This window comes from Dehalobacterium formicoaceticum (genome assembly GCF_002224645.1).
In the GTDB taxonomy this organism is placed as follows: domain Bacteria; phylum Bacillota; class Dehalobacteriia; order Dehalobacteriales; family Dehalobacteriaceae; genus Dehalobacterium; species Dehalobacterium formicoaceticum.
Genome location: NZ_CP022121.1, coordinates 2,815,001 through 2,872,671, shown reverse-complemented (window position 1 = coordinate 2,872,671; position 57,671 = coordinate 2,815,001). Strand labels below are relative to the sequence as shown.

Sequence of the window (57,671 nt, the reverse complement as noted above, 5' to 3'; positions counted from 1 at the left end):
TAGGCAAACACCTGGGGATCGACTTCTGGCAGCGATATAATGACTGCAGGGGGTAGTAAAATGAGAAATAAAAATATCGCAGGTTTAACCCATTTAGGATCGGGTGACACCTCATATATCTTTCAATATGATCCTACACTGCTGGAATGTTTTGATAACAAGCATCCGGAGCATGATTATTTTGTCCAGTTTAAATGTCCGGAATTTACCAGTCTATGTCCCATGACGGGACAGCCGGATTTTGCTACGATCATTGTTAATTATATTCCGGATAAAAAACTGGTGGAAAGCAAATCATTAAAGCTCTACCTTTTTAGTTTTCGTAATCACGGGGATTTCCATGAAGATGTGGTCAACATCATCATGAAAGACTTTATTGCATTAATTGATCCCAAATATATTGAAGTGGTAGGGGAATTTACCCCCCGAGGAGGGATATCTATTCATCCTTTTGCTAATTATGCCCAAACGGGAACGAAATGGGAGAACTTCAGAGATCAAAGATTGTTAAGCTATGGTAATAAATAAAGAAAACTTGGCTTACACAGGTCTTAAAATCATGACCACCCCTTAGTGGGTGGTCATGTTAATGTAAAGGCCGATAGTTATTAATAGGTGCTTTTCGAAAAGATTAAAGCTATTGAAAGTTAAAACCAATATATAACTGAAGAAGGAAGAAAAAATATGAAATCATTCAAAAAATTGCTGGTATTTTTCTTAATATTCCTTTCTATGATTATGGCTGCATGCAGTGTATTAGCTGATAAAGGAGAATCTGTACTTCCTGAATCGTCTGGATTATTGAAAGTTACTTTCATTGATGTAGATCAAGGGGACAGTGTCCTGGTTCAATTTCCTAACGGAAAATCCATGCTCATCGACGGTGGTTCCGGTGATATGTATGGCCGGGTTGCAGCTGTTCTTTCAGACCAAAAAATCACCAAACTGGATGTGGTATTAGGGACCCATACTGACAACGATCATATTGGATCTCTTCCGGGGATTATAAAAAATTATGATGTGGGCAATGTCTATTTAAATGGTACCAGTGATACGAAAACTTACCTTGCTTTCCTTCGGGAAGCAGCCAATAAAAAATTAAAGATCAAAGAGCTTTATCAAGGAGATTTCTTGCAGGTGGATCCGGATGTAAAAATAAAAGTATTTGCCCCTGTTGGCCCGAATGAGGATAGTGATAATGATCATAGTCCTATTATGAAACTGACCTATCAAAAGAAAAGCTTTCTTTTTACGGGAGATGCAGAAAAATCCACTGAAGACATGGCCTTAGTTTATGATAAAATGGGACTTAAAAGTGATGTTGTCAAGGTAGGACATCATGGCTCGACCACTTCCTCCAGTCCCAAATTTGCTTTAGCTGTAGCACCTGAGCTGGCTGTCATTGAAGTTGGCGCAGATAATAGTTATGATCATCCTGATGAGTTGGTGGTCAATCGCTGGCAGTTATTAGGATCAAAGGTTTATACGACAGCGAAAAATGGCAATATCACAGTAACCACAGACGGAACTTATCTAAAGCTTTTTGCCGGCAAGAATTTAGAGGAATTACCAAAAATCTTCTCCGATGATAAAGGAGTTGCTAAGACCATAGGCACGTACTATGTGGGAAACAAAAATACCTTGGTTTTTCATGATCCTGAATGTAGCAGTGTGGCCGGCATGAATGTTAAAAATAAGGTTTTGTTTCCATCCAGGAAAGAGGCGTTTACCAAAGGATATAAGCCCTGCCAAATTTGTACCCCTTAGAAAAATTGAAATTGTTGATAATTAATGGTTTTTTAATGGAAAAATTATCGTTAACATGTTATTATATGTTTTGTGTTAAAAAATTCGATTAAGGCATGAAAAGCATAATCATGCATTAGAATCTGGATAGATAATTTTAAATTTAAAAGAGGTCAAGCAATGAAAAAATTTCAGAAGAACTTAATCATGCTGGCGGCAACCTTAATCTTCGGTGCTGCCATCGGGCTTTTGGTGCCCACGGCACTTGCTGATAGGACGAGCGGAGCAAAAGTTGATCAGGAACTGCTAAAAGAAACCATTCAGGTACAATTTAAGTCTGATATGATCAAAGCCTATTTAGAGGACTACGAATCAAAACGGATGCAGGAACTGGAAAAAAAATATCTCCAACAATACGGCAGAGAAAAAATGCCGGAAATTAATCCTTTGACCAACAAGGAAAAGGAAATTATTGTTGCAGCCCTGATGGAATCAGGAATTGAAGAGACTGATTTCAATCAGCCTGGTGGGGTGAGTACGACACCAAATAATAGTCAAGCCGTAAATGGGAACGAGGTACATGATCCAGCAATACAGCAGATCATTGACCAGAATCGAGACCTAATCAATCCCAATGATTTAAATACGGGAGCGAATATCTATAACAGTCTTGATACAGCTTATCTTTTTGGTCTCTCTAAGGGTGGCTTGACCCCGGAAGAAAAACAAGAGGCACAAGATTACTTAAACAGTATGTTAAGCCAGCAGGAGTACGCCACGGCAATGGAACTTTATATGAAATATGTAAAATTATTAAATTAAGACAGTGGAAATAGAAGGTTAGCGATGATAGACATTCATGCACACATTTTACCGGGTATTGATGACGGTCCTAAGACGATGGAGGATTCTTTGTCCTTATTGCGCTATGCCAAGGATAATGGCGTTAAGGAAATTATTGCCACCCCCCATTATCGTCCCCCAAAATATCAATGCGCAAACATAAAATCAATTTTTGAGGAACTTAAAACTAAGGTGGAGCAGGAAGGCCTGGGATTAAATATCTTTTTAGGCAGTGAAATTTATTTAGAAGAAGAATGGCAAGCCGGTCTTATGTCAGGAAAGTGCTCTTCCATGGGAGGATCTTCTTACCTTTTGGTGGAGCTTCCCCGACATAAGATCTATCCCTACCATGAAAAACTCCTTTATGAAATCCAGCTGCAAGGTTTCCAAATCATTCTGGCCCATATTGAAAGGTTTGATTACCTCATTAAGGAGCCTGATTTGCTTCAGACACTGAAAGATCGGGGTTATTATATGCAATTGAATGCTTCATCCCTGATGGATCGGCGCACCAAAAAAACTGCTTTAAATCTCTTATGGAAGGGAGTTATTCATTTTATTGCCAGTGACAGTCATAATCTATTAAGCAGAAAACCTCAGATGAGGGAAGCTTATACTTTAGTCCAGGATGAACTAGGAATTGATGCGGCTGAACTGCTGTTTCGGAAAAATGGTGCCAAATTGATAGCCAATGAGCCGATAGTGGATTTAAAGACAGAGAAAAAAACGCACAAAGGAATGATTGGGAGGTTGCTTGCTCCATGGAAGTAAATGAGTATAACGAAGAATACGGTGAAATAAATTTGCTGGAACTGTTTGAACATATCATTAAGAAATGGTGGGTTGTTTTAATCTTAACGGTAGTAGCAGCCGGGGTGACTTTCTATATTACAAAGGAGAAGGTAACGCATCTTTATACAGCCCAATCCACCATCTTTATTGGCAGAGACGCAACAAATACCCTTGGTATCAGCATGGAGGAACTCTCCATGGATAATAAGTTGATTGCAGATTATCGAGAATTGGTTAACACCAGGCTTGTTTCCGAACGAGTCAAAAAAGAATTGGCCATCACTACCGAAACAGATAAGCTGAGCAAATTCATTAGAATTGATACCGTAAATGATTCTCGTTTTATGCGCATCTCCTTTATGGATCCGGATCCGGATTTGGCGATGAAAATCGTCAATAAATACTCCGAGGTATTAAAGGAAAAGGCAGAGGATGTGGTTGGGGTTAAGAATGTCCAAATTGTGGATCAAGCTGTGCTGCCCAAGACCAACTCTAGTCCAAACATCCTGCAGAATACCGCTATTGCCGGTTTATTAGGTTTTATGACGGCCATCGGGATCATCTTTTTGAGTATGATCTTAAGTAACACTTTCCAAAAGGAAGAAGAGATCGAAAGAGAATTGGGTTTACCGTCCTTAGGTGTTATTCCAAAATTTAAGGGAGAAAACTAATGAGAAGTACGAATCTGATAGCATTGAATGATCCTCATTCTGCCGTAGCAGAAAGATACAAAATATTCCGCACAAACTTGAACTATATGAATGTTGATCAGGTGGACAAGGTGATTATGTTCACCAGTTCGATGACAAATGAGGGAAAAACCACCTCCATCGCCAATACGGCCATCACCTTTGCCACCTCTGGAAAAAAGGTCTTGTTGGTTGACTGTGATTTAAGAAAATCCAGCCTGCATAAAATGTTTAATCTGGCTCAAATGCCCGGCTTGGTCAACTTATTGGTAGAAAAACTGAACTTGATTGATGTTGTGCAGAAAATTGAAGAATTTGATAATTTAGATATTATCACCTCAGGCCCTCAACCACCAAATCCGGCGGAAATTCTGGCCACTCAAACCTTTGACCGCATGATTACTGAGGCAAGAGAAAAATATGATATTATTCTGATTGATTCCCCACCTGTTCTTTCTATTGCAGATGCTTCTGTTCTTTGTCGAACGGTGGATGGGGTTGTGCTCATTATTGCTTTGAATGAAACAAAAAAAGATGATGCTAAAATGGCCAAGAAAGCCTTGGAAAAGGTAGGGGCAAAGATTTTAGGAACATTGATTTGTAAAAGCGATATCAAAAAGCATCATTATTATTATTATGGAAATAAATAAGGTCGTATAAGATCCTCAATATCCTCAGTTTCCGGGTGTCAAGTTTATTTTCATTTTCACGTACATAACGGATCAAAAACTTAACGAAGTGATGGTGAGGTGTTAATGATTAAAGAAAAGGGGAAAATACAGGACAATCTCAAAGAACAGACCAAGGTTTTAAAAGAGATGATTGACCAAAGTCATAATATTGTTTTCTTTGGAGGAGCCGGAGTATCAACTGCAAGCAATATTCCTGATTTTCGAAGTTCCAACGGCCTTTTTCAGAAAAAATCCGGTATGACTATTTCTCCTGAAGAAATATTATCACACACATTTTTTATCAATCATACCCAGGAATTTTTTAATTTCTACAGAAGCAAAATGGTGTATGTGGATGCAAAACCTAATGATGCCCATTTAGCTTTGGCAAAATGGGAACAAGAAGGAAAACTAAAGGCTGTCATCACCCAAAACATTGATGGACTCCACCAGTTGGCAGGGAGTATTAATGTGCTGGAGCTGCATGGATCTATCCATAAAAATTATTGTATGCGCTGCCATCAACCATTTGATTTGGACTTTGTGGTTGCTTCCCAGGGAATACCGATTTGCTCATCTTGCGGAGGCATTGTCAAGCCTGATGTGGTTTTATACGAAGAAAGCCTTGATTCCGCTATTTTAGAAAAATCCATTTCAGCTATTTCCCAGGCAGATGTTTTTATTGTGGGAGGAACATCTCTCACCGTGTACCCAGCGGCAGGCTTGGTATCCTATTACCGAGGCAGGAAACTGGTTCTAGTCAATAAAACAGCGACGCCTTTTGATACCAAAGCCGGATTGACAGTTTGTGGAAATATTGCTGAGGTCTTCAGGCAAGTTGCTTTATAATGGAGACCAATTTTGGACAAAATCATACATTGACAGTTTATCAGGGAATTGGTATAATTTTGTTGCTCTTTGAAGGGGAGTAACCTGCAGTGAAAACTGTGAGTGAAGTCAACAACCGGCAAAGATTTGCCTGGCTTTACAATTTGATGATCAAATAGGTGAGACCTTTACGGAATGAATTTATTCTGTTTAGGGACTCACTTTTTTGGTTTTTTGACCTTTTAAGGTAAAATCCACTAAATATCAAAAAATAAGGAGGAGAGTTTTAATTGGAAAGTTTGTTAATGAATTTGACGGACCCAGCCTGGTTATGGAAGATGTTTACAGCTATTTTAGCAATCACTATTATTGACCTGGTCTTAAGCGGGGACAATGCTGCCGTGATTGGATTGGCGATCAGAAATTTGCCTCATGATTTACAGAAGAAAGCGGCAATATACGGGGCGGCCGGGGCGATTGTTTTACGTGTTATCTTTACGATTTTTGCGACCTATCTTTTGACAGTACCTTATTTAAGTGCCATTGGGGGCTTGATTTTAGTCGGAATTACTATTAAACTGATGAAACACGATGATGGTGACTCTTGTGATGAAAATGTTAAATCCTGTGACAGCTTCTGGCCGGCCATCGGAACAATTGTTATCGCTGACCTGAGCATGGCTTTTGACAATGTCATGGGTGTTGCCGGAGCGGCCCATGGAAGTGTTGGATTAGTGGTGTTTGGCTTGCTTCTTTCCGTTCCTATTTTAGTCTATGGTGCAACCTGGCTTGCTACCTTAATGGGGAAATATCCTATTATCATTTATATCGGTGCCGCTGTCCTTGCTCATACCGCCTTTGCCATGATCTTCCATGACAAAGCTTTACATCTCACTCTTTATACTGGAGAGCTTATGGGTAATATCATTCCCTGGGCTTTAGCGGCAGCGGTATTAGCCTATGGATTCTATACAGTGAGCAAAGCCAAAAAAAAATATAAAACCGGTGGTTTGAGCGCAGAATAAACCTAATTGTATCTTTCCATTTGAATACTTCCGTGTGAAAGGAGAAGAAACCTTGGCAATCATTAAACCTTTTAAAGGGATTCGTCCTGTTCCTCAGCTGGCCAATAAGGTGGCCGCTCTGCCCTATGATGTAATGGATAGTCAGGAAGCTCGATTATTGGTTAAAGACAATCCCTATTCTTTTCTGCATGTGGACAAGGCAGAAATTGATCTGGACCCTTCCATCAATCCTTATGATCAGAAGGTGTACGAAAAAGCCCGAGACAATCTGCAAGCAATGATCCGGTCAGGAACGTTGATTCAAGATCAGGAAAATCATTTTTATATCTATGAATTAGTTATGAACGGGCGTTCTCAGGTGGGTCTGGTAGTGTGTACCTCCATTGATGATTATTTGAATCAGGTCATTAAAAAACATGAACACACGCGACCGAGTAAGGAAGAAGATCGAATTAATCATGTGGATTATTGCAATGCCAATACGGGGCCTATTTTTCTCACATACCATGGGAAACAGGAAGTCAACGACCTTGTTAATCAGTGTATGAAACATCAGGAACCAGTATATGATATTGAATTTGATGATGAGGTGCGCCATAGAGTTTGGATTATTGACTCTGTGGAAGTCATGGAACAACTAAAAAATGCCTTCGCTCAGGTAGATACCCTATATATCGCTGATGGACATCATCGTTGTGCTTCGGCTGTAAAGGTAGGTTTAAAACGGAGAGCATCATCTAAAGATTATACAGGCAATGAAGAATTTAATTTCTTTCTTTCTGTGCTTTTCCCCCATGATCAGTTACATATCATGGATTATAATCGAGTTATCAAGGATTTGAACGGCAACACCAGTGCTGAATTTTTGCAAAAAATCGAAGACAAATTCATCATTGAAATACCCCGGGAACAAGGACCTTTTTCTCCCCAGGAAAAAAAGAACTTTGGTATGTATCTGGATGGTACCTGGTACTCAATAAAGGCCAAAGAGGGATCTTACCCGGAAAAAGATCCGGTGGCAAGTCTTGATATTTCAATTTTACAGAATAATCTCTTATACCCGATTTTAGGAATTGAAGATCCCCGTACCGACGAAAGAATTGATTTTGTGGGAGGGATTCGAGGCCTGGAAGAATTAGAACGGCGGGTTCAGGAAGATATGAAGGTAGCTTTTTCCATGTTCCCTACAACCATTGAAGATTTAATGTCCGTGGCTGATTCCGGGCAGATGATGCCGCCAAAATCAACCTGGTTTGAACCTAAATTAAGAAGCGGGTTTTTTATCCATGAATTATCTTGAATTGCTTTAATAAAGAGAAGTTCCCTCAGGGATACTTCTCTTTTTGTTGTACTTTCGGAAAGTATAAATTTTTATTGGTTGAAAGGATAAGTGCAATTAAGGACTCTGCTAAGTCGTAATGATAACAATTTGCACAAATTTGCTAATTATGATATAATAATATTTGTATAAGAAACAATTATGTCGCAATTAGGTTAATTCAGAGTATTAATATATCTTTTGATGTAATTGAGAAAACAAAATTTCTGGAAAGGAGAATTTCATGGGAAATCAAGAAAAAAGACCAGAATTATCGACTATGGAGATGCGGAAGAAATATGAAGCCAAAGGTGCCAAGTTTTATTCCGATTTAAAAGAAATGAAATTCACTCCCGGAGATCAAGTGCAGGTAAAAGAGAAGGTCTCTGAGAAAAAGTGGAGTGAGGTACGCCAGGGAAAGATTGTGGGGGATTATCCATCTTTCGTGCAAGTCAACTATGGTACATCCTGGAGTGATGTCTGCTATTTAAAGCAAGATATTCTGATAGGTCGGGTATGTTTAGGTCAATGGACTGAGAAGTATGAAGATCTCATTTCCTGATGATGGCAGAGATATGAGCAGGGATATATTCAATAAATTATGATTTTTCATTAACCAAAACACTATTTCGTAATAATATATGATATCAGCGAAATAGTGGAGGGATCTGCATGTCCAAACGTAGACGGGAAAGGCATTGTGATGACAAGTTAAAGGTCAGAGTCAGACAATCAGATGATGGATGTAAGAAAAAAATCCGCATTTACAATGAGCGGTTTGAAGTGAAAGTGCGGGTTAAAGATCAAGAATGCGAAATCCAGAATGGTGAACCTAATGATGAGCATTATGAAAGTTGGAAATGCTAAAAATTAAATAATTTTTCTTACTCCGACTGGTTCTGTCACCAATAATCACAGGATCAGTCGGAGTTTTTATTTTCAGTAATTGCTTTTTTATTGAGAAAAAGACTTGCCTCAGTAAAATAAAAGTGAAATAATAATGTTTAGTATCGACAGGCAATGTGTAAACTATAAAGAAAACTTGGCTTACGCAATTATGAGAAAGGAGTTTAAAAAATGACAATTCTGATGAAGATTAAGGATGACCTTTTGGCTGCTCGAAAATCAGGTCATCAAGTTAAGAAGAATCTTTTATCCACTTTATATGCTGAGACAGCTATGCTTGGCAAGAATAACGGGAACCGACCGTTAGAAGAAATCACAGATGAGGAAACCATTGGGGTGATCAAGAAGTTTATTAAAGGAGCGGAAGAAGCGCACCAGATTTGCGAAACCAAAGGAAAAACTGAGCAAGCAGCCATTGCGGCCCAAGAGTTGAAAATTTTAGAGGATTATCTTCCTGCACAACTTTCTGATGAATTTTTAGAACAGTTTGTTAAAAATTTTCTTGAAAAGTCACCGCAACAAGGGAAACAGGTGATCGGAGGGATTATGAAAGAACTGAAGCAAAATTATCAAGGTCAGTTTGATGGCAGGAAAGTCAATGAAATTATTGCACGCTTGATTTGAAAAAGGTTGGTGATAGCAAATGATCAAAATGCATCCGGATTCAAAATGTGTCAGGATGAGTTTGCTCCTCTTGATCATGATTGTGTTCATTAGCATCACAGTTTTTCTTTCATCTTGCAGCAAACCGGCAGATAAAAGTGTGCTTTATTATAATGAAACTTATGGCTTTTCCTTAGAGTTTTCAAATCAGTTCTCGGAAAATGTGGATATCAAAGAAGACAGCCAATCCGTTTATTTTATGGATAAGGAAATTAAAAACCGATCCAGCGAATTATTTGCCGGTATTCTGGGAAAAATAGAGGTCTATGACAAAAAAATAACTCCCGTGCAGATATGCAAGAAAGAGAAGATACTTATAATTTGAAGTATCTTGGAGAAAATGAAATATATTATTTTGGCTGGGCTCATGCTACCGATGTTCAAGTTCCCGAAGATGCTTCAGCAGAAGAAAAAAATAGGTTCAATAAAATGGAGCAGGAGTTTAATCAAATCATTAAAACCTTTCAGTTTATAGAAGAATCTGAAGAAAGTGAAGTGCTCGCCTTGGTGGAAGATTTTGGCCATCAGCTGCAAAAGGTATCCCTGCTGGCTCCCCAAGACACTTTAAGACAAACAATGGAAGAAAATTATAGAGATTTTGTTTCCTCCGCTTTAATTGAGAAATGGAGTAAAGATCCTCAGAATGCCCCCGGCAGGTTGACTTCCAGCCCCTGGCCTGACCGAATTGAGGTTCAATATACAGAACGTATGGGAGAAGAACTCTATAAAGTGGAAGGCATCATCATAGAAATAACCAGTCAGGAAAAAGAGCAGAGCGGAACAGCGGCCAGACGACCTATCACCTTGATCGTCAAGAATACTTCATCAGGTTGGCAGATTGATGAAGTCACTTTAGGAAAATATCTGTGATGATAAGACTTTTGCATACGATCCATTTTGCAGTACTGAAATTTTTTTAAATCATTATCTAATCATTATTGTAATATAAACTAAAATAATTTTCGAGAAAATAGCAAGGCAGTATTGTTTTTTTGATGATTAACGCTTAGAATAATCCTCAATAGACGTGGAATGACAGGTATCACAAATTTAGGAAAAATGACAGGAGGGAGATCACATGAAGATTCTTGTGACAGGTGCCAAAGGTTTTGTCGGCAAAAATTTAGTTTATAATTTAAAAAACCAAGGTTATAGTGAAATTTATGAATATGATCTGGACACGGATCCCGCTTCACTGGATCTTTTCACCAGAGATTGTGATTTTGTCTATCATTTAGCAGGTATTAATACCTCTAAAGACCCGGAAGTTTTTATGAAAACAAATCTTGGATCTACGGAGACTTTGCTGACAAGTTTAAAAAAGAATGATAATAAAGCACCGGTGCTATTTACCTCCACCGCCCAGGTATCTGTGGATAATCCTTACGGCAGAAGCAAAAAGGCAGCTGAGGATTTGCTTCTTTCCTATCGGAGTGAGACCGGCTCCAAGGTGGTGATTTGCCGTCTGCCAACACTTTTCGGTAAATGGTGCAAACCTAATTATAACAGCATTGTGGCAACACTGTGCCATAACATTGCCCATGATCTGCCCCTTGATTTTGGAAATCCTTATGTAGAAATTAATTTAGCCTATATTGGTGATGTAATGGCGGATTTTATTAATTTTCTAAAGGATAAAGAAGGAAATATCTTTTCATCCGAGAAGAAAGGGCCCGGCTTTTACTATTTTAATATTCAGCCGGTTTATACCTTTCATCTTTGCGAAATTATTGAAATGCTAAATACCTTTAAGAAAGATCGGCTGAATTTCCTGGTGCCAGATGTCTCTGATCCTTTTTTGAAGAAACTTTATAGTACTTATATCACTTATTTGCCGGTAAACCAATTTAACTATCCTTTAAAAAAGCGAGAAGAGTCCCATGGCTTTTTTGCAGAATTTATAAAAACTCCGGAAAAAAGTCAAATTGGAGTGGAGGTTACCAAACCTGGAAAAACAAGCACAAGCCATTGGCACAATACCAAATGCGGAAAATTCCTAGTAGTGAGCGGCACCGGTATCATTAGTTTTCGCAGGGCTGACCAGGAAGAGACTGTTGAATATCAGGTAAGAGGCGAAAACATGGAGATAGTGGATGTACCCCCGGGCTTTATCCATAGCGTTACTAACAATGGAGATACGGATCTGGTCACCTTAATTTGGTTTAATGAACCTGTTGACAGCAATGGTCCGGATTCTATTTACCCGGAAGTTTAACCTTTATCAAATTCCAAGACTCCCACTTCTATAAGTGGGAGCTCCTATTTTCACCTCAGGTGGGGTAGATTCACCATCTGAAGCCCCGATGTTCAGCTTTAGCTGAACGAGTTCACTGAATACGAAAGTGCGTATGCAAAAAGCAGGCAAGACTTGTTAGGAAGTCTTGCCTGCTTTTTTTCTTTCTTTGCTGTTTATCTATGTAACTTGGTGTGAGTTATGCCAATTAAAGATTTGGAACAAACTGAGTAGTCACAACTTGTTCATAAGGAGCGATTTGATCCAATTCACCGGCATCCTTCATGATTTGCTGCAGGAGATAAAAATCATCTTTCTGCAGGAGAGGATCTTGCTTCCAGGAGTTTTGCTCTTTGTATCGGGTGATGGCGCTGACCAGAATCTCCGGAGATTCATCAGGAAATTGATTTTGTATCACCTGGGCAATTTCCTCCGGGCTGTGTTTAGCGACCCATTGTTGCCCCTTATAAATGGCATTGGTGAATTTTTGAATCATTTCCGGTTTGTTTTCAATAGTGCTTTTCTTGGCAAAATAAGCTGTATAAGGAATTTCCCCGCTTTCCTTTCCTAAGGAAGCAACAATATAAGCTTTCTTTTCTTTTTCAATGGCAGAGGCTGTCGGTTCGAAAATAATCACATAATCTCCCTGGCCTCCCAAAAAGGCACCGGGCATGGCTGCAAATTGCATGGTGGTGTCGATAAAGACATCTTTACCTACTGTGAGTCCATTCTTGCTTAAGACATATTGGAGGACAATGGCCGGCATACCGCCTTTTCTTCCCCCAATCACTGTCTTTCCCTCCAAGTCACTCCATTTAAAGTCAGGATCAACATCTCTTCCCATAAGAAAAGTGCCGTCGCCATTGGTCAGTTGGGCAAAGACCACACTATGATCTTCCTTGCCCTCATTATAGACATAAACGCTGGCTTCAGGTCCGGCAAAGCCAATATCCACCTGATCCGTTAAAACTGCGGTCATCACCTTATCCGCCCCTTGACCGTTACTTAATTCAATCTCTAATCCTTCTTCCTCAAAAAATCCTTGATTTAAAGCTACATATTGAGGGGTATAAAAAATGGAATGAGTTACCTCAGAAAGTTTAATTCTGGTGAGTTCCGGTGCGTCGGACTTTCCACATCCTGTGAGAAAAAAAGCTGACACCACCAATACCATGAAGATCATACTTAGCTTCGGGATGATTTTTTTCATTCAAACTACTCCTTTCAAACAGCCATTCAGATTCTCGCCTGGGAACTTGGTTAAGATGATCTGCTCTGATTCTTTCTTAAGATCATTCGTTCAAGAAAAACCACCCCCTGATACATTAACGCTGCAGCCACTCCGAGAATTACCACACTGGTCATCACCAAATCTAACTTAAAGACCTGCCCCCCATATACGATGAGATAGCCCAAACCGGCTTTGGAGACCAAGAACTCTCCTACAATAACCCCTACCCAGGATAAGCCGACATTTACCTTTAAAGCATTAATGATATTGGGAAAAGAGGCAGGGATCAGCACCAGGGATAAGACCTGAAATTTATTCCCGCCGAATATCTCGACCAGCTTAATTTTTTCTTTATCCGTGGCCAAAAATCCATTCAATACTTCGAGAATGGTAACGATTAGAGAAATGGCCAAGGTCATGACGATAATAGCTGCTGGACCGGCACCGATCCAAACGATAAAGACAGGACCTAAGGCAATCTTGGGGAGACTGTTTAAGACCACTAAATAGGGTTCCATCACTTGGGAAAGGAATTCAGACCACCATAAAGCGATGGCCAGGATGACCCCTAACACCGTTCCCAGGAGAAAGCCGATGATGGTCTCCGTGCATGTAACCCAGATATGATGCCAAAGCACTCCCCCTTCATAAAGGGTGCGTATGGTCTGAAGAATCCGGCTGGGTTGACTGGTAATGAAAGGATCGACAATTTTTAACTGGGCGAAAATTTCCCAAGAGGCAAAAGCGGCGACTAATATCAAGATTTGCGTAAAGCGGATGGACATTTTTCTGTGCTGCACCTCTTGCAAAAATCTGATATGTTCGGGGGATGAGGGAATGTCAGGAAGGTTTTTCTTGGACTTGTTATCAAACATGAATATCCAACTCCTTCCATACCTTCCGAAAATAATGTCTGAATTCCGGTGCCTCTCTCGATTTTAGAGGCGTGCATTCTGTACAGGTAAAGGAGAGGGGATAGATATTTTTGACCGTGCCGGGGCGCTTGGTTAAAATGATCACCTTGTTTCCCATACTGATGGCTTCAGCAATATCGTGGGTGACCATAATGGCGGTTTTGTGCTCTTTCTTTAAAATAGTATAAATATCTTCATTCACAGCCAAACGAGTCTGATAGTCTAAGGCAGAAAATGCTTCGTCCAGGAGGAGAACTTCCGGATTAGTGATCAGGGTGCGAATCAAGGCTGCCCTTTGCCGCATCCCACCGGAAAGTTGACTGGGATACTTATGTCGGAATTCGTACAAACCATACGTTTTAAGGAGAAGCTCCGCTTTTTCTTTTGCCTCCAGGGTTACAGCTTTTTGGATTTCCAGGCCTAAAAGCACATTTTGCATAATATTACGCCATTCAAAAAGATGGTCTTTTTGGAGCATATAACCGATTTTCCGGGAGGTACCGGTAATTTTTTCTCCATTGAGATAAATACTTCCGGAAGAAGGGGAAGAAGTCCTGAAATAATGGATAGAAGGGTGGATTTTCCGCAGCCGCTGGGACCGACAATAGAGATAAAATCTCCGTCATGGACTACAAAATTAACATCTTCTAAGGCGTTAATTTCCCCATTTAAAGATTGATATTTCATTCCGACATGATCAATACGTAATTTTTCTGTCATAAAATATCCCCCCTTAAGTGTCTGGATTCTCTATTATTGTATTGAGGGTATATATTTTTGGTGCATAAACCCTTTCTTCTGCTTTCCTGACCAAGGAAGCCTGTTCCATTTCCTAAAGAGATGCTATAATAGAATGATCATGTATGAGTTCGGGATGTGCAGAGAAAACAATTTTAATGTGAACTTGTAAAAGGAAGGTTATCTATGATTCTAGAAAATGAAAATATCACGAGAATTGACCTGGATGGGAAAGAATTGATTCTTATTGGCACTGCCCATGTCTCCAGAAGCAGTGCAGAGTTAGTGAAGCAGGTTATTGAAGAAGAAAAACCAGATTCTGTTTGTGTTGAATTAGATGCCCAGAGATATCAAACCATTACAGAAGGAAATAAATGGCAAGATACCGATATTTTTAAAATTATCAAAGAAAAGAAATCCACCTTGCTTTTAATCAACCTGGCCATGTCCTCCTTTCAAAAACGGCTGGCAAAGCAATTTGACATCAAAGCCGGTCAGGAGATGATTGAGGGCATTCAAGCGGCCAAGGAAATTGGGGCCCAGTTGGTATTGGCAGACCGCAATATTCAAATCACTTTTTCCAGAATTTGGCATAGTTTGGGTTTTTGGGGCAAGGTGCGTTTGATGGTGGAACTGATCTTCAGCATTTTCACAGATGAAAGCATATCGGAAGAGGATTTGGAACAACTAAAATCTAAAGATATGCTGAACTCCATTCTTCATGAATTTTCTCAGAAATTTCCCCGCTTAAAGGTACCATTGGTAGATGAGCGGGATCAATATTTGGCTCAGAAAATCAAAGAGGCACCTGGGCCCAAAGTAGTGGCCATTTTGGGTGCCGCTCACGTGCCCGGTATCAAGGAAGAGCTCTTTAAAGAGCATGATTTGGAACAGCTGACTCAACTGCCGCCCAAATCAAAGCTGGTGCAAGTGGTGGGATGGAGTATCCCTATTTTGATTATCGGCCTGATTGTCTTCACTTTTATTACTAATCCGGCTATGGGAGCCAAGCAATCTATCAGTTGGGTGCTGTGGACGGGATCCTTTGCCGCCTTGGGGACGGCTCTGGCTTTTGGACATCCCTTATCTATCCTGACGGCTTTTCTGGTGGCACCTATTACTACTCTGCATCCTTTAATTGCCGCCGGCTGGTTTGCCGGGCTGACCCAGGCTTATATCAAAAAACCCAGTGTGCGGGACTTTGAAAATCTGGCGGAAGACATTTTAAGTTTAAAGGGCTTTTGGCATAATCAAGTAACACGCATTCTTTTGATTGTGGCTATGGCTAATGTGGGGGGCTCCATCGGTACCTTAATCGGAGGGGCTGATGTGATTCGTTTGTTTCTGGAAAACCTGCGTTGAAGCCTATTAGGAATAAAATTAAAAAAGAGGAGTCCCGGCAGTATGGCAGGGACCCCTTTTTTGATCTTTAATTATTCATTGAATTGATTCAATAAGATTTGCGAATCAGCCGGCAAATATTTTCGATTGTTGCTTCAATTGGGTTTCCGTCTAAAGTCACATAAAGTTTTGCTCCGGATAAATGATGATTTTTCTTAAAACGTAAAGTACTTACATGAACAAAGGCATCCATTTTCAGCTCTTTGAGAGTTGCCTGGAGTTGATTAAAAAATTCCTGGGCATCAAGGGTTGAACAAGATTCGCAGGTGCATACTGTCAGCTCATGAGTTATAAAAGCAGAGTTATCCATTTTACGTACTTTTTGGCCTTGGTTCTCTTTGGAAAAGGGGTAGTAATGAGTATGCAGAAGTTGATGCGCTAATTCGGAGTTAGCTTCTCCATAAAAATCATGATATAGTCGAAGAATATCAGGATTTTCCTGAGATTTTCGGTATTCCGAACTTTTATCAATATTAATCAAGACACGCTGTCTATGATAAAGGGTGTCAATTTTTTCCGGTACAGGATGACCTGCTCCGCAAATACAACCCCCGGGACAAGCCATGACCTCAATGAGGTCATAACCAACCTCCGTTCCTTGAATGATATTCTCAATCAGAGGCTCAGCATTGTGCAGTCCGCTGATCACTGCCACATTAATTTCCTTGCCTTTGGCATCTACCGTAATTTCCTTAAGACCCTCAAAACCTCGCACCTCTTCAAAGTCTAATTGATCGGTGAGTGATTCTCCCGTCAGGGTTTCCATGGCCATGCGCAGAGCTGCTTCTGCAACTCCGCCTGAGGCGCCAAAAAGCACTCCAGCTCCGGAAACTCTTTTATAAGGAACATCAAACTCTTCCGGGATCACATCCTCCTTACGAATACGTTTTAAGTCAGCCATTTCTATCATTTCTGTGGTGGTAAGCACCGCATCCACATCTCTAATCCCTTCCGGAGCGAATTCCGGCCGGGCAGCTTCAAATTTCTTGGCAATACAAGGGACGATGGAAACCACAAAAAGATCATCTCTAGCAAGCTGCTCTATTTGTGCATAGTGGTTTTTCACTGTAGCTCCCATCATTTGCTGAGGAGATTTGCAACTGGAAAGATGAGGAATTAGTTCCGGATACCGTTTTTCCACGAGATTAACCCATCCGGGACAACAAGAGGTAAACTGTGGCATAACCCCTCCCGTTTGGACACGATTTATAAATTCCGTAGTTTCTTCTACGATGGTTAGGTCGGCGGCGAAGGTAAAATCGAAAACCTTATCGAAACCTATTTTTTTCAACAATCCGGCCAAGAAGGAAGAGGCCTCGTCAAAAGAAATCCCATAATGGGATGAAATCACACTGCGTACGGCAGGGGCAACGAAGGCCAACACTGTTTTCTGAGGATTATTAATTACCTGAAAAACCTGATTGTTTTCCCGTCGATAATCCAACGCTCCGCAGGGACATGCATTTACACATTGTCCGCAGCTGATACAGTCGGTTTCTATTAAAGGAATTCCATTCTTTGTGCCCACCAATTGACGTCCATGCTTTTTGTAAAAGGTTAGGATATCAGGTCCTTCCACTTCGGCGCAGGCAGCAATACAACGTCCGCAAGAAATGCACTTATTATGGTCACGAATAATCACAGGGTGATCTTCAACAATGGGAATATAGGGACGTTCATGGGCTGGAGGGATATATTGAATTTGGTAGGTACTGGCTTCCTGTCTTAAATGACAATGATAGCGATCAAAACAACCACATTCCAGGCAACGCTGAGCTTCCTCCTTTGCCGTTTCCGCCGAATAGCCTAATTCTACTTCCTTAAAATTATATCTACGATCCTCACTGCCAAGGGCAGGCATGGGAGCTCGTTTTAGTTTGGGCAATTCTTCATATTCCCATTTAGGTAAATCCTCAAGTGAACCTCGGCTGCAGCTATAATCAATAGGCTGCTCCTTCACATAACCCTTCATCAAAAAGCTGTCCATAGCATCTGCCGCATGATGACCTGCTGCGACGGCTTGAATCACTGTGGCCGGGCCGGTAACACAGTCTCCGCCGGCAAAAATTTTTATTTCTGAGGTTTGAAAAGTTTTCCCGTTGATTTCAATATCCCCCCATTTATTCAGCTGCACAGGGAGATCATGGTAAAGAAATTGGGTATTGGTGCTTTGTCCGATGGCACTAATAATGGTATCGGCTTCGAAAGCCACCTCGCTGCCTTCAATGGGAATGGGTCGGCGTCGTCCCGAGCGATCCGCTTCTCCCAAGGTCATTTTCATACAAAGGAGAAGTTTTCTTTTTCCTTCTTGCATAATTTTGCTGGGGGCTGTGAGAAAATACATTTCCACTCCTTCGTGCAGGGCTTCCGACACTTCATACGGTTCTGCCGGCATTTCTTCTTGGGTACGGCGGTAAACCAGTTTTACGGATTTGGCTCCTAAACGCAGAGCAGTACGAGCACAGTCAATGGCAGTATTACCGCCGCCGATTACGACTACCTGATCCCCCAGATTGATCTCACCTTGCTTTATAACCTGTTCCAGAAAATGAATACCCAGCCAGACCCCAGGCAAGTTTTCTCCTTCCAATTGCAGGGGTGTGGCCTGCCAGGAACCGATCGCCAGATAGACGGCATCAAAATCTTCATTGAGATTTTCCAGACTGATGTGGGTTCCCAGGGTCTTACCCGTCATAATCTTGACGCCCAACTTTTTAATCAAATTAATTTCTTGATCAAGGGTATCTTTAGGTAAACGATATTCAGGAATACCATAACGCATCATGCCTCCGGGATAAGGATGGCGTTCAAAAACGGTGACATCATGGCCCCTTTGGGCGCTGTAATAAGCAGCGGATAAGCCGGAGGGTCCGGCACCGACAACGGCAATTTTTTTACCGGTGGGAGGATTTTTTGGTGGTTGATTGGGATGTTCCTGAGCCACATCCCAATCTGCCAGAAAACGTTTCACATGATTAATGGCCACAGGATAATCGACTAATTGACGACGGCATTGTGCTTCACAGGGATGAGGACAAACCCTGCCGCAAGCCAAAGGGAAAGGATTACTCTCTTTAATGACATTGATCGCCGATTGAAAATTTCCCTGACTGGTGAGGTGGAGATAAGACTGAATATCAATATTGCCAGGGCAAGTTTGGACACAGGGGGCGACACAATCGGCGTTATGGTCGGAGAGAATCTGTTCCAGCCTGATTTTCCGATAATGCTCCAGTTTTGGACTGTTCGTACAAATGACCATGCCTTCTTTAATTGGGGTTTGACAAGATTTTACATCCCGTTGATTACTGCCTTCTCCTAATTCCACAACACATAAACCGCAATTTCCATTGGAGCGATCCAGCCTAATATCATAACATAGATGTGGAACATGAATGTCTTCTTGAATTAAGGCTTGGAGAATAGTAAGTTTGTCATAAACTTCGATTACCCGTCCATTCACAGTTACCGGAATACGTTTGAGTTCTAGCATGTTTTTCAAACCGGGACCCCCTTTGAGCTATTTTTCACAAACTTATGTAAAAAAACTTCACAAAGGGAATTATAACACAAAGATTATAAAAATGATAGGTATTTGATTTGCAATGACAAAATAATACTGCAAAAGTTAATTTCATCATAAGTAATCTATTTTTCCGATAACTAGCTGCCACTAATACTCCTGCATCTTAAAGCGATGGGTTAAGTAGCGGTAAGTTCCTGGATAACGATTTCTAAGCATCAGATGGAGTAAAAAATTTTGAATTAATTATCATTAAAAAACAATCAGATAGATCAGATTTAAAAATATCACAGAAAATGCCCTTTTACATTTAATTTAACATAATGTTAAGTTCATCATAGTTCTGCGTTGTCATTATGTAAATTTACAATTACTAAAATTATACTTAAACTTATAAATATACTGGAAAGTTATAACATTAATTAGTAATTTATTATTACGAACTTTTATTTTGATTAAAACCGGCATTATTATTTTTATATAGATATTATTAGTTCTTCTTAATTATTAAAGAAAAAAGGAGGTAGATGCCTTTGGGGAGAGATAAGCGTTAAGCGAAGCGTGCAAAGAAGCGTATAAAATTGTAGAAGGAGGACTAAAATGAGAAATAATAAACCCAGATTTTTAATTTCCGTTCTTGTTTGTACACTAATATTGGGACTATGCAGCTCTGTTTTTGCCGCAAATGAAGCAGCAGGGAAAAAGGAGAAACAAAAGATCATTGCTTCTCAGATTTATTTTAATGGTACGGTTGTAACTGTTGATGAAAATATGAGCTATGCGCAAGCTGTTGCTGTGAAAGACGGTAAAATTATCGCCGTAGGTAAGTTAGGTGATATTATGCCTCTTTCCGGAAAAGACACAGAAAAAATAAATCTTAAGGGAAAAGCTTTATTACCTGGTTTTTATGATGCACATGGACACTTTCTCATGGCCGGTGAAAGTTATCTGACAAAAGTACAGCTGCAAAGCCCGCCTATTGGCACCATTGAGAATATGGAGCAGCTTCTTGCGGCTTTGTCGGAAAGAGCCGAAACTTTGAATCCTGGGGAATGGTTATTAGGTAGTGGATATGATGATATGGAACTGACAGAAAAAAGACATCCTACTGTTGCTGACTTGGACAAGATATCAACAGAGATACCCATTGTGATCACACATTTTTCTGCGCACAATGTTGTTGCCAATAGTAAGGCTTTAGAAATGGCCGGTATTACAGCTGATACTCCTGACCCGTCCGGAGGCACAATCGGTCATTTTAGTGATGGTACGCTCAATGGTCAATTATGGGAGAATGCCATGTATCTGGTCACGAAACTGGTTCCGCCGGTGAGTCATCAGGATCAGCTTGATGCAATCGCCCTGGCCAGTGATATTTATGCATCAAAAGGAACAACTACGGCGAACAATGGAGGATGGAGCCCTTATCAACTTTTTGAAGAAGCAGCAGATCAGGATTATTTAAAAATCAGAACTGCTCTTTGGTTTGACCTGCAGCCGGCAATGGAAGTACATGATTTGCTGGGTGATGATCGATCGATCCCCAAATATTCCGGGAAAAATGATCTGGTTGTTTCCGGCGGGATCAAAATGCTTCAAGACGGATCTCCTCAACTGCGCACAGCCTACTTAACAGATCCTTATTATACGACTGGTGATTATGCTGAAGATTGGGTTGGCTATCCCTGGTATTCAAAGGAGGAATTGACCCGAAAAGTTGTTGATGCCCATGAAGCGGGCTTTGATAATATCTTTATTCATGGCAATGGAGATGCTGCCATTGATGACATATTGGATGCTTATGAAGAAGTTCGTAAAGACGGTTATCGAGAATCGGATAAGCTACGCCATGTTGTGATTCATTCTCAATTTACCAGGGAAGAGCAATTGGATCGCATGGAAGAATTGGGTGTAATTCCTTCCTTCTTGATCTTACATACTTATTATTTAGGAGACCGTCATTGGGAGGTATTTTTTGGTCCGGAAAGATCTGCGCGTATGAGTCCGGCCCAGGATGCCGTTGACCGCAATCTGCCGTTCACGCTTCATAGTGATACCCCGGTCTTTCCTCATGATCCTTTGATGGAAATGTGGGCTGCAGTTAATAGACTTTCCTACACCGGAAGAGAAATCTTCACAGAGATATACAATGAGGATGATAAGTATCGATCAGTTGATCAAAGAATAACGCCGGAAGATGCATTACGTGCTTTGACAATCAACGGCGCCTATATGAATGGTGAGGAAGATGTGACAGGCTCTATAGAAGTAGGTAAAAGAGCCGACTTCGTAATTCTCGAAAAAAATCCATTAGATGTAGATCCAATGCTGATTAAAGATATCAAAGTAATGGAAACCATCGTGGGTGGGGAAACTGTTTATAGTAACACAGGAAAATAACAACACGCTATTGCGAAGGGAATAAAACCACTGCCTCAATTGATGCAGTGGTTTTTTCGTGTGCGCCTCCAAATTTCCCGGGAACCTTTTCCGCAGTCAATCTATCTATCTGGTGTCCGGATAATATAAAATAGTGAGAGGTGAAAGATCATTGGAAATGGTGGAGAGTGCTATGAAATTTTTCGAGAAAAACCAAGCATATCCTAAAGATAAAGATCAGGAAAAACAATTTTGCAGCCAAATATCAGCATATAAATTAAATATGTTTCGTCTGGCCAAGAGTATCTTACGTCATGATGCTGATGCGGAGGATGCGGTGAGTGAAGCTATTGTGAAGGCTTACGCCAATTTATCCTCTTTACGGAAATGGGAAAGCTTCAAACCATGGATTATGAGGATCCTGGTTAATGAGTCTTATAATATTGCTAATCGGCGCAAAAAAATCCTTTATCTTGATGAAATGGAGATTCCGGAAAAGGCTGCGGAAATTGAGCATCAAGAGCTTTGGCAAGTGGTGCAAAGGTTGGAGGAGGAATTTCGCATCGTGACCATGTTATTCTATTATGAGGATCTGAGCTTAAAAGAGATCTGCAGAGTACTGGATCTGCCCATGGGCACAGTAAAATCCAGACTGTCCAGGGCCAGAGGGAAATTAAGAGAAATCTTAGATCACGAAGGGAGTTTTTGATGATGAAAAATTTTAATCAGTTTGATCAAAGATTAAGAGAAAAGGCTAAAGCTGAAGAAATTGATATGCCTCAGGGCTTTAACGAACGAATAGATCATCTCTTGGAAAATTTAGCAGAAGCTCAAGCAGAACAACAGATAGGGGATAACAAGGCATATAAAAGTAGAAATGGCAGGAAAAGAAGTAAATTTTCTTCCATTGCAGCGGCTGCAGCCGTAATACTCCTTCTTCCTACCGTGATCGCCTTTACCTCACCTCAGGCGGTTAATATGGCGGAGGGCGCCATCTCTTATTTTAACGCGCCCAAGGAATTTAAATATTTGTCAAAGCAAGCAGAATATGAGAAATATAACGCGGCTGTGGACTTATGCAGCACGGATCAAGGAATCAGCATTACCTTAAACAATATTGCGGTAGATGATAACTATATCAATGTTTTCTACACCTTGGAAAGCGAAGAACCCATTCAATTGCTGGGGGATGCAGATACCCCTGAGCAATGGCGTTTAGGGTGGACCGCAGCCCATTTTTGGTTCAAAGCCGATGGTCGTTATATTGAACCGGCAGCACAGGGAGAAACAGATGCTTATCTCGTAGATCAGCATACCATGAAAGGGATGCAAAGATTTGCTTTATTAGACCAGCTGGAGGATAATTTTAACCTGGAGATGTATACCAATTGGATTGGAAATAGGGAAGGGCAGTGGCATATCGCAGTTAATGTGGATAAAAGTTCTGTGGCTGTTGCCGGCAACACAGTGCTGCCCAATCTTAAGGCCAGCGTAACCTCCGGATGGGGAGAAAAAACAGCAGAACATGATATTACCGTAAAAAAGGTGTCGATTTCTCCTTTTGGCAGTCAAATTGTTTTATCAGAGCGAGGAGAAAATATTTTTTATAACTTTGCCGTGAGAGATGAGAAGGGGAACTATCTGCCTGTAATCCCAGCGGGTCAAATAGCAAGTAAAATCTTCAAAGTGGATAACAGCTTCGAATTTATTCCTAAGACAAAGAATATGAAGCAAGTAACCATTATCCCCATTATGGATGATGGACATTCCCAATTGCAGTTTATTGATCAGGAGACCTTATTGGCACAACTTAATGATGGGCAGTCGGTAAAATTAGCGGTGAATGACTCCGGATCCTATGTCCTGGAAAGTTTGAAAATAGATCAGGAAAAAATGGTAGCTGTGCTCCATCAGGAAGGTGCCGTCTCAGTGATCAATCCTGAATTTATGCCGGCCGATGAAACAGGTCAATTGTTACAATGCGCGGAATATGTGGATCACGAATATAACCGGGAAAATGGCGAGATCACCTTGACTTATTATTGGGGTAAGGACGTTACCCAAGAAGATTTAGAAGAGATTAAGGGATTTTGCTATTGGACAAATTATGATTTTCAGCTTAGCGAAGACGAAGCGATTACCATCGACTTAAACTAAGCTAAGAAGATTGATAATGGGATGAAGCTGACCTGGATGGGGAATGGTCAACTCATCCCCTTCATAAATATATAGATAAAATCAGCATAAAGCATGCTTTTTGTAGGGGGTTGTTAATCTTATACCTAAGAATATTTTTCTTAGGAACTGGGATAAATATAGATATTATAGGACTTAAATTTTCAAAATTGCAGGATAATAGTCATTGATGTAGAAAACTAAAATAAGATCTTCGGATTCCAGAAAAAGAAGGGAAGTGATATGTATGTTCAAGAAAATTATGGTTGCCATCGATGGTTCGGAGCATTCTATAAAAGCAATTGATGCTTCCATCGAATTAGCAAAAAAGGAAAACAGTCAGGTAGAGGTTATTTATGTGGTACCAATTTTGACCCGATATACGAGAGATTACGCCCAAATGATGCCAAAACTGGAAAGCAACTTACGGGAAGACGCTCAGAAGATTATGAATGAAGCAACCGAGAGATTTAAAGATACAGGGATTGAATATACTACCTCCATCAAAACCGGCGATGCGGCGGACGAAATCATCCGGGAAGCTGAACAACGCGGTACGGAGGTAATTGTCATGGGCAGCCGAGGGTTGGGTGCCATATCCCGGTTCTTTCTTGGCAGCGTCAGTAACAAGGTTCTGACCCATGCACCGTGTTCTGTTTTAATTATTCGATAAATCGTAAATATAATAGTAATTTTTTGGATTGGGATCATGAGGATCATCGAATAAATGAAAGGAAGTGAGATGATGTTCGAAAAAATTATGGTTGCCATTGACGGCTCAGCCCACTCAATGAAAGCAGTTGACGCCTCCATTGAATTAGCTAAAAAAGGAAACGGCCAAGTGGATATTATTTATGTAACTCCAGTGTTAGCCCACTATATGAGAGATTCTGCCCAAATGATCGTTGCCCTGGGAAAAAAGCTGACAGAAGAAGCAAACTCTATCATGGAAGAAGCAACTAATAAATTTAAAGATTCCGGGGTTGAATATATTACTACCATCAAAACCGGCGATGCAGCGGATGTAATCATTCGGGAGGCTGAAGAAAAAGGTACGCAGGTTATTGTTATGGGCAGCCGGGGACTGGGGGCCATATCTCGGTTTGTTATCGGTAGTGTAAGCACCAAGGTTTTGACCCATGCACCTTGTTCCGTTTTCATTATTCGATAATTTTCATTGATGATTTTTCATGAATATGGTCTTATCCTATGGATTGGTAACGGATAAGTGAAAGTATTGCAAGCTATGAATTAAAAGGACGAAGCCATTGTCTTAAATGCAGAGAGACGCTTCGTCCTTTGATTTGATATAAACCGTCGTAAATTATTTCAACAGATGGATGGTTTGGTTTCTAAAGAATCTAAATAATGTTCGGGGGATGCCTTTCTTAATATCTTGCCGATATTTTAAGTTGACCAGCAAGTAGAAAAGATGGCGTCCGGGATGTTTGAAGAAGTTTTTATTTAAAAGGGTTCTTTTTATAATGGACCAAATACCGAACACTTTTTGATATAAAGACCAATAGGCATCTGTCAGTTCTTCCGGGGACATATGAGCCGGGATGTGCACTGCCTCGGTACCATTGTAGGAATAAATATCATGGTTATAAATCCGATCTTCTTGCTGCATTTTTCGAAAAAAATCAGTTCCCGGAATTGGAGTCAAGATATAAAAGCGGGGGACAAGGATTTTATTTTTCTCAATAAAGTCTGCCGTTGCATGAATACTCTGAAGTGTATCTCCATCAGCTCCCACCACCATTTCCGTACTTACCTCAATACCGGCCTGGCGGATCTTTTTAATTAAGGCTGGGTATTGGGAGACAACAGACCATTTTTTGTTTAACTGATCCAGACTCGTTTGAGTAATGCTTTCCAGACCAAAACTTAGAACCAGGCAACCGCTTTCCGCCATGGCTTTCAACAATTTTTCATTTTTAGCCACAGAAAGCGAACATTGACTGAACCAGTTCATTTTTAATTTTTTGATTTCTGTTACCAACTCCAGCATGTAATCTTCATCAGAAGCGATATTATCATCTAAAAGAAGAAATTTTTTGTAACCTAAGGAACGGACATACTTTATATCACGAATTACTTCTGCGATGTCTCTTCTCAGGTATTGACCCCGGTAGAGACAAAAGACAGAACAAAATGAGCAGGTATTAGGACAGCCCCGCCCAGCTTGCACCGGCAGAAAGTCCCCGATTTTTTTGGACGTGATCAAATCATAACGAGGGAGAGGGAGAGAGGTAAAATCTGATATTTTTTTTTCATAAAGGGGTTTTAAGACGCCTTGTTCCCAGTTCCGAATTAACTCCAGCCATATATCTTCCGCATCACCAACCACCAGGGCATCACAGTATTTTTCTGCTTCTTCCGGCATCAAACTCACCATATACCCCCCAGGATAACTGTTTTACCCATTTTTTTAAATTCCTGAGCCAGATCCAAGGTTCTTAAGACTCCATGTCCCATACTACTGATCCCAACGATTTGGGCTGTAGTGTCAAAGGGGATCTCTTCAATGGTTTCGATGATGATTTCTACTTCCCAATCGGCGGGAGTTAGGGCTGCCAGGAGGGGGAGGGCTAATCCGACAAAGTAGAGTTTGTTTTTTTTAATTAATTGATGGTCCCGGTTGTAGGGTGTGGGTTGAATGAGCAAGATCTTTTTTTTGATATTCATTGTGCTTTTGTCACGCCCTTTGATGTTAATCAGATTTCCAAATGATTTAAGATTTTTTTCTTTAAGCTATAGTGATTCTCTTTAATCTTTAGATTTCCTTTTAACATATCCAGGATAAAAATCATCTGGTCATCATTTTGCCAAAATTAAAGGGATTTAATGATTTATGGCGAAGAGGTTTATGTATATGCCTTTGCCAATATTTAATCTTGCAAAAAATGGCCAAAATTCTAAAGCCTAGCGGTAAAATGTCAACATTAAAAAAATGAGAAATTGGAAAAAAAATAAGGGAACATGAAAAGTTCTGCTAAAAAAGGGTAACCCAAATAAACCTCGCACCAAATACCAATAAATGTAAGACGGTGAAAGGATATAAGAAGACCCAGTTAGGAAAAAGAGTTAATCTCTCCTTTCTGGTGGTGTGTACAGTTTGTTGGTCTTTAGTAGCATAAAGACCAACCGTACCAATTTTCGGGCAGTTAAGACGAGAGCACGTTTGTGCTGATGTTTCAAAGCTTCAGAATACTTTTTAGCATAAAAGGCGGCGTAATCACTATCATAGCGACGAACAAGGTTGGCAGCTTGTACCAAATAGTAACGCAGATACTTGTTGCCGGTACGTAATCGCTTAGTTTCATCGCTTTCAAATTCTCCGGATTGATATTGGGACCAAACAAGGCCTGTATACTTAGCCAGGGCATTATGATTGTCAAAGCGATTAATATCACCAATTTCAGCAATAATACCGGCAGCAAATACAGGACCAATGCCTTTGACTGAAGACAAAGTTTCAGGGACAGATTTCATGATCTTTCCAATTTCTTTATCGATCTTAGTGACTTCTTTTTCCATGGTCTGAATTACAGTAAGCATGACCGATAAAGAAAGATTAACAGGATCAGCCATGGCCTTATCAAGGCGATATGAAGAGCGAGCCAGTTTTTGTAAGAATAAAGCTAACTCTTCAGGGTTATCAAAACGGTTTTTCCCTTTTTCCTTTAGAAAATCCACCAATTCAGTAATGGACATGGAAACAATCTGTTCAGGCTCAAGTTCTTGCAAAACTGCCAGGCAGGTAGCCCCAAACATATTGGAAAAAGGGTTGTCCTGGCGCAGACCACTGAATTTAAGGAAGACCTGATTGAGAAAGTAGGTTTTGTCTCGGGCGATACTTTGCATCAGATGAAAGCGGGTTCGTGTAAGTCGCTGAAGAGCTTCATATTGAATGCACGAAGTCAATTCATGAGGAAGACGGCCAAATCTAAGTTGGTCCGCAATCACCCAGGCATCAATACGGTCATTTTTAGGAAGACAATCATATCCTTTCTTGAAACGAGCTACCTTTCTTGCATTAAGTACAAAAACCTGAGACTGAAAATCAGTAACTTCGTGGAGCCCGGCATTGAGAAAATGGGCTAAATGCCAGCCCAAATTAGAAGTAGCCTCCATACCAACACGAACAAGACTAGTCTGATATTTGACAGCAGATTGAAGGATACGTTGCAATAAAGTTTCAGCCCCGTTTAAATCGTTGGGAATAGAAAAGGAAGCAAGAGCATCACCGGAATCATTCATGAACTGCACAGAATGAGAGCGGAGGCTCACGTCAATTCCTACCATAAGATTTGCCATATCCACACCTCCCTTCGATAAATAATCAAATACTTCTCAGACCTGGGTGCCCATGGGAACCATCTAAAGCAGCCTCGTCATCAGAACTCATGAACAGGAAAACGACAGCTTGGGTGCTACCCCCGAATTCCTGACCCGGTGCAACTAGCGGTTAGATACTCGATGATGGACCACGGGTGGCAGGCTTTATAAAGCAGTATCCAGCAGGATCCGCAAGGAGTGACAGAAATCTCCCGAAAAGTACCTGTCGATCCCATTGTCCCATGAGCAGGTCCAAGAAACAAGACAGAATAAAGCAATAAAAAAGACAGCAAAAAGAGAACAAAAAGGCAACAAAAAACCAGCCAAGCAACAGCTAGTATTTCTACTCTGGCTGGCTGGTTTCCAATCACTAAGGAATTCAAGCATCCTGTTATGGGTCATATACCCTGAGCGTATTATATTTAAACGCCATAGTAACCAGGATTACTGATTTCCAAAAGTGCTCTATATTCAATTAAAAAGTTTTACCATCTAGTTTTGAAGAAACAAATCAAACAACAAAATGATTTGACCACAATCTATAATCGCGCGCCTTACAGATTAAACATGGACTACAAGTTTGCGAATGAAGAGATTCTTCAAAACTGGGAACCGGTTCCCCGGATCGCTATTCTTCAACTGGAAATTATGCTATCCGGTGGATCTAATACTATTATACGAGGAGTGATGAGATGTTTAAAAAAATTCTTGTAGCCATTGATGGTTCAGAACATTCGATGAAAGCAACTGATGCCGCCTTAGAATTAGCTCAAATGGATCAAGCACATGTAGAGTTGCTATATGTAGCCCCTTCCTTTAAATACCTTTCAGCGGAAACGGCAACAATTATTGAACAATTGGAAAAAGATATGATGGAAGAATCCAAGGGAATTGTCGCTAAAGCAGCAGAAAAATTTGAGGGAAAGAATGTTCAGTTTGAAACTAATGTCATCCTTGGTAATGCAGCAGATTTGATTATTGAGGAAGCAGAGAAAAAAGGGATCGACGTGATTGTTATGGGCAGCAGAGGCCTTAATGCTGTATCTCGTTTCTTTCTCGGCAGTGTCAGCCATAAAGTATTGACATATGCGCCATGTTCCGTATTAATAGTGCGTTAAATTTATTAAACGGTTTTTAAATAAATAAAATTGTCAGAAATATAAAGAATTTTAAAGTGAATTGCAGGATATATGATAAATATATGATATTATTCAAAAATATCCTGCTATTTCTCCTTTGACGGATCTCAATTTATCATGTATTATTTAACTAAGCTCCAAGGAATACCTAAGATAGAAAACCTATTAAGCTGAAGAACAGAAACGTTAGTTTGACAACGAATAAAGGTAACCAACGAATTGAAGATTCTATATCGCTTAGGATTCAATGAAAAGATTACCGCAAGACGGACAACATGGAAGTGAAGGTTACGTTAAATCTGTAAAGATTGATGTAAGTGAAAGCGGAAATGAAGTTGCTTGTAGTAGGCAAGACCCATTGAAACCTGGTGTATGAACGGTTATGAAAAGGTTGTTCAGAAACGAAGTTTGAAGACTAAGATAGGTTGGAAGTTGAGAAAGGTTCGTTGGAGCTTGTTTTATTATAGAAAGTAATACCCGCATTAAGACCTGGAAAAAAGCAAGACAGTAAGACAGTAAGACGGTAAGACATAGAAACCACGTTGAAGAAAATAGTCAGCGTGGTTTCTATTTGTTTTTAAAAGGCCATATTTCTGATGCTGAAAGATTGTATACTTGTATAATTGATTCAGGTGTGATATATTTTGATTGTTGTAGCAGACTATTAACATGAAAGATCATAAAAAAATTGCAAGAAAGGCGGCAGATTAAATGGGTCAAAATATTACAAGAAAAATTCTGGGTGCTCATCTCGTTGAGGGGCAGATGACACCCGGGTCAGAAATAAGTATTCGCATTGATCAAACTTTAACTCAGGATGCCACAGGAACCATGGCTTATTTAGCCTTTGAAAACTTTGGTCTGAAGAAAGTAAAAACGGAGCTTTCCGTCAGTTATGTGGATCATAATACTCTACAGGACGGTTTTGAAAATGCCGATGACCATGAATATTTAAAGACAGTGGCGCAAAAATTCGGTATCTACTTTTCCCGTCCGGGAAATGGTATCTGTCATCAGGTACATAGTGAGCGGTTTGCTGTTCCGGGTAAAACTCTCTTAGGTTCCGACAGTCATACTCCTTCCTCAGGTGCTTTAGGGATGATTGCAATTGGCGCCGGCGGGATGAGTGTGGCTTTAGCTATGGCTGGTCAGCCTTTCCCCCTAGTTATGCCCCAAGTTATCAACGTGCGGCTTACAGGTAGCTTAATGCCAGGTGCAGCCGCCAAGGATGTCATCCTGGAATTGTTAAGAAGAATGACGGTTAAAGGCGGCGTCGGGAAAGTCATTGAATATTCCGGCCCCGGGGTATTGACACTGGGGATTCCGGAAAGGCGCACCATCACCAATATGGGCGCTGAATTGGGTTTGACCACATCTCTTTTCCCCAGTGATCGCATCACCTATGAATTCATGAAAAACCAAGGCAGGGAAAATGATTGGGTAGAACTTCAAGCGGATGAGGATGTTGCCTATGATGAGCAGATAGAATTGAATTTGAGCGAGATTGAACCTTTAATCGCCAAACCTCATTTGCCGGATCAGGTGGTCAAGGTGCGGGATCTTAAGGATACTTCTGTTCAGCAGGTTTTTATCGGCAGTTGCACCAATTCTTCTTACAAAGATCTGGCCAAAGCAGCTTTTATCCTCAATGGGAAAAGTGTTCACCCAGATGTGAGCCTTTCTATTGCTCCCGGATCAAGACAAGTTTTTGAAATGATTGCCCGGGACGGTATCTTGCAGAAATTGATCTCATCAGGAGCCAGAATATTGGAAAGCTGCTGCGGACCCTGCATTGGGGCAGGACAGTCTCCTCCCTCAGGAGGGGTCTCTTTAAGAACCAGCAACAGAAATTTTGTGGGGAGAAGCGGTACTAAGGATGCCCAGGTCTTTTTGGCCAGTCCCGAAGTTGCAGCTGCCAGTGCCCTCACTGGTCGTATTACCGATCCCCGTGATCTATCAGGTCTTGATATGGCAGGACTACATCAAATTCAAGAGACTGATCAAGTGATCGTTGACGACCGCATGATTCTGGCACCACCGGAAACGGGAGAGCATATCGAGGTCAGAAGAGGTCCGAATATCAAACCCATGCCCTTGGGAAAAGAGTTGACACAAGAAATCAAGGGTGAAGTTTTATTAAAGACTGGGGATCATATTACCACGGATGATATTATGCCGGCGGGAACTGCTATCCTTTCCTTAAGATCAAACATACCGGCCATTTCAGAATATGTCTTCTCAAAAATGGATCGGGGCTTTGCCCAAAGGGCAAAAGAAAAAAATGGCGGCTTGATTGTTGCCGGTGAGAATTATGGACAAGGATCCAGTCGGGAGCATGCAGCCCTGGGACCTTTATATTTGGGCATAAAAGCAGTTTTGGCCAAATCCTTCGCGCGTATTCACCATGATAATCTGATCAATTACGGAATTTTGCCCCTCCGTTTTAAAAATAACACAGATTATGACCGAATTCTACCCGGAGACGTATTACGCATTGCAGATGTACGGCAACAGGTGGAAAAGGGCAGCTTTTTAGTAGAAAATGTGACCCAAGGTGTTACCTTTGAAGCCATTGCCACTCTTTCAGAGCGACAAAAGGAACTGATTCTTGATGGAGGCCAGCTTAATTTCATTAAGAAAAGAACCAAGGCGTAAGCTCAATTTTTCATCAATCAAAGCATAATAAAAATCAATGACATTCAGGGAAAAAAATTCCTTTGCGTGTCATTGATTTTTCTACTTTCAGAAATTATAAGTTTTTAAGGAATGAAAGTTATTTCTATTTTACTTTATCGACCAGGGCTTTGAGTAGATTTTTAATGGCATTAATAGTATATTCATCAATCAATTTGCCATCTTTGTCAAACTTGTTGTGGGCACCCATAATAAATACCTCCGGCTTGTTCAGGGGTTTTAGATTGACAATGACGCAAACCTGGCGCAAATGATATTGGGCACGAGCGCCGCCGAACATGCCTGGGGAAGCACTCATCAAGGCGCAAGGCTTACCATTTAAGGGCAAAAGCTCTCCCCTGGATGCCCAATCTATGGCATTTTTTAAAACGGGGGGAATGGAATAGTTATATTCCGGAGTTGAAATAAGAAAAGCATCTGCTTCTGCTAATTTATTTTTAAAATCAACCACAACCTGGGGCAGTCCGGCAGCTTCAATATCTTCGTTAAAGAAAGGAAGTCCTGCTAAATCAATAATTTCTAAGGAAGCTCCCTCTGGTACCAGTTCTTGGGCGGCACGCAAAGCAGCCTTATTAAAAGAACCTTGGCGCAGACTTCCTGTAAAAGCAATAATTTTTATCTTTTTATCCATTTCAAATCCTCCTTTTGTACAGATTATATAATATTTGGCGGTATTTTCATAGTGCATGAGGATTTATGGTTTTTTGTGACAGGATTCATAGGCCATGGGGAGGCCCAATCCTTTTCCGATGGATTCATCCAAAGAAAATAAATCGGAGCGGTTCACTTCCCGGAGAGTTGTTTTCCCCAAGGAACGGATCCCAGCCTCTAATTCCTCTTTACAGGAAGCAAAAAAATTTGCCAGATATTTGGCTCCTTGTTTTTTGTTGAATTTATCGGCATACTTACCGTCATACCAAATTAGCTGGGTGGGAGGTTCAAAGGGTATTGCATGCTCCGCTTGAAGATGGACGATAGCAAAAAGTGCTACAGTTCCCATATAACAGGCATCCGCTCCTAAGGCGATGGCTTTCAGGGCATCACCCGGTGTGCTGATTTTACCACTGGCAATGAGAGAAACTCTTTTGTTAAAGCCGGTTTTATAAAGTTGTTCCGCACCTCGGGAGACAGCATAAATTGTCGGCACACAAAAATCATCGGCAAGAATGGGGGGGCTTCCTTTGGTAGCCGCCTCCGCACCATCCAAAACGATATAATCAACACCACTGTGACAGGCAATATCAATATCTTCCTCCAGCCATTTTCCCGCTGCAATCTTAACTCCAACGGGTATACCGTCACTGATTTTTTTCAGGTACTCAACAAATTCAGGCAACTGTCCTTGATGCTGAACATGACTTTGCCGGGAATGGGTTATAGCATCCTTGCCTTTGGGAAAGTTAAAATCCTTTCTCAGCCGGCGATCGATCTCTCGGGCAGAGAAAACATGACCCGTCCCCCCTAAAGCTCCTTGGCCAAACTGAATTTCAACAGCAGCACAATTCTTAAGGATTCTACTTTCCTTTTCCTGGTTCCAATCCCCCCGATTATACATATATATATACGTATCCGCAGCTTCCCACTCTGAAAGTAGAAAAGGCCCCTCCCCAGAACAGATCGCCGTTTGGGCTAGGGAGGCGCCTTTAGCTAACGACCACTTGGCATCAGCACTAAGAGCTTCCCCATAAGCCATGGCACTTACCATTAAAGGAAGATTAATCTTAAAAGGCTTTTTGGCTTCTTTGCCTATCACCACGGAGGTATCGACAGGTGTTTCTAAGGGTGTGGGTAAATCCCGTAATTGAGCACAGTTAAACATTAAACTATTTAAGCTGGGGAATTTTTTGGGTGAGCCGAAAGGACGATTGATGAGCGTGCCGCTTTGTGCTCTTAAATTAGTTTCCATGACCACTAGAGGATTGGAGCGCATGATGGTCGGGATCATTTCCCAGATATTCTCCTCATATTGATCTGAGGTCAGAATTTTAATGAATTTGTCCGAGGATTTATTTAGCAAAACTCTACCTCCCAGTTTTATGCTCCAAAATCCCATGATAGTTCCGGCCAGACCCCAAAGAATTTTTTTGTGCGACTGATTCATGTTCACCCATCCTATAATATAAATTATATTTTTAAAGAGAAAATTTCTGGTAGAAAGATGAAATAGATTTAAGCAACCTCTTTCCATTTTAAGCATTTTGTGTTAAACTATTCTTATGATGGTCCTCTCTTTTTGGTATTTTTGTATTTTTGAAAAACTTACATTATACCAGCTAGGGAGGACTTTACCGTACCTAAATGCTGAAGAATATTGATTTTTCTAGGTTCATAGCACATTTTAATGTGTGAAGTTTAAGTATATTTAAGTATATTAATGTTAACTTGCCCAAATTTGAGAGAGGTAACACGTCCCATATTTTAGGAATAAAGACAAGACGCAAAAAAATATACATGGTTAAATGGAATTTTAAAAACAGGATAGTTTACCAGAAGGAGGCACATTCATGGGATTAATAGGGAAAGTTGTCGTGGCTCAAGGCGGAGGCCCGACGATAGTGATCAATCAATCCTTGGTAGGGGTGGTATTGGAATCCAGAAAATCCACCCAGATTACCAGCGTTTATGGGGCAATCAAGGGTGTGGAAGGGATTTTGAATGAGGATTTCATCGATCTGACTATGGAAACTAGTCATAATCTGGAACAAGTTGGTCTTACTCCTTCATCAGCCTTGCTCTCCACCCGAGATAAGCCGGACGAGAGATACTGCCAGGAATTATTCCGTGTCCTCAAGGCTCATGATATTCGTTATTTCTTTTATATCGGAGGGAATGATTCTGCGGATACAGTCCGTATCGTCAATGATAATGCCAATAAGGCCCATTATAATTTAAGAACCATACATATTCCCAAGACCATTGATAACGATGTGGTGCTCAATGACCATACCCCCGGTTACGGTTCAGCTGCCCGGTTTGTAGCTCAAGCATTCAGCGGTGCTAATTTGGATAACCGTTCTTTACCGGGGGTATACATTATTGTCGTGATGGGAAGAAATGCCGGTTTTCTCACAGCCGCTTCATCTCTGGCCCAAAAATTTTCCGATGACGGGCCTCATCTCATCTATTTGCCGGAAAGGACCTTTCGCATTGATGACTTTTTAAAAGAAGTAAAGGAAGTATATGACCGCTATGGCAGATGCCTGGTGGCAGTATCCGAAGGAATCAGGGATGAGCAGCATCGCTTGGTGATTACAAAATTAGTGGATAAAATAGGCAGAGATGCCCATGGCAATCTGGAACTGACCAGCAATAATTTTTTATTAGGAGATTATCTTGCCAGTATTGTGAAAAAAAACCTGAATATCAAAAGAGTACGTTCCGATACCCTGGGTTATTTTCAACGGTCCTTCAATGGTTGTGTTTCAGATGTGGATCAGCATGAAGCTCGGGAGGTTGGGGAAAAAGCGGCTCAATTTGCCATACGGCAAAACTTAGATGGTTCAGTTGTTATTGAAAGATCTGGCTATTATTCTGTTGAGTATCATTTGAAACCTTTGGCAGACGTGGCAGGAAAAACGCGCGTGATGCCTGATCATTTCATCAACCCAGCCGGTAATAATGTGACAGATACTTTTAAATTTTATCTCCGGCCTTTGATTGGATCCGGTTTTCCCTCTGCCTATCGGTTGCAAGCACCAAGAGTGCCAAAAATACTGGAATCAGAATAAATACTTGCTTATCGGTATATTTTAATTAAAATAAGAGATAGAGGAATAACCTGGTTAATACCATGATAGAAAGAGATCTCTTATGAAAATAAAAAAACTTGCCATTAGTCTTACCGTACTATTTTTTCTTTGGACCGCAGTGATATTTTATTTTTCTTCTCAGCCTCCTGAGGTTTCTCATAGTCAATCAAGAATAGTCGTACAAATTATAGGTGGTATCAACAACATTTTTGATTTCACGGATACCGGTTTTTTCGTAAAAATAGAAAATGTACTCGGTGATTTCCGGTTTTTAGATAAATATAAAACTCCCAATGCATTGGTAAGGAAAAGTGCACATTTTGGAATTTATTTTATCTTAGGAATTATTGCCTGTGCCTTTGGTTACACTTACACACGAAAAATCCTCATCGCCTTTTTATTAGGAGGCAGTCTCCCGGTGGTGGTTGCTGTGCTGGATGAATATAATCAAAGTCAGATTGGGCGCACATCATCCTTAACTGATGTATTAATTGATGGCGGGGGCGCTTTAACGGGAACGATATTCTGGATTTTCTTGATTTTGATTTTTAAATTCATTTCATTTATCAAAGGCCGAATTCGTTCAAAGTCCCGTAAAAAAAACACCATTTAAACTCATGGCACATAATATGGCAGCAGGATCAACCGGTTTTAGGTGATGAAAGAAGGAAATGCCATGAGTAAGAGAAGACACCGTCATCATGATAAACAGGAAAAACCAAATGCAGAATCTTGTAATCAAGGAGATTGTCTCTCATGTGATCGTTGTTTTCAGGGAATTACCAATTTGATTATTATTTTAATCATTCTCATTTTTTTAAGTCAAATTGTGGATGAAAAGTAAAGTAAAAGAGAAAACTCTCAATTTTAGATTGGCCGCCATTTTTCTCCCCGTATTAAACAAAAATTCTGCACATATAATACTTATGAGCAAGAAAGGGGTGACAAAATGGCAACATCCATTAGTATTGGGACTTCAAAGGATGCGGATTTAATTTTTTCTCAATTAGGTAAAGAACTTTCTTTCCTGCAAGAGGAAGGAATTGATGTTTTACTGGAAGAAAAACAACGGGGATCATTTACCATCCTGGATTGTTCTCTTCCAAAGGCAAAAAAACCGGAACAGGAATTGATCTTGCGCCATTATGTGGCGAATGCCGTTTCCGATGCAATCTTGCAGCAATGGGAGCATTCCATTTTGCGTAAGATTACCAAAAACCACTATTATTATTTATCTCCCGAGGAAAAAGATAAAGTCCTAAAAAAAGCCAAACATATCTTAGAAGCGGTTTCTTTAAACGGGGATAGCAATTATTTACAGTTTCAATTAAGCAGGAAGAATAAAATTCTCCAGCAGGTTTTAGACTATTTAACCTCAAACGATCAAATTAATATTGATGGGTTCATTCGTTTTCGTCTGCATGATTACCAAGAAGATCTAAATCGGGTGATTCAACAAGCTGTGGACGAAATGCTTTTAGAAAAGGAGTATCAAGAGTTTATTATGCTCTTGAAATACTTTATTGAGATTCAAGAACCTAAGCTGGCCAAGGTCCACATTTATTTACTTTCTTCCGGCAGCTTTCAATTATTTGATGATAAAAATCAGCCGGTAAATAAACAATTTCTCGACGGCTGTATTATCGGATTGATTGATAATGAGATTAATTATGAAGACTTGCTGATCACCGCCCTGGTTTCTATTGCGCCCCAGGAAATTATGCTGCATCTTCCGGAATCGGCAGAGATTGGCAGTACCTTGCAAACCTTGGAAGGCGTATTTGGTTCCCGATTGGAAATTTGTCATGGGTGTCCCCGTTGCAACAAAAATCATCCTGCCAGTCACTAACGTTTTTTAGGTGCGATCTTTCTTTTTGTTCTCAAAGCCCACCTGGGCTTTTTATACTTTCAGAAAGCATAAATTTTAAAGGTTAAAAAGATAGGTGCAACGAAGGCTTCCCCTAAGCCTTCGTTTTTTAATTGCGTTTTTGAGAAGAGAATGATATTCTTGTATTACTGCAAAGAAGGAGGCTGACGTGTGGCATGTGGCTGCAATTGATCACCATTCCAATAATCGGAGCCTTAATTGGCTGGATTACCAATGTACTGGCCATCAAACTAATTTTTCGTCCCTATAATCCCATCACGATTCCCTTGATTCATTATACTTTTCAAGGTGTCATCCCCAAAAGAAGGGATGAACTGGCTGTAAGCATAGGACAGGTTGTGGGGCAAGAGATTCTTTCGTTAGACGATGTTTTTGATAAAATCAGAGAAGAAGAAGTCAAAGAGAAAATTACCCAATCTGTTTCGGAGACCATTTATTCCCGATTAAATGAACGTATCCCTCATTTTATCCCGGGAAGTATCAAAAAAATTTTTTTAAATATCGTGGAAGAATTATTAATGAAAGAAACCCCGGTGCTCATCGATCGTTTTTTGGAGGATCTTTCAGATAAAATCAAAGATGAAGTTGATTTTACCAAAATGGTTCAAGAAAAAATAACCGGTTATGATTTGCATGAATTGGAGCGCCTCATCCTTATGATTGCATCAAAAGAGCTGAAACATATTGAGGTTTTGGGGGGTGTTTTAGGTTTTATGATCGGTTTGATACAAGCAGTATGGTTTTATTTAATGCAATATATTTGACAATGCAGGTCCTTGGATTTATAATTAACGGTAAAATAAGACAATCTCCTTCTCGTCCGAAATGGACAAGAGGGTTTATTTTTTGCACTTTATGCTAGAAAGTGACAGGAGGGGAAATTATGATTTCAGTGACCTTACCAGATGGAGCAGTAAAAACCGTTCCGGAAAACAGCACTGCTTTTCAAATATTGGAATCCATTAGCAAAGGATTGGCTAAAAATGCCGTAGCCGCTAAGGTTAACGGCAAAGTAACAGACTTATCCGGTCCCATTAATGAGGATGTGACTTTAGAAGCTCTGACCTTTGAAGATGAAGATGGGCAGCATACCTTCCGCCATAGTTCATCCCATATTTTAGCTCAGGCAGTGCAACGCCTTTTTCCCGGAACGAAACTTGCGATCGGACCTGCCATCCAAGATGGCTTTTATTATGACTTTGATTCAGACCATACCTTTACTCCGGAGGATCTTACTGCGATTGAAGAAGAGATGAAAAAAATTGTTAAAGAGGACAATGAATTTCATCGAGAAATATTAAGCAGGGAAGACGCTCTGAGTTTATTTAATGAAAAAGGAGAAACTTACAAGCTAGAGCTGATCCGGGATTTACCTGAAGAAAGTGAGATCAGTATCTACCGCAACGGAGATTTTGTTGATTTATGTGCCGGTCCCCATATTACAGATACGGGTAAGGTTAAAGCCTTTAAACTTACCAGTTTGGCCGGGGCTTATTGGCGGGGTAATGAAAAAAATAAAATGCTCCAGCGCATTTATGGTACTTCCTTCCCCAAAAAATCCATGCTGGATGATTATCTCTTCCGAATCGAAGAAGCAAAAAAACGAGATCACCGGAAAATAGGGGCAGAATTAGAGCTGTTCACAATCATGGAGGAAGGGCCGGGGTTTCCTTTCTTTCTGCCCAAGGGCATGATCTTACGCAATGAATTAGAGAATTTCTGGCGGGAAGAACATGGGAAATGGGGTTATCAGGAAATCAAAACACCCATGATCCTCAATCAACATTTATGGGAACAATCGGGACATTGGGACCATTATCAGGACAACATGTATTTTACCAAGATTGATGAACAAAATTTCGCCGTCAAACCGATGAATTGTCCCGGCGGAATGCTGGTTTACAAAAGCAAAATGCACAGTTATCGTGAACTGCCCTTACGTTTCGGGGAGTTAGGCTTGGTGCATCGTCATGAATTATCAGGTGCCCTCCATGGACTGATGCGGGTGCGCTGTTTTACCCAGGATGATGCCCATATTTTCATGCTGCCTTCTCAAATTAAGGACGAAATTAAAAATGTCTATGATTTGATTGACTCAATTTATCGTCTCTTTGGGTTCAATTATCACGTTGAGTTATCTACACGGCCGGAGAATTCCATGGGCTCTGCGGAAGTTTGGGAAGAGGCTACGGAAGCATTACGTCAGGCTTTAATCGAAAAAGATGTACCCTTTAAGGTCAATGAAGGTGATGGAGCTTTTTATGGTCCTAAAATTGATTTTCATCTTCAGGACAGCCTGGGACGTACTTGGCAATGCGGAACGATTCAATTAGACTTTCAAATGCCGGAGAAATTTGATTTAACCTATATTGGAGAAGACGGACAAAAGCATCGACCGGTGATGATTCATCGGGTTGCTTTTGGCAGTATTGAACGCTTTATTGGGATTCTTATCGAACACTTTGCCGGAGCCTTCCCTTTATGGCTTGCCCCTGTTCAAGTGAAAGTTTTACCTATTACCGATAAACATGCTGCTTATGGTGAGGAACTGACCAATCAATTGTCAGCTTTAGGGATAAGAGCAGAATTGGATGGTCGCAATGAAAAGATTGGTTATAAAATCAGGGAAGCCCGGAACCAACGCATTCCTTATATGTTTGTGGTAGGGGATAAAGAAATGGCAGAAGGTACTGTTGCCGTGCGTAAGCGGGGCGAAGAGATTGGTGCCTTGCCGGTGCATGAAATCACATCTCAGTTGATTGAGGAAATTAAAACAAAAAAAATTGACTGATAAATGGCGATAAATTTTTCTTGACTATCTTAGGAATTAATGGTAAGATACAGTGGTTCGAATTAAATATTTTAATTAAGTAGAGGTCATCCGCTTCTCACCTTATAGCTGGCGCTCATAAGGTTATACAAAAAATTGTCCAATGGTAATTAGATTGGCGGGTGAACTTATTGCCCGTCAATTTTTATTTTATTTGGAGGTGAAATATTATTAGTAAAGATTTACGCATTAACGAAGAAATTCGTGTTCCGGAAGTGCGGTTTGTCGGTGCGGAGGGAGAACAACTTGGCGTCATACCTATCAAACAAGCTTTAAAAATTGCTGCAGAAAAAGGATTGGATTTAGTAGAGGTTGCGCCCGCTGCTCGACCCCCGGTTTGTAAAATAATGGACTATGGTAAGTATCGCTTTGAGCAAAGCAAACGGGAAAAAGAAGCTAAGAAGAACCAAAAGATTATAACCATCAAAGAAGTCAAGTTGCGTCCCAATATTGAGGAACATGATTTTATGACTAAAGCCAAAAATGCGGAAAAGTTTCTCAAAAGCGGAGATAAGGTGAAGGTCACCATTATGTTCCGGGGTAGGGAGGTTACCCATCCGGATTTGGGTAAACAATTATGCACAAAAATGGCGGAAACTTTACAAGAATGGTCAACAGTTGAAAAAATGCCCAAGCTTGAAGGTAAAAATATGACAATGATTTTAACACCAAAGCAGAATTAAGGAGGATTTTTTATGCCTAAAATGAAAACACATCGGGGCGCCGCAAAAAGATTTACGGTAACCGGATCAGGAAAAATCAAACGCTCCAAAGCAAACAAAAGTCACATCTTAGAAAAGAAAACCAGAAAAAGAAAAAGAAACTTACGTCAAAGCGGTTTAGTGTCCGCAGCAGATATGAAAAGAACAAGTAAACTTTTGCCTTATATGTAAAATTGTTTATTGAAATAATTTAATTTTTTGGGAAAAGAAAGAGGGGTAAACTAACATGCCAAGAGTAAAACGTGGTGTCACCAAGCACCAACGACATAAAAAAATCCTTAAATTAGCCAAAGGTTACAGGGGTTCCAGATCAAAACTTTATCGAGTAGCCAATGCCCAGGTATTGAAATCCATGGCCTATTCCTTTGCTCACCGGAGAAAGAAAAAGGGCGATTTTAGAAAACTATGGATTACCAGAATCAATGCCGCTGCCAGAATGAATGGCATCTCTTATAGCCGCATGATGAATGGTCTAAAGAATGCGGGTGTTCAGGTGAATAGAAAAATGCTTGCTGAAGTAGCAGTACATGATCAGGCTGCCTTCCAAGAGTTTGTTGCTGTAGCAAAACAAAATCTCAAATAAGGGAAGCAAAAAAGCTGAGAGTACTTCTCAGCTTTTCCTTTTGAAATTGGAGCGGAAGACAAGATGAAAGAAATGGCAAAGGAAATTTCATCAAAAAGCAATCACCACATCAAATTAGCCAAGTCCTTGCTGAATCGAAAATCCCGGGAAAAGGAGCAACTCTTTGTGGTGGAGGGCGTCCGCTTAGTGGAAGAAGCTATTATGGCGGAGATCAAAATTCGATTTGCTTTATATAGCGATAAACTTGCTGCTTCTCAAAGGGGACAGCAGCTTTTGAAAACCTTTGACCAAAAAGGTGTTGATGTCTTTTGGGTGGAGGAGAAACTTTTCAGAGAATTATCTGATACAGAAAATCCTCAGGGAATTTTCGCCGTAAGTGAATTCATGCAGCGTGACCTGTCCTGTCTTATACTGAAAGAAAATAGCATGCTTTTACTTATTGATGGTGTCCAGGATCCGGGAAATCTGGGAACTATGATCCGAACTGCTTGTGCGGCCGGTGCAGCAGGAGTCCTTTTAACGAAGGGAACTGTTGATTTGTTTAACCCGAAGGTAATTCGAGCCAGCATGGGCACTATTTTTCAGATTCCCGTAATTTCTCCAGAAAGCAATGAAAAATTCCTGAGCTATTTTAAAAAAAATGAGATTAAAGTCTTGGTTGCAGATGCCAAGGGTGAAAAACTCTATTATCAAACTGAAACTCAGGGACCGGTGGTTTGGGTGCTGGGGAATGAAGCTAATGGACCGAGAGATTTTTTCCTGGATCATGCCGATGAGATTGTACGTATTCCTTTGTTGGGTAAGGCTGAGTCTCTCAATGTGGCGGTGGCAGCAGGAATACTCTTGTTTGATCATATGCGTCGCCGGCAAGAAAAGCCCATTCTTGTCAATTAACCTATAGTATGATATACTTGAATCACTTAGAATAATTGACAGAAAGGGTAGTGGGAGTTATGTTTTTACCCGCCGAGTTTCTTTGGAAATTATTTGAACAAACAGGTTCCATTACCGCCTATATGATTTATCGAAAATTAAGTTTACAATAGGATAAGCAATCATAAGCAAGTGTGATGATTGGGTTTTTAGACCTCAAGTTCTTTCCCAGGGAATTGTTGCCTTTGACTGGAAGCAGCATGGAAGAAGCAGGGTTGAAGTTCCCCCATGAACAGCGCTCGGAAAATCTTTTTTAAGATCAGTAGGAGTTGCCGGATGCAGTCCGTTATCAGGCAGAAGTATTTGCATAATTCAGGTATGAAAGTATGAAGAACAGGAATTAGGGTGGTACCGCGGAAGTTACCTTTCGCCCCTTGGTGGGGTGAGGGGTTTTTTTGTTTCTTTATTTATTTATGAAAACCAGTAAGGGGGAAAGGCATGCTAGCGAAATTAAATATTATTAAAGAACAGGCATTGGCAGAATTAAATCATATAAAAACAGTTCAAGAACTGGTATCTTTCAAGGTAAAATACTTAGGCAAAAAAGGAGAAATTACTGCTGTTTTAAGAGGGATGGGCAGCCTCTCAGCGGAAGAACGCCCGCAAGTAGGTCAGGTGGCCAATGAAGTAAGAGCTGCCATTGAAACACTCATCGAAAAGCGAAGCAAAGTATTAAGAGAAGAGGAACGGGAAGCCGCTTTAAAGGAAGAAGCTATTGATATCACCCTTCCCGGACAAAAGATTTTAATGGGAAGAAAACACCCTATTACCTTGGTGATCGATCGTTTCAAAGAAATATTTTTGGGCATGGGATACTCCATTGCCGAAGGCCCGGAGATCGAATTGGATTATTATAATTTTGAAGCTTTAAATTTACCGCCGGATCATCCCGCCCGGGATATGCAGGACTCTTTTTATATTACCAGTGAGATCCTGCTGCGTACTCATACTTCCCCGGTACAGGCACGCACCATGGAAAAAATGGTACCCCAATATCCGATCAAGATTATTTGTCCCGGGAAGGTATACCGCAGGGATGATGATGCCACTCATTCTCCTATGTTTCATCAGGTGGAAGGGTTGGTCATTGACGAGAACTTATCCATGGCAGATTTGAAAGGCACTTTACTTACTTTTGCCCGCCAGATGTTTGGGGCAGACAAAGAAATCCGTCTCAGACCTAGTTATTTTCCTTTCACTGAGCCCAGTGCTGAGGTAGATATCTCCTGTATGATGTGCGGAGGTAAGGGATGCCGGGTTTGTTCCCATACAGGTTGGCTGGAAATTTTGGGTTCCGGGATGGTACATCCTCGGGTACTGGAAATGTCCGGCTATGACCCGGAAAAGGTAAATGGCTTTGCTTTTGGTATGGGGGTAGAAAGAGTGGCTATGCTTAAGTATGGCATTGATGATTTACGTCTTTTATTCGATAATGACCAACGATTCTTGGCTCAGTTTTAGAGGAGGATTATTAATGAAAGTATCATATAAATGGCTGCAAGAATATGTAGATATTGATTTAAGCCCGGAAGATTTAGGAAATGCCCTCACCATGGCAGGTATCGAGGTTGAGCATATCACTTGTTTCGGTCAAGAGATCAAAGGGGTGGTGATCGGTGAGATTTTAAAAATTATACCCCATCCGGAAGCAGATAAGTTGGTAATTTGCCAGGTGAATTTAGGTCAGGAAACGGTTCAGATTATCACCGGAGCAACCAACGTTCAGGAAGGTCAACGGATACCGGTTGCACCTGTGGGGGCGGTTTTGCCTGGCGGCATCAAAATGAAAAAAGCAAAGCTCAGAGGCTTGGATTCCTTCGGCATGTTATGCTCCGCCGGGGAATTAAATCTGGATGAGACGCTGGTATCCCCTGAATCAAAAGACGGCATTATGATTTTAAGTCCGGAAAGCCCCATTGGGGAAGATATTGTCTCATGGCTTAACTTGGATGATGCAGTTTTGGAATTAAGTTTAACGCCTAATCGCTCAGATTGTCTAAGTGTCATCAATATCGCCCGGGAAATTGGCACGATTTTAAAGAAACCGGTGCGTTTGCCGGAAATCAACTTGGCAGAAGGGAAGGAAAATATTGAGGATCTGGCTTCTGTAGAAGTTTTAGATCCGGATTTGTGCAATCGTTATGCCGCCCGCCTGGTGAAAAACGTGAAGTTAAAGCCATCCCCTCCTTGGATGCAGCATTATTTGCGCGCTGCCGGTATCCGGTCCATTAATAATGTGGTGGACATTTCCAACTACGTGATGCTGGAAACGGGACAGCCCTTACATACTTTTGATTACGATACCTTATCCGGTCATAAAATCATCGTGCGCCGCGCCCATGAAGGAGAAAAAATGTTTACCCTGGACGGTCAGGAAAGGATCTTCAACCGGGAGAATCTTCTCATCTGTGATGAGAAAAAGCCGGTAGCCGTGGCAGGAGTGATGGGGGGATTAAACACGGAAGTAACGGAGCAAACCCATCATATCTTAATTGAATCAGCTCGGTTTGATCCCGCCGCGATTCGTCACACCTCTAAGGATTTGGGTCTCAGATCGGAGTCCTCTTTGCGCTTTGAGAAAGGGCTGGATGTCTATTCCACGATCATAGCTGTCCAACGGGCCGCCCAATTGATGGCGGAACTGGCGGAGGGGGAAGTCGTTCAAGGAGTGCTTGATGTCCGAGGGAATTTGCCGGAAGAAACGGTATTGACCCTGCGTGTTCAGAAAGTTAATGAACTATTAGGAACTGCTTTACGCCAAGAAGAAATTCTGGCGATCATTGATGACCTGAAATTTTCTTGGGAGATGGCTGGCAGTGAGATTAGAGTAATCATACCTTCTTACCGACAAGATATCACCCGGGAAGTAGATCTGATTGAAGAAGTGGCCCGCCTTCATGGCTATGAAAAAATACCCTTGACCTTACCTGCCGGCAGGATGACAGAAGGAAAGAAAACAGAATTCCAAAATTTTGAGGATCAAGTAAAGAATTATCTCACCGGAGCCGGTTTTATGGAAGTAATCACTTATAGTTTTATCAGCCCCAGGGATTATGATCGCATGATGATACCGGATGATTCCTCTTTAAGAAATGGGGTGGTCATCATGAATCCGATCAGCGATGCGCAAAGTGTGATGCGTACTACGTTAATACCGGGGTTGTTAGAAACTGCATCCCGCAACACCAATCGAAGAAACTTAAATTTTGCTTTTTATGAATGGGGCAAAATATTCATCCCGGGAAATGAAAAATTACCTCAAGAACCAATGATGTTAGGAGGCGTGATCTCGGGTAAGCTGAGTCAGGGCTGGAGCCGATCGCCCCAAAATTTGGATTTTTATTATCTCAAAGGTGTTTTAGACGGACTTTTCGCCCGTTTTGGCATTGAGAATTGGTCCCTAAAGGGTGAATCACTGCCGGTATTCTTACATCCGGGACGCTCCGGTAATATTTATATTGGTGATACCTATGTAGGCTTCATCGGTGAAATTCATCCTGCTGTCCAGGAAAACTATCATCTTGAAAGCAGATCATATATCTTTCAGGTCTATGTGGAAGAGATTATGCATTTGGGTAAAAATACATTGTGTTATCAGGCAGTGCCAAAATATCCTGCCATCGACCGGGATATGGCTCTTTTGGTCAAGGAGGAAATTCCTGCTCAATTGATTGAAGAAATAATTCGGCAAAATGGGGGTACACTATTAACTGGAATCACCTTATTTGATCTTTACAAAGGAAGTCAGATTCCGGAAGGGTTTAAAAGCTTAGCATATGCGCTCACCTTTCAATCCAAGGAAAAAACATTAACCGATGATGAAATTTCTCCAGTCTTCCAAAAAATTCAAAATGAATTATTAAACAAATTTGATGTCGAATTACGTTAAGAAAGAAGGATTACTGGGGAACCGTGGCGAATATATATTTTTTATGAGCTCGAGAAACGCGCGGCGCGTTTTCGGATTAACCATGTAGTGAGAGGTGAAATACTTTGGCATTAAAGGAAAGATCCAAGCTGAGAATTGATATCTTGGGTCAGGAATATGTTTTGAAAGGTACAGATTCTCCAGAATATTTGAAGAAGGTAGGCAATTTTGTATCCGATAAGATGGATCAGGTGTATAAAAATAATCCTATTTATGGGCCGACTAAGATTGCCGTATTGGTTTCTTTGCAAATTGCAGATGAGTATCAAAAACTAAAAGATGATTATGAAAAAATCGTAGAAGAGTTGAGAGTTCTGGATAAAATACACAAAATTGGGTAAGCGCAACTTTTGTTGCGCTTCTTTAATAATGAGCTAAGGGAGACTTAATTTGCTTTGAGAGTGCTGGAAAGGGATTTTTTTAATCGGGAGACAACCCTTGTTGCCCAGGATTTATTAGGGAAGGTTCTGGAAACAGAGGTGCAGGGTACCAAGGTATCCGGGATTGTGGTGGAAACAGAAGCCTATTTAGGCCGGCAGGATCCTGGCAGCCACTCCTTCCGGGGAAAAACGAAAAGAAACAGTGTGATGTTCGGCCCTGCAGGGTATTCGTATGTTTACCAAATTTATGGTGTGCATTTTTGTTATAATGTGACTACAGATCATGATGAAATCCCCTCAGCAGTTTTGATTCGCGCTTTGGAACCCATATCCGGGATCAACATCATGAAACAAAACCGTAAAAAAGAAGCACGGAAAGACCTTTGCAGCGGGCCGGCCAAGCTGGTTCAAGCCTTGGGCATTACCAAATCCATTAACGGCACCAGTGCCGTAAATGGCCCCGTACGTTTTTTTGACGGGCATTTGAACGATCCCTTCAGCATTATTGAAACCACCCGGATCGGCCTTGCTCAAGGTGCCGATTTAAAATTAAGATACTACATTGAAAATAATCTTTATGTTTCTCGTAAATAATAACAGGAAAGGTTTAGGTGGGAAAAAGAAACTTAAAAATATTTGGATACCGGAGGAATCATGATGAAATTAAAAGAAATTTATGCTTTGGCGGTGGAAGCAGGTATAGCTGCGGATCCCCGGGGACAAAAATCTGTAGAAAAGGATTTAGCGAAGGCTAAAAAACGATATGACAAATTAGAAGAAAAGGACAAAGAATATTTTGATCAGGAAAGTTTAACCAATCCTTATAGCGATACGCGCATTCTTAATGGGGAAAAGGAACTGGAAATCAAAAAGATCGCTGTCGGGATTGACATCGAAGTAGGAGAATTACTTCTGGCAGATCGTTTAATATCCAAAGGGGAAAAAATCGATCTCGTTTTAGCCCATCATCCGGAAGGATATGCCTTAGCAGGTCTCTCGGAGGTGATGCATATTCAGGAAGGAATCTTAGCTGATCTGGGCGTACCCATTAATGTCGCGGAAGGAATGATGGCTTCCAGAATATCTGAGGTTAAAAGAGGTTTAATGCCCTATAATCATGGTCGGACTATTGATACTGCTAAGGCCTTGGGAATTCCTTTGATGTGTGTCCATACACCGGCGGATAACTTGGTGACGGAATTTTTAAATCAATATTTTGCTCAGCAGGAACCGGATACCTTGGATGATTTGGTGAGCCTCTTGAAAGAGATTCCTGAATATAAAAAAGCAGCGAAATTAAAAGCCGGACCAACCATTGTTGTGGGTAATGGTAAACGGTCCGTCGGGAAGATCTTCATTGATATGACGGGGGGGACCGGTGGTTCTGAGGACGCTTTTGAAAAGCTTGCTATTGCCGGAGTCGGTACAATCGTGGGGATGCATATCAGCGAAAAGCATCGCAAGAATGCGGAAAAGTTCCATATCAATGTGGTGATTGCCGGACATATGGCCAGCGATAGTTTAGGTGTGAATTTATTCCTAGATAAATTGACCCAAAAAGGAATAGAAATCCTGCCTATTTCCGGTTTTGATCGTTTTTCACGCAATCCAGAAGTTAGCTGAAAAGCATGATACAGAAGCTCAGATGAAAATAAATTACAGGATGTTTAGGACAGTCCTGTAATTTTTCTTATTCCACGATAAACTTATCTTAAGATGACATGGAAATCAGGGAATGATATAATCAGGATGACAGAACAATTTGGAGATGATTTGATTGCAGATACCAGAAATATTAGCCCCCGCAGGTGATTTTCAAGCTTTTGTTGCCGCCGTGGAAAACGGAGCTGATGCCGTTTATATAGGCGGCAAGGTTTTAAGCGCCAGAGCTTTTGCCGGCAATTTTGATGAAGACGAAATGGCTAAGGCTGTGGAATATGCCCATCTACGAGGTGTTCGCGTTTATGTAACGGTGAATATTCTGGTGGATAACAGTGAGATAACAGATGCCGTCTCCTATGTGAAAACCCTTTATGATCTGGGTGTGGACGGCTTAATCATTCAGGACTTGGGTTTAGCTTTCGTAATTCATCAAGTGTTGCCCAGGATGAATCTGCATGGCAGTACCCAAATGATCATACATAATGGAGAAGGGGCAAGATTTATCCAGGAAATGGACTTTAAAAGGGTGGTATTAGCCCGGGAATTATCCCTAGAGGACATTGCCCAAATTAATAAGGAGACATCTTTGGAAATGGAGATTTTTGTCCACGGCGCCTTATGCATTTCCTATTCCGGTCAATGTTTAATGAGCAGCCTGATTGGGGGGCGCAGCGGCAACCGGGGCAAATGTGCCCAGCCCTGCCGGATGACCTATACCTTAGTAGATGAAAAAGGACAACCGGCCACTGACGAAAAAATAGGAGATCATCTCTTAAGTCCCCGGGATTTGAACACCTTGGAAATTTTGCCTGAGATCTGCCAGACCGGCGTTCGATCCTTAAAATTGGAAGGCCGGATGAAAAGACCGGAATATGTAGCGACAGTGGTACGTATCTATCGGGAAGCCTTAGACCGATACAAGGATGACCCGGAACATTTTGAGGTCAACACCCAGGAATTAAAAGAACTGACCCAAATATTTAATCGGGACTTTACTCATGGTTACCTTTTGGGACACTCAGGGCGCGATCTTATGAGTTATCAGCGGCCAAACAACAGGGGTACGCGGATTGGCCGGATTGATGAGATTCAAAACCAAGGCCAGATGGCAACGATCAAGCTGGATGAAGGGATACGCATTGGTGACGGTTTGGAAATTTGGGTCACCAAAGGTGGCCGGCAAGGCTTTGTGGTAGATCAGATTATAAGTAACGGACGTTCTCTAAGGTCAGCAGCTCCCGGCGAAAAGGTTTCCATTAATATTACCGGTCAGCCCAGGGTCGGGGATCGGGTATTTAAGACCCATGATGTGAAATTAATTGAGACCGCCCAAAACTCATACCTTTATCCTCAAAAACTAATCGGTGTCAAATTTCATTTAACAGCCCATTTGGGAAAACCTATTCATATCCTAGCCACCGATGAAGAAGGATATCAAGGAAGGTTTACTTCTGAATATATAGTGGAAAAAGCTATGAAAAGACCGGCGGATGAAGAGTCTGTAAAAAAACAATTAAATCGTCTGGGTGGGACTGCTTTTTACCTGAAAGAGTTATTATTAGATTTAGATGAGGGGGTGATGCTCCCTGCCAGCGAATTAAACAACGCCAGGCGCCACGTCATTGACCTGATTAAACAGCAGAAACTAGAGAGATATGCTTATCCGCCTGTACCAAACCGGGAAGTGATGGATAAATTTCATCAGCTCATACCGGCAAAAAAAGAAAGTCGTATCAGGAAAAGTGAATTATCAGTACGAGTAGGAAGCCTGGAAGGAGCAAAAGCTGCGGTGGAGGCGGGGGCAGACCGCATTTATCTATCAGGAGAAAATTTCCAATCCCAGCCCAAGCTGACCATGGAGCAAATGAAGGATATCGCCCAATACAGTCGGCAAAAGGGGTGTGAAGTTGTTTTCGCTTTGCCCAGCATTTTTCATCCTCAAGAAAGATCAGCAATGTACCGGATGATCGAAAGAGTGGGGTCATTGCCCATCAATGCCATGCTGGTCAATAATATGGGGGGCATCCAGGCCCTTAAAGAATCCGGCTGGGATCGGAGGATCTATACGGATTTGGGACTAAACGTCTTTAATGACTTCTCCATTGATGTTCTTCGGGAGAAAGGGATTGATCTCATTACCTTATCCCTGGAATTAAACTTTGCCCAAATTGAAAAAATGAATTTAGGACCAGGGAAAATTGAGTGTCTGGTACATGGGTCTTTACCCATGATGATCAATCAATATTGTGCCTTGGGTTCAATTCTTGGCGGGAAAGAGGGCACCAAGGCTTGTTCCCGCCCCTGTCAGGGAAAATCCTTCGGCCTCAAGGACCGCATGAATCTGATTTTTCCCGTTGAGGTGGATCAATTTTGCCGCATGCATCTTTATAATCCCAAAGAACTATCGATGCTGGCTCATGCGGATAAATTCCTTCAGCTGGGTATTGATTCACTACGTATTGAGGCCAAAAGGTATTCCCCTTCGGCCGTTCTTCAGGTCACCCAAATCTACCGTCAGGTGATTGATGCGGCATCCTCTCATCTTATGCAGCATTTAGATCTTGAGAACCTGGAAAAAACATTGGCAAAGATGACTAATGCAGGTTTCACCAAGGGGCATTATTATCGGGGCGTAATCTAGTTGAAAGAGGAGAGGATATTGATTGGATGAAAAGACCTTACTAAAGATCGAGTTTGATCGGGTGCTTCAGATGTTGGGGGAAAGGTGCGGTTCTTCTTTAGGCAAAGGAATTGCTGGAGAATTAACACCCATGAGCCAGAAACATGAAATTGAGCTTGGCCTGAAAGAAACAACGGAAGCCAAAGACATCCTTCGTTTAAATCCTGCTTTTACCCTAGGGGGCATCCGAGATATTGGAAGGATTGTGGAAAGAGCTGCATTAGGCGGGATACTGGAACCGGAGCAATTTTTAAGTATTGCCGATACCTGTGGCGCAGCCAGGAAGACGAAACTCTTTTTGCTGAATCTCAAGGAAAATTACCCCATCATTTTGGATTTGGCTAAAAAATTGGGTATCTTTAAATCCCTGGAAACAGCCGTTGGTGAGACGGTGGCAGATGACGGATCAATTATAGACTCGGCCAGTGATAAACTATATGGTATTCGAAGAAAAATCAGGACCAGTCAGGATCGCATCAAGGATAAACTGGATTCCCTGATTCGAAATCCCAATACGGCTAAATATCTCCAGGATAACCTGGTCACCATTCGGGGTGATCGTTATGTAATTCCTGTCAAGCAAGAAAACCGTACTCAGGTACCGGGCATCGTCCATGACCAATCTGCCAGTGGTGCCACTCTGTTCATTGAGCCGATGGCAGTTCTGGAATTGAATAACGATTTAAAAAGGCTGAGAATCGAAGAAAATGATGAGATTACAGTTATTTTGAAGAATTTAAGTCAATTGGTAGCTTCTTTTGAAGCAGAAATTCTATTTACCCTGGAAATTTTGGGTCAGCTGGACTTTATTTTTGCCAAAGGACGGTTAAGCCATAGTATGGATGGGGGTGCTCCCAAGATTAATGAACATGGCATTATTCGCCTGAAAAGGGCACGCCATCCCTTGATCCCCAAAGATGTAGTACCCATTGATGTGGATTTGGGATCAAACATTGATTCTATGATTATTACCGGTCCCAATACCGGGGGGAAAACAGTAACCTTAAAAACTATCGGTCTATTCACTGCCATGGCTTTATCCGGACTGCATGTGCCGGCAGATGATGGCAGTGACTTGAGCCTTTTTCACAATATTTTTGCCGATATCGGTGATGAACAAAGCATTGAGCAGTCCTTAAGCACATTTTCTTCTCATTTGGTAAACATTGTGCGTATTTTGAAAGAAGTGGATGAACATACCTTAGTACTCTTTGACGAATTAGGAGCAGGAACGGATCCCACCGAAGGTGCTGCCCTGGCCATGGCAATTTTGGAATACTTAAGGGGCAGAAAAGTAAAGGTGGTAGCGACAACCCATTATAGTGAACTCAAGGTCTATGCCTATAATAATCCTAACATCGTCAACGCCAGCGTGGAGTTCAATGTGGAGACTTTAAGGCCCACCTATCGACTGCTTATGGGGATACCTGGTAAAAGCAACGCCTTCGAAATTGCGCGCAGCTTGGGGTTGAATGAAGAAATTTTAGCCCAGGCAGGTTCTTTTCTCACCCAGGATCAAGTTCAGGTAGCGGACTTAATCTCCAATTTGGAGTTGAATCAAAAGATCAGCCAACAAGAAAAAGAAGAGGCTGCCGCTCTTCGCAAAGAACTCCAGGTAATGAAGCACCGCCTGGAAGCACAAAAAATTGATCTGCAAAATAAAGAAGGGGAAATCCTGCGTCGGGCCCAGGAAGAAAGCCTGAAGATCCTTAAAAAAACCAAAGATGATATGGATCTTTTATATAATGAGTTCAAATCGAGTCTGGTGGCAGAATCTCAAAAGTTCGAGAACCAAAAATTGCTTCAATCCAAGGATAAAATCAAAAAGATGGGTGAGGGTCTGGAATATGTGGTCCCGGAAAAACGTTTTGCCGGGCAAGCTCCCCAAAAGGTGGAATTGGGGCAAATTATCGAAATCCCCAAATTGAATCAAAAAGGTCAGGTTTTGTCCCTGCCCAACCAAGCCGGCGAAATCATTGTCCAGGTAGGAATTATGAAAATCACGGTGAAGCTGGAGGATATTCGCACCACCGAGGAGACAGAGCAAAAAACCGGAACCACCAAAGTTGGTCGGATCAGAATGGAAAAGATCAGTGCCATCTCCAGTGAATTAGATCTGCGCGGTCTATTGGTTGAGGAAGCCCTGGAAAAGGTGGACAAATACTTGGACGATGCTTATGTCGCCGGATTAAAAGATGTACGTATTATTCACGGGAAAGGGACCGGCGCCCTTCGAGATGCAGTGACCCTTCACTTAAAGAAGCATCGCCAGGTGAAAAATGCCCGCCTGGGGGAATATAACGAGGGAGGAAATGGGGTAACCGTAGTTTCCTTAAATGTCTAATTAATTAAGCGCAATGTATTAACTGATTGTCATTGATAAACATATCCTTTAGTAATAAATTAAATTCTCAAAGCAAATAAAAAAGCCCCTAAAGGGGCTTTTTTACTTCTTGACTTGATGGTCTTTCAAATCACAATGCTTAGTAGGAACTTCACCGGATTCAAATGATCTGAATTGGATGAGGTCTTGCGGACAGCCGCCTGATTCTCCTTCTTGCGGATAATTGGCCAATACCAATTTCCCTTTATGGCGGGGATCAGTGCAAATTCCAATCATTTCAGTGCCAATAGCTGATTCAGCTCCTTTATGAATGTTACAATGAGCAGTAGGAGCCGTCAGACCTGCATCAATATCACTTTGACTGGCATAGGAAGCTTTCAAAAAAACACCTTTAGCCTGATTGGGACACTCCTCGTTAGCAAGTAATTTGCTATCAGAGCAGATATTCGCCGTAATCCAGGCATCAGAGTATTCTGTAGGTATATTATCATTAGAAAAGACTTCATAGCGGATATACTTATCAGGTGTCAAACTACTGGCTAATTTGCCTGTCTTGATATCAATTGCTTTGGAGACAATTCCTGTAGGCTTGGTAAAAGATGATACGGGAACCTCTTTTAAGGAATTTTCCATTACATATTTCCAGATTCTTGCCGGATATTGCCCCCCGTATACCTGCCTTAAATAATTTGGCTTGCCATCTTTATCTACATCCTGGTCATAGCCCATCCAGACGACACCCACTAATTCCGGGGTGTATCCAGCGAACCAGGCATCCTTATTGGCGCTTCCAGTAATGCTATTGAAAATAGCCTTATCCGGTAATTGGGTGGTGCCGGTTTTGCCGGCGACAGGACGATTCATTTGGGCTCTGGTACCGGTTCCTGATTTTACCACGGATTCTAACATATCTGTCATCAAATAAGCTGTCCGTTCATTCATGGCAATCTTTTTTTCGGGAACTACATCCACAATGGTATTGCCATACTGATCCACTATTTTTGTAATCACGTGAGGTTTGATATAAACTCCTTGATTATCAAAGGCACAATAGGCTGCGGTCAGAGCTAAAGGAGATACCCCATAGGTGAGACCACCTAATGCCAGGGATAGATTTTCGTCATTCTTATCTAAATCCAACCCTAAATTTTTTGCAAAAGTGTATCCTTTGCTCACTCCGATCATGCTTAAAAACTTCACTGCGGGAACATTGATAGAATCTTCTACGGCTTTTCGCATCGTAACGGAGCCGCGATATCTACCGTCATAGTTCACTGGTTTATAAGGATATTTTGATGAACCAAAGGTAGTTGGCACATCATTGACCCGACTGGAGGGAGCAAAACCGTCCTCCAAAGCCGGTGCATATACTGAGATTGGTTTAAAAGCAGAACCAGGCTGCCTTTTGATATCTGTTGCTCTGTTTAAGCCTCTTTTCGTCAGGTGTTCCCGCCCCCCGATTAAGGCTCTGACTTCACCGGTTTTAGGATCCATCACTGCCATGGCACTCTGAACCGGATCGTTGGTATTGCTGGCAGGGAAAAAGGATTCATTGGCATAAGCATCCTCGGCAGCTTTTTGTATTACAGGATCTAAAGTAGTATGGATACGTAATCCTCCGGTATAGATTTGACTGGGTTCCATTCCCGCCGCTTCTATTAAGTCCTCTGCCTGATCAATCACATAATCTGTAAACCAGGGGTATGCGTAGAGATTCTGTTGCTGATAATCTGCCAATTTTGGTTTTTCCTGTTTTGCCTGATCCGCTTCTTCCTGGGAGATCATGCCATATTGCAGCATATTATTCAGAACTACATTTCTGATATGGATAGCATTATCAAGATTTAAAAAAGGAGAATAATTACGTGGATTGCGCACTAAGCCGGTGAGCATGGCAGACTCACCCAGGGTCAATTCACCGACATCCTTTCCAAAATAGAGTTGAGACGCAGTCTGCACACCATGAGTACCATGGCCAAAGTAGATTTCATTGAGATACATGGTCAGTATTTCATCCTTGGTATAATTTCTCTCTACTTGAATGGCCAATAGGGCTTCTTTGATTTTTCGTTCTATTTTTTTGTCCTGATCTTCTAAAATGGCATTTCTCACCAATTGCATAGTTAAGGTACTGGCACCCTCAGAAAAATTACGATTACGGATGTCAGCGGCTAATGCGCCAAAGACCCTTTTAACATCTACACCGTGATGCTGCCAGAAGCGTACATCTTCTGTGGCTAGAAAGGCATTAATCAAACTATCAGGGATCGCATCTAATTTTACCGGTACCCTGTTTTCTGCTCTGTGCAGTTTGACGACCATATCCCCGTTGATATCATAAACAAAGCTAGTGCTCTTAGATTCGAGATCAGCAGCATCCCAGTCCGGCAAGTCTTTTACGATTCCTAATAAAAGACCTAGTCCCGAACCAAAACCTATAATCAAAATAAAAATAAATGAAAGCAAAAGCACACGGGATAATTTTATTTTACGTTTTTTCTCTGGTTCTGTTGTCATTATTCGGCCTCCTTGTGGTTTGGAGAAGGGTTACTGTTTCCATGTATCATGTATTATATCATAAAGATTCTTGATAATAAATGATTTAGCAAAGATGAAGAAAATTGTCGGGATATGTCGTTGCAGCTGAATAATAATTAATGGCGATAAAACAATAATTCTTAATAGTATTACTATTTTTGATTTGGACAGAGGGCCTTTGTAACCTTTCTTTTTCCTCTTCATATATTAAATATGCGGAGGTGAACATAAGTTGTGAGAAGAAAAAATCGAAAAAAATTTGTTTATTTGTTCATCACCTTTATTATCTTGGGCAGTTTTCTGATCTTTCTGGATCTCATCTTACGACCGGCAATTATAAAAGTAGCAGAAAGCAAGACGCAGTTAATGGCCACAAAAATCATCAATGAAGCTGTACAGAAGAATGTTTCCATGATTAATTATCAGGATCTCATGGGAATCCATAAAGATAATGACAATCGTATTGTACTCATGATGCCGGATACGGTGTTGATCAACAGGATTTCCACCCAGACCACTCTAGATGTCGAAAAGGAATTAGAAAAGATAGAAACGCAAGGGTTTACTTTGCCCCTAGGATTGGTTACAGGCAGCACTTTATTTTCTAATACGGGTCCTCCCATCAGAATTGGCATCATTCCTTTGGGTATGATCGATGTGACCATGGAAGATGAATTTGTTGAGGCAGGAATTAATCAAACCAAGCATCGCATTTATTTAAATGTAAATACGAATCTGCAAATTGTCGTTCCGTTTCTACGTTCTGACGTAAATGTAAGCGTAGATGTTCCCATTACGGAAAGCATCATCGTTGGACCGGTTCCGGAATGGTATATGAAATTCAATTCTCAGGGAGAAATGACTGTTCCCGGTATTAATCCAAGGATGGGAGAATAGCCTATCCTTTTTTTCTGTATCAATGTTCATTGGAATAATTTACTGAAGCATTAACAGTTGACACGATTTAAATTTCTTGTTATCTATTAAACGCTTGAGAGAGTTGCCCACCAATTTCTAATAAAATAGTGATTGACAATGAGAGATTAGTTTGATAAACTGATCAAGCGCTCGAGAGAGGGCAAGGCAAGAAAAGAAAGAAAAGAAAAAAGTGCTTGACAAGCCGATCAGGATTTGATAAGCTATTCAAGCTGGTCTTTGAAAACTGAACAGTAACAAAGCCTGATG

51 protein-coding genes and 1 pseudogene are annotated in these 57,671 nt (G+C 41.1%); 42 read left to right on the top strand and 10 right to left on the bottom strand.

Features of this window, described 5'->3' with window-relative positions:
• The first annotated feature begins 60 nt into the window (after positions 1-60).
• The 15 genes from queF to CEQ75_RS13860 all read left to right on the top strand — a co-directional run bounded on the left by queF (position 61) and on the right by CEQ75_RS13860 (position 11,696).
• Entirely contained in the window at positions 61-528 is a 468-nt protein-coding gene (queF, locus tag CEQ75_RS13930) for a preQ(1) synthase (protein ID WP_089611582.1), read from the top strand.
• 156 nt (positions 529-684) lie between these two features.
• Positions 685-1,767 (top strand): ComEC/Rec2 family competence protein, encoded by a 1,083-nt coding sequence (locus CEQ75_RS13925; RefSeq protein ID WP_089611580.1) that lies wholly within the window; start codon positions 685-687, stop codon positions 1,765-1,767.
• A 159-nt stretch (positions 1,768-1,926) separates the two neighbouring features.
• On the top strand, positions 1,927-2,568 hold the full coding sequence (locus tag CEQ75_RS13920; protein ID WP_089611578.1) for a hypothetical protein: 642 nt from the start codon (positions 1,927-1,929) through the stop codon (positions 2,566-2,568).
• Positions 2,569-2,592: 24 nt separating this feature from the next.
• Positions 2,593-3,360, top strand: coding sequence for a tyrosine-protein phosphatase (locus tag CEQ75_RS13915; RefSeq protein ID WP_089611577.1), 768 nt, complete (start codon positions 2,593-2,595; stop codon positions 3,358-3,360).
• Positions 3,351-4,052 (top strand): YveK family protein, encoded by a 702-nt coding sequence (locus tag CEQ75_RS13910; protein WP_089611575.1) that lies wholly within the window; start codon positions 3,351-3,353, stop codon positions 4,050-4,052. Before CEQ75_RS13915 ends, CEQ75_RS13910 begins: the two co-directional genes overlap by 10 nt.
• A complete protein-coding gene (locus CEQ75_RS13905) occupies positions 4,052-4,720 on the top strand; it encodes a CpsD/CapB family tyrosine-protein kinase (RefSeq protein WP_089611573.1) in 669 nt (222 codons plus the stop codon). Before CEQ75_RS13910 ends, CEQ75_RS13905 begins: the two co-directional genes overlap by 1 nt.
• A 105-nt stretch (positions 4,721-4,825) precedes the next feature.
• Positions 4,826-5,590, top strand: coding sequence for an NAD-dependent protein deacylase (locus tag CEQ75_RS13900; protein WP_089611571.1), 765 nt, complete (start codon positions 4,826-4,828; stop codon positions 5,588-5,590).
• A gap of 269 nt (positions 5,591-5,859) precedes the next feature.
• On the top strand, positions 5,860-6,594 hold the full coding sequence (locus CEQ75_RS13895) for a TerC family protein (protein ID WP_089611569.1): 735 nt from the start codon (positions 5,860-5,862) through the stop codon (positions 6,592-6,594).
• A 52-nt stretch (positions 6,595-6,646) separates the two neighbouring features.
• Positions 6,647-7,894: a DUF1015 domain-containing protein gene (locus CEQ75_RS13890; RefSeq protein ID WP_089611568.1), complete on the top strand. Its 1,248-nt coding sequence runs from the start codon at positions 6,647-6,649 to the stop codon at positions 7,892-7,894.
• Between the two features lie 262 nt (positions 7,895-8,156).
• Positions 8,157-8,474, top strand: a complete 318-nt coding sequence (locus CEQ75_RS13885) for a hypothetical protein (RefSeq protein ID WP_089611565.1) — start codon at positions 8,157-8,159, stop codon at positions 8,472-8,474.
• Positions 8,475-8,584: 110 nt separating this feature from the next.
• On the top strand, positions 8,585-8,779 hold the full coding sequence (locus CEQ75_RS13880) for a hypothetical protein (RefSeq protein WP_089611563.1): 195 nt from the start codon (positions 8,585-8,587) through the stop codon (positions 8,777-8,779).
• A 210-nt stretch (positions 8,780-8,989) separates the two neighbouring features.
• Complete coding sequence (locus CEQ75_RS13875) at positions 8,990-9,442, top strand: GatB/YqeY domain-containing protein (protein ID WP_089611562.1); 453 nt, start codon at positions 8,990-8,992, stop codon at positions 9,440-9,442.
• Positions 9,443-9,461: 19 nt separating this feature from the next.
• Complete coding sequence (locus CEQ75_RS13870) at positions 9,462-9,806, top strand: hypothetical protein (RefSeq protein ID WP_089611560.1); 345 nt, start codon at positions 9,462-9,464, stop codon at positions 9,804-9,806.
• On the top strand, positions 9,803-10,351 hold the full coding sequence (locus CEQ75_RS13865) for a hypothetical protein (RefSeq protein ID WP_157677480.1): 549 nt from the start codon (positions 9,803-9,805) through the stop codon (positions 10,349-10,351). The genes CEQ75_RS13870 and CEQ75_RS13865 overlap by 4 nt, the downstream gene beginning before the upstream one ends.
• Positions 10,352-10,559: 208 nt before the next feature.
• Positions 10,560-11,696, top strand: a complete 1,137-nt coding sequence (locus CEQ75_RS13860) for a polysaccharide biosynthesis C-terminal domain-containing protein (RefSeq protein WP_089611555.1) — start codon at positions 10,560-10,562, stop codon at positions 11,694-11,696.
• Between the two features lie 226 nt (positions 11,697-11,922).
• On the opposite strand, the gene CEQ75_RS13855 is transcribed toward CEQ75_RS13860, so the two are convergent.
• From CEQ75_RS13855 to CEQ75_RS13845, 3 genes and pseudogenes are all read right to left on the bottom strand, one after another.
• A complete protein-coding gene (locus CEQ75_RS13855) occupies positions 11,923-12,924 on the bottom strand; it encodes an ABC transporter substrate-binding protein (RefSeq protein WP_089611553.1) in 1,002 nt (333 codons plus the stop codon).
• 50 nt (positions 12,925-12,974) lie between these two features.
• The gene (locus CEQ75_RS13850) at positions 12,975-13,820 is read right to left on the bottom strand and encodes an ABC transporter permease (protein WP_089611551.1); all 846 of its coding nucleotides are present in this window, start codon (positions 13,818-13,820) and stop codon (positions 12,975-12,977) included.
• Positions 13,813-14,579: pseudogene (locus CEQ75_RS13845) on the bottom strand (ABC transporter ATP-binding protein). Before CEQ75_RS13845 ends, CEQ75_RS13850 begins: the two are co-directional and overlap by 8 nt.
• Before the next feature lie 204 nt (positions 14,580-14,783).
• Here CEQ75_RS13845 and CEQ75_RS13840 point away from each other — a divergent pair.
• Complete coding sequence (locus tag CEQ75_RS13840; protein WP_089611549.1) at positions 14,784-15,959, top strand: TraB/GumN family protein; 1,176 nt, start codon at positions 14,784-14,786, stop codon at positions 15,957-15,959.
• A gap of 88 nt (positions 15,960-16,047) precedes the next feature.
• Here CEQ75_RS13840 and CEQ75_RS13835 read toward each other — a convergent pair whose 3' ends face one another.
• Complete coding sequence (locus CEQ75_RS13835) at positions 16,048-19,491, bottom strand: NAD(P)-binding protein (protein WP_089612649.1); 3,444 nt, start codon at positions 19,489-19,491, stop codon at positions 16,048-16,050.
• Positions 19,492-20,121: 630 nt separating this feature from the next.
• On the opposite strand from CEQ75_RS13835, the gene CEQ75_RS13830 reads away from it, so the two are divergent.
• From CEQ75_RS13830 to CEQ75_RS13810, 5 genes are all read left to right on the top strand, one after another.
• The gene (locus tag CEQ75_RS13830) at positions 20,122-21,921 is read left to right on the top strand and encodes an amidohydrolase (protein WP_089611548.1); all 1,800 of its coding nucleotides are present in this window, start codon (positions 20,122-20,124) and stop codon (positions 21,919-21,921) included.
• Between the two features lie 172 nt (positions 21,922-22,093).
• The gene (locus CEQ75_RS13825; RefSeq protein WP_089612648.1) at positions 22,094-22,609 is read left to right on the top strand and encodes an RNA polymerase sigma factor; all 516 of its coding nucleotides are present in this window, start codon (positions 22,094-22,096) and stop codon (positions 22,607-22,609) included.
• Complete coding sequence (locus CEQ75_RS13820; RefSeq protein ID WP_242965226.1) at positions 22,609-24,057, top strand: DUF4179 domain-containing protein; 1,449 nt, start codon at positions 22,609-22,611, stop codon at positions 24,055-24,057. The genes CEQ75_RS13825 and CEQ75_RS13820 overlap by 1 nt, the downstream gene beginning before the upstream one ends.
• 265 nt (positions 24,058-24,322) lie before the next feature.
• Positions 24,323-24,748: a universal stress protein gene (locus CEQ75_RS13815; RefSeq protein ID WP_089611544.1), complete on the top strand. Its 426-nt coding sequence runs from the start codon at positions 24,323-24,325 to the stop codon at positions 24,746-24,748.
• Positions 24,749-24,802: 54 nt separating this feature from the next.
• Positions 24,803-25,246 carry a universal stress protein gene (locus CEQ75_RS13810; RefSeq protein ID WP_089611542.1) on the top strand — a complete coding sequence of 148 codons (444 nt, stop codon included), beginning with the start codon at positions 24,803-24,805 and terminating at the stop codon, positions 25,244-25,246.
• A gap of 153 nt (positions 25,247-25,399) precedes the next feature.
• On the opposite strand, the gene CEQ75_RS13805 is transcribed toward CEQ75_RS13810, so the two are convergent.
• The 3 genes from CEQ75_RS13805 to CEQ75_RS13800 form a co-directional block, all read right to left on the bottom strand.
• The gene (locus CEQ75_RS13805) at positions 25,400-26,473 is read right to left on the bottom strand and encodes a radical SAM protein (RefSeq protein ID WP_338031969.1); all 1,074 of its coding nucleotides are present in this window, start codon (positions 26,471-26,473) and stop codon (positions 25,400-25,402) included.
• Positions 26,467-26,763, bottom strand: a complete 297-nt coding sequence (locus tag CEQ75_RS19385) for a hypothetical protein (RefSeq protein WP_338031968.1) — start codon at positions 26,761-26,763, stop codon at positions 26,467-26,469. Before CEQ75_RS19385 ends, CEQ75_RS13805 begins: the two co-directional genes overlap by 7 nt.
• A 399-nt stretch (positions 26,764-27,162) precedes the next feature.
• Positions 27,163-28,395: an IS110 family RNA-guided transposase gene (locus tag CEQ75_RS13800; RefSeq protein WP_089608955.1), complete on the bottom strand. Its 1,233-nt coding sequence runs from the start codon at positions 28,393-28,395 to the stop codon at positions 27,163-27,165.
• Positions 28,396-29,108: 713 nt separating this feature from the next.
• Between CEQ75_RS13800 and CEQ75_RS13795 the strand changes: the two genes are divergently transcribed.
• Positions 29,109-29,534: a universal stress protein gene (locus CEQ75_RS13795; RefSeq protein ID WP_089611540.1), complete on the top strand. Its 426-nt coding sequence runs from the start codon at positions 29,109-29,111 to the stop codon at positions 29,532-29,534.
• A 732-nt stretch (positions 29,535-30,266) separates the two neighbouring features.
• Positions 30,267-32,210 carry an aconitate hydratase gene (locus CEQ75_RS13790; protein ID WP_089611538.1) on the top strand — a complete coding sequence of 648 codons (1,944 nt, stop codon included), beginning with the start codon at positions 30,267-30,269 and terminating at the stop codon, positions 32,208-32,210.
• Positions 32,211-32,334: 124 nt separating this feature from the next.
• Here the strand turns inward: CEQ75_RS13790 and CEQ75_RS13785 are convergent, their stop codons facing one another.
• Positions 32,335-32,880 (bottom strand): NADPH-dependent FMN reductase, encoded by a 546-nt coding sequence (locus tag CEQ75_RS13785; RefSeq protein WP_089611536.1) that lies wholly within the window; start codon positions 32,878-32,880, stop codon positions 32,335-32,337.
• 63 nt (positions 32,881-32,943) lie between these two features.
• A complete protein-coding gene (locus CEQ75_RS13780) occupies positions 32,944-34,350 on the bottom strand; it encodes an FMN-binding glutamate synthase family protein (RefSeq protein WP_157677479.1) in 1,407 nt (468 codons plus the stop codon).
• A 403-nt stretch (positions 34,351-34,753) separates the two neighbouring features.
• Here CEQ75_RS13780 and CEQ75_RS13775 point away from each other — a divergent pair, with 403 nt between their 5' ends.
• The 18 genes from CEQ75_RS13775 (at position 34,754) to CEQ75_RS13690 (ending at position 53,948) form a co-directional block, all read left to right on the top strand.
• On the top strand, positions 34,754-35,977 hold the full coding sequence (locus tag CEQ75_RS13775; protein ID WP_089611534.1) for a 6-phosphofructokinase: 1,224 nt from the start codon (positions 34,754-34,756) through the stop codon (positions 35,975-35,977).
• Positions 35,978-36,059: 82 nt separating this feature from the next.
• Positions 36,060-36,611, top strand: coding sequence for a VanZ family protein (locus CEQ75_RS13770; protein WP_089611532.1), 552 nt, complete (start codon positions 36,060-36,062; stop codon positions 36,609-36,611).
• 63 nt (positions 36,612-36,674) lie between these two features.
• A complete protein-coding gene (locus CEQ75_RS13765; protein WP_157677478.1) occupies positions 36,675-36,842 on the top strand; it encodes a hypothetical protein in 168 nt (55 codons plus the stop codon).
• Between the two features lie 105 nt (positions 36,843-36,947).
• Entirely contained in the window at positions 36,948-37,847 is a 900-nt protein-coding gene (gene ytxC / locus CEQ75_RS13760) for a putative sporulation protein YtxC (protein WP_089611528.1), read from the top strand.
• Between the two features lie 194 nt (positions 37,848-38,041).
• Entirely contained in the window at positions 38,042-38,650 is a 609-nt protein-coding gene (locus CEQ75_RS13755; RefSeq protein WP_089611527.1) for a DUF445 domain-containing protein, read from the top strand.
• Positions 38,651-38,769: 119 nt separating this feature from the next.
• Complete coding sequence (gene thrS, locus CEQ75_RS13750) at positions 38,770-40,677, top strand: threonine--tRNA ligase (RefSeq protein WP_089611525.1); 1,908 nt, start codon at positions 38,770-38,772, stop codon at positions 40,675-40,677.
• Between the two features lie 209 nt (positions 40,678-40,886).
• Positions 40,887-41,399, top strand: coding sequence for a translation initiation factor IF-3 (infC, locus tag CEQ75_RS13745; RefSeq protein ID WP_420828425.1), 513 nt, complete (start codon positions 40,887-40,889; stop codon positions 41,397-41,399).
• A gap of 12 nt (positions 41,400-41,411) precedes the next feature.
• The gene (gene rpmI, locus CEQ75_RS13740; RefSeq protein WP_089611521.1) at positions 41,412-41,609 is read left to right on the top strand and encodes a 50S ribosomal protein L35; all 198 of its coding nucleotides are present in this window, start codon (positions 41,412-41,414) and stop codon (positions 41,607-41,609) included.
• A 55-nt stretch (positions 41,610-41,664) separates the two neighbouring features.
• Positions 41,665-42,021, top strand: a complete 357-nt coding sequence (gene rplT, locus CEQ75_RS13735; RefSeq protein ID WP_089611520.1) for a 50S ribosomal protein L20 — start codon at positions 41,665-41,667, stop codon at positions 42,019-42,021.
• Positions 42,022-42,084: 63 nt separating this feature from the next.
• Positions 42,085-42,915: a TrmH family RNA methyltransferase gene (locus CEQ75_RS13730; RefSeq protein WP_089611518.1), complete on the top strand. Its 831-nt coding sequence runs from the start codon at positions 42,085-42,087 to the stop codon at positions 42,913-42,915.
• A gap of 59 nt (positions 42,916-42,974) precedes the next feature.
• On the top strand, positions 42,975-43,067 hold the full coding sequence (locus CEQ75_RS19570; protein WP_089611516.1) for a YqzL family protein: 93 nt from the start codon (positions 42,975-42,977) through the stop codon (positions 43,065-43,067).
• A 325-nt stretch (positions 43,068-43,392) separates the two neighbouring features.
• Entirely contained in the window at positions 43,393-44,415 is a 1,023-nt protein-coding gene (gene pheS / locus CEQ75_RS13720) for a phenylalanine--tRNA ligase subunit alpha (protein WP_089611514.1), read from the top strand.
• Between the two features lie 13 nt (positions 44,416-44,428).
• On the top strand, positions 44,429-46,843 hold the full coding sequence (gene pheT, locus CEQ75_RS13715; RefSeq protein ID WP_089611512.1) for a phenylalanine--tRNA ligase subunit beta: 2,415 nt from the start codon (positions 44,429-44,431) through the stop codon (positions 46,841-46,843).
• A gap of 104 nt (positions 46,844-46,947) precedes the next feature.
• A complete protein-coding gene (locus tag CEQ75_RS13710; protein WP_089611511.1) occupies positions 46,948-47,223 on the top strand; it encodes a cell division protein ZapA in 276 nt (91 codons plus the stop codon).
• Between the two features lie 60 nt (positions 47,224-47,283).
• Positions 47,284-47,856, top strand: a complete 573-nt coding sequence (locus CEQ75_RS13705; protein ID WP_242965478.1) for a DNA-3-methyladenine glycosylase — start codon at positions 47,284-47,286, stop codon at positions 47,854-47,856.
• A gap of 63 nt (positions 47,857-47,919) precedes the next feature.
• Positions 47,920-48,885, top strand: coding sequence for a Nif3-like dinuclear metal center hexameric protein (locus CEQ75_RS13700; protein ID WP_089611507.1), 966 nt, complete (start codon positions 47,920-47,922; stop codon positions 48,883-48,885).
• Positions 48,886-49,039: 154 nt separating this feature from the next.
• A complete protein-coding gene (locus CEQ75_RS13695) occupies positions 49,040-51,565 on the top strand; it encodes a U32 family peptidase (protein WP_089611506.1) in 2,526 nt (841 codons plus the stop codon).
• 22 nt (positions 51,566-51,587) lie between these two features.
• On the top strand, positions 51,588-53,948 hold the full coding sequence (locus CEQ75_RS13690) for an endonuclease MutS2 (protein ID WP_089611504.1): 2,361 nt from the start codon (positions 51,588-51,590) through the stop codon (positions 53,946-53,948).
• Positions 53,949-54,050: 102 nt separating this feature from the next.
• Here the strand turns inward: CEQ75_RS13690 and CEQ75_RS13685 are convergent, their stop codons facing one another.
• Positions 54,051-56,465 (bottom strand): transglycosylase domain-containing protein, encoded by a 2,415-nt coding sequence (locus CEQ75_RS13685; protein WP_089611502.1) that lies wholly within the window; start codon positions 56,463-56,465, stop codon positions 54,051-54,053.
• A 255-nt stretch (positions 56,466-56,720) separates the two neighbouring features.
• Between CEQ75_RS13685 and yunB the strand changes: the two genes are divergently transcribed.
• A complete protein-coding gene (yunB, locus tag CEQ75_RS13680; RefSeq protein ID WP_089611500.1) occupies positions 56,721-57,383 on the top strand; it encodes a sporulation protein YunB in 663 nt (220 codons plus the stop codon).
• The last annotated feature ends 288 nt before the right edge of the window (positions 57,384-57,671 follow it).

Excerpts from the sequence above, each read along its gene's own strand:
- CEQ75_RS13785 (WP_089611536.1), bottom strand. The coding sequence starts at position 32,880 with ATGGATAAAAAGATAAAAATTATTGCTTTTACAGGAAGTCTGCGCCAA.
- CEQ75_RS13700 (WP_089611507.1), top strand. The coding sequence starts at position 47,920 with ATGAAATTAAAAGAAATTTATGCTTTGGCGGTGGAAGCAGGTATAGCT.
- pheS (WP_089611514.1), top strand. The coding sequence starts at position 43,393 with ATGCTAGCGAAATTAAATATTATTAAAGAACAGGCATTGGCAGAATTA.
- CEQ75_RS13765 (WP_157677478.1), top strand. The coding sequence starts at position 36,675 with ATGAGTAAGAGAAGACACCGTCATCATGATAAACAGGAAAAACCAAAT.
- CEQ75_RS13860 (WP_089611555.1), top strand. The coding sequence starts at position 10,560 with ATGAAGATTCTTGTGACAGGTGCCAAAGGTTTTGTCGGCAAAAATTTA.
- CEQ75_RS13805 (WP_338031969.1), bottom strand. The coding sequence starts at position 26,473 with ATGGTGAGTTTGATGCCGGAAGAAGCAGAAAAATACTGTGATGCCCTG.
- CEQ75_RS13905 (WP_089611573.1), top strand. The coding sequence starts at position 4,052 with ATGAGAAGTACGAATCTGATAGCATTGAATGATCCTCATTCTGCCGTA.
- CEQ75_RS13850 (WP_089611551.1), bottom strand. The coding sequence starts at position 13,820 with ATGTTTGATAACAAGTCCAAGAAAAACCTTCCTGACATTCCCTCATCC.
- CEQ75_RS13900 (WP_089611571.1), top strand. The coding sequence starts at position 4,826 with ATGATTAAAGAAAAGGGGAAAATACAGGACAATCTCAAAGAACAGACC.
- CEQ75_RS13855 (WP_089611553.1), bottom strand. The coding sequence starts at position 12,924 with ATGAAAAAAATCATCCCGAAGCTAAGTATGATCTTCATGGTATTGGTG.
- CEQ75_RS13780 (WP_157677479.1), bottom strand. The coding sequence starts at position 34,350 with ATGAATCAGTCGCACAAAAAAATTCTTTGGGGTCTGGCCGGAACTATC.
- pheT (WP_089611512.1), top strand. The coding sequence starts at position 44,429 with ATGAAAGTATCATATAAATGGCTGCAAGAATATGTAGATATTGATTTA.
- CEQ75_RS13870 (WP_089611560.1), top strand. The coding sequence starts at position 9,462 with ATGATCAAAATGCATCCGGATTCAAAATGTGTCAGGATGAGTTTGCTC.
- CEQ75_RS13825 (WP_089612648.1), top strand. The coding sequence starts at position 22,094 with ATGAAATTTTTCGAGAAAAACCAAGCATATCCTAAAGATAAAGATCAG.
- CEQ75_RS13840 (WP_089611549.1), top strand. The coding sequence starts at position 14,784 with ATGATTCTAGAAAATGAAAATATCACGAGAATTGACCTGGATGGGAAA.
- CEQ75_RS13775 (WP_089611534.1), top strand. The coding sequence starts at position 34,754 with ATGGGATTAATAGGGAAAGTTGTCGTGGCTCAAGGCGGAGGCCCGACG.
- CEQ75_RS13685 (WP_089611502.1), bottom strand. The coding sequence starts at position 56,465 with ATGACAACAGAACCAGAGAAAAAACGTAAAATAAAATTATCCCGTGTG.
- CEQ75_RS13910 (WP_089611575.1), top strand. The coding sequence starts at position 3,351 with ATGGAAGTAAATGAGTATAACGAAGAATACGGTGAAATAAATTTGCTG.
- CEQ75_RS13820 (WP_242965226.1), top strand. The coding sequence starts at position 22,609 with ATGATGAAAAATTTTAATCAGTTTGATCAAAGATTAAGAGAAAAGGCT.
- rpmI (WP_089611521.1), top strand. The coding sequence starts at position 41,412 with ATGCCTAAAATGAAAACACATCGGGGCGCCGCAAAAAGATTTACGGTA.
- CEQ75_RS13730 (WP_089611518.1), top strand. The coding sequence starts at position 42,085 with ATGAAAGAAATGGCAAAGGAAATTTCATCAAAAAGCAATCACCACATC.
- CEQ75_RS19385 (WP_338031968.1), bottom strand. The coding sequence starts at position 26,763 with ATGAATATCAAAAAAAAGATCTTGCTCATTCAACCCACACCCTACAAC.
- CEQ75_RS19570 (WP_089611516.1), top strand. The coding sequence starts at position 42,975 with ATGTTTTTACCCGCCGAGTTTCTTTGGAAATTATTTGAACAAACAGGT.
- CEQ75_RS13795 (WP_089611540.1), top strand. The coding sequence starts at position 29,109 with ATGTTTAAAAAAATTCTTGTAGCCATTGATGGTTCAGAACATTCGATG.
- CEQ75_RS13810 (WP_089611542.1), top strand. The coding sequence starts at position 24,803 with ATGAAAGGAAGTGAGATGATGTTCGAAAAAATTATGGTTGCCATTGAC.
- CEQ75_RS13835 (WP_089612649.1), bottom strand. The coding sequence starts at position 19,491 with ATGCTAGAACTCAAACGTATTCCGGTAACTGTGAATGGACGGGTAATC.
- CEQ75_RS13755 (WP_089611527.1), top strand. The coding sequence starts at position 38,042 with ATGTGGCTGCAATTGATCACCATTCCAATAATCGGAGCCTTAATTGGC.
- CEQ75_RS13880 (WP_089611563.1), top strand. The coding sequence starts at position 8,585 with ATGTCCAAACGTAGACGGGAAAGGCATTGTGATGACAAGTTAAAGGTC.
- CEQ75_RS13770 (WP_089611532.1), top strand. The coding sequence starts at position 36,060 with ATGAAAATAAAAAAACTTGCCATTAGTCTTACCGTACTATTTTTTCTT.
- CEQ75_RS13800 (WP_089608955.1), bottom strand. The coding sequence starts at position 28,395 with ATGGCAAATCTTATGGTAGGAATTGACGTGAGCCTCCGCTCTCATTCT.
- CEQ75_RS13920 (WP_089611578.1), top strand. The coding sequence starts at position 1,927 with ATGAAAAAATTTCAGAAGAACTTAATCATGCTGGCGGCAACCTTAATC.
- CEQ75_RS13790 (WP_089611538.1), top strand. The coding sequence starts at position 30,267 with ATGGGTCAAAATATTACAAGAAAAATTCTGGGTGCTCATCTCGTTGAG.
- CEQ75_RS13830 (WP_089611548.1), top strand. The coding sequence starts at position 20,122 with ATGAGAAATAATAAACCCAGATTTTTAATTTCCGTTCTTGTTTGTACA.
- queF (WP_089611582.1), top strand. The coding sequence starts at position 61 with ATGAGAAATAAAAATATCGCAGGTTTAACCCATTTAGGATCGGGTGAC.
- CEQ75_RS13915 (WP_089611577.1), top strand. The coding sequence starts at position 2,593 with ATGATAGACATTCATGCACACATTTTACCGGGTATTGATGACGGTCCT.
- CEQ75_RS13925 (WP_089611580.1), top strand. The coding sequence starts at position 685 with ATGAAATCATTCAAAAAATTGCTGGTATTTTTCTTAATATTCCTTTCT.
- rplT (WP_089611520.1), top strand. The coding sequence starts at position 41,665 with ATGCCAAGAGTAAAACGTGGTGTCACCAAGCACCAACGACATAAAAAA.
- CEQ75_RS13875 (WP_089611562.1), top strand. The coding sequence starts at position 8,990 with ATGACAATTCTGATGAAGATTAAGGATGACCTTTTGGCTGCTCGAAAA.
- ytxC (WP_089611528.1), top strand. The coding sequence starts at position 36,948 with ATGGCAACATCCATTAGTATTGGGACTTCAAAGGATGCGGATTTAATT.
- CEQ75_RS13885 (WP_089611565.1), top strand. The coding sequence starts at position 8,157 with ATGGGAAATCAAGAAAAAAGACCAGAATTATCGACTATGGAGATGCGG.
- CEQ75_RS13815 (WP_089611544.1), top strand. The coding sequence starts at position 24,323 with ATGTTCAAGAAAATTATGGTTGCCATCGATGGTTCGGAGCATTCTATA.
- thrS (WP_089611525.1), top strand. The coding sequence starts at position 38,770 with ATGATTTCAGTGACCTTACCAGATGGAGCAGTAAAAACCGTTCCGGAA.